This is a genomic window from Craterilacuibacter sinensis, assembly GCF_009831765.1.
Taxonomy (GTDB): Bacteria; Pseudomonadota; Gammaproteobacteria; order Burkholderiales; family Chromobacteriaceae; genus Craterilacuibacter; species Craterilacuibacter sinensis.
Genome location: NZ_WSSB01000006.1, coordinates 168,357 through 209,412 on the forward strand (window position 1 = coordinate 168,357; position 41,056 = coordinate 209,412).

Here is a 41,056-nt window from a genome sequence, read left to right on the forward strand (position 1 = left end):
TTGCGTGATGACCCGTTCGCCACGCGCCTTGGTTTGCTGGTAGTCCGACGGCCCGTGCGCATCCGCCCCCAGTGCGCTGATATGGATCAGGCGCCGGATGCCGGTTTGCTTCATGGCATGGACGATTTTTTCCACCAGTTCGACATGGGCGACTTCAAAAGCGCGGTGCGAGCCATGCAGGATGCCCACCATACTGATTACCGCATCGTGCCCGGCCATCAGCTGCGTCAGCGCCGCGCTGTCGTGTACGTCACAGGCGGCCAGCGTGACGCCGGGCAGGGTGGACAGGGCCTTGATGCGTTCCGGGCGGCGGCTGGCAATGGTCAGCTGCATGCCGTGCCGGCTCAGCATTTCGGCGATATGCCGGCCGACAAATCCGCTGCCACCTATCAATACAATGCGTTGCATAGTGCGCTCTCCCGATTGAAGAGCGGCCCGGTTTATTTGGCCGCTATGGTGCCCATTCTCGCCTTGAGCGAGGTCTCACCCTTGCCGAAGCTGGCGGCGTAGTAGGTGGCGTTGGCCATCACCTTTTGTACATAGTCGCGCGTTTCGGTAAACGGGATGGTTTCGGTGTAGATGGTGCCATCCAGCGGCGTGCTGGCGCGCCATGCGCGTGCACGCCCGGGGCCTGCATTGTAGCCGGCGGTCGCCAGCACCGGGTGGCCGGTGGTATCCAGTACATGACGCAGATACCAGGTGCCCAGCTGGATATTGGTGTCCACATCGTTGACATCGAAGCCGGGCAGGCCAACCTTGTTTGCTACCCAGCGCGCGGTGGCCGGCATCAGCTGCATCAGGCCTGAGGCGCCTACGCCCGAGCGCGCTACCACGGTAAAGCGGCTTTCCTGGCGCATCAGGCCGTAAATCCATGCCGGATCCACATCCAGTTGCCTGGCGTAGCGCTCGGTGGTGCTGCGGTAGGGCGCGAGAAAGCGCAGGCCGAAATTATGCGCGTCGCGCGTGCGCTCGGCGCTGTAGATGGCCATATCGTAAAAGCCCTTGTCTTTGGCCAGTTCGGCGGCGGCAATCAGCTCGGGGTCGGTCTTGCCGCGCATGGCCCAGCGCCACTCGCGCCGTGCTTCTTCGTGAAACTCCGGGCGCTTGAGTGTATCCGACAGCGCAAACAGTTCGATGGCGCGGGCAATGGCCGGCTCTTTGGAAATGGCGCGCATGTCCTTGTCGCTGGCTTCAATTTGGCGCGCGGGTTCGGACAGGCTGTTACCCAGCGCTTCGCGCGCAAGAATGCCGTAATAACTGTGTTCCTGGCTTAGCCGCACCAGGCGCGCATTGGCTTCGCTACGCTTGCCCTGCATCAGTTCGGCTTGCGACAGCCAGTAGCGCCAAGCCTGACGTGCGGCCAGCTTGGCCGGCATCTTGCCGATCACGCTGCTTAATGTGTTCCAGTTTTGCTCGCGCAGTGCCGCGCGTGCCCACCATTCCCATTGCTCGGGCGTGAGTTCCCCGGGGGCGGATTTGGCGTACCAGTCCAGCGCCTGCGTCATGTCCTGGCGTCGCGCGGCGCGTGTGGCCAGTTCCCCCCAGCCAAAGCCGACCTGCTCGCGCGTAAGCGTAGGCTCGATGCGCGCAAGATCGGCGGCGGCACCGGACAAATCACTCTTGCCGCGGCGCACGATGGCGATAACGGCGGCTTCATTGCTGCCTGGGGTGAAAAATTCGTCCGACAAGCCGGCCGATGTGGCCAGCGCACGCGCGACGGTGACGTAATTATTGGCAACCAGGGTGCGTACGCGTGAACGCACCTCATCCTGGCTGAGCGTGCCCAGCGTCGCGCTTTCATTCAGCAGACTGTTGCAGCCTTCCGGGAGTGTCAGCTTGTCCAGCAAGTCGGCATCGGGTGCGCTAATGCGCCCGGCCTTAAGCTCGGACAGGGCAGCATAGCATTGGGTTTCCTGATCGCGTGCGTCTTCCGGTGCGCGTACCAGTTCGCGGCGAAAACCGTCCCAGTTATTGCCCTTGCCCAGACGCTTGAGCCATTCATTGGCCAGACGCTCGGTCAGCGTAGAGGGGGCCTCTTGCGCCAGAAAGGCGCGGGCCGGCGCCTCGTCGCCGTTTTCCAGGCTTTTAAGCGCCAGCCAGTAGCGCGGATACATGCCAAGCGGTGTGCGTGCGCTACTGGCGGCCAGCGTTTGCAATTGGGCGATATCGCCGGCACGCCAGGCGTCGCGGGCCGCAGCCAGATCATCGTTGCTGTCGGCGTACACGCTAGCGGGCAGGGCAAACAGGCTTAACAGCAGCAGGGAAATTTTTTTCATGTCACTTGCGCCAGAAGGCGGGCGTAAAGAGGATGAGGATGGTGAAAATTTCCAGCCGGCCCAGCAGCATGGCTACGCTGCATACCCAGGTCTGGAAATCATTCAGCCCGGCATAATTGGCGGCCGGGCCAACTTCTCCCAGTCCCGGGCCTGCATTATTGATGCAGGACACAATGGCGGAAGCGGCGGTCTGGAAGTCCAGGCCACTGCCTAACAGCACAAAAGTCAGCACCACCACACTCAAAATGTATACGAAGATAAAGCCCAGCACCGAAAAGGCGACGCTGTCGCTCATGGTACGGCCATTGACCTTGAGCGGAATAATGGCCTGCGGATGCAGCAACTGGGTCATTTCGCGCTGGGCCTGACGGAACAGGATCAGGCTGCGTATCATTTTGATGCCGCCACCTACCGAGCCTGAACAGGCGGTAAAACAGGACAGGAACAGCATCCATACCGGAACAAAGAGCGGCCACTGGCCGTAATCGGTGCTGGCAAAACCCGAGGCGGTGGCTATCGAGATCAGGTTGAAGCTGACATGGCGCAAGGACTCGCCCAGTCCGTAAACCCCTTGCCACCACAAATAGACGGCCAGCATCAGAATGCTGGACAGGATCACCAGCATCATGCTGATAAATTCGGTATCAATCCGATAGGGGGCGGCCGAACGTTTTTTCCACGCCAGAAAGTGAGTGGCGTAATTGGTGGCCGATAGCAAGGTGAAACCGGCAATCACCAGTTCGATTGGCAGCGAATCGTAATGGCCTACACTGGTGTCGCGGGTGGAAAAGCCGCCCAACGCAACGGTGGACAGGCCGTGGCAGACAGCGTCGAATACGCTCATGCCGGCCATATACAGCATGCCCATGCACAGCACGGTCAGGATGCAGTACATGGTCCACAGGCTCTTGGCCGCCTGGGTGATGCGTGGTGCCAGCTTGGCATCCTTCATCGGCCCCGGTGTTTCCGCCTTGTATACCTGCATGCCGCCCACGCCCAGTAGCGGCAAAATGGCGACAGCCAGCACGATAATGCCCATGCCGCCCATCCACTGCATGAAGTGGCGCCAGAAATTGATCGCAGGTGGCAAGACATCCAGCGAGAACAATACGGTCGCGCCATTGGTAGTCAGCGCCGACATGGCTTCGAAAAAGGCGTCGGTGAAGCTTAGCGAACTGTCGAACAGCATGAACGGGATGGCGGCGGTGGCGGCGAAGCCCACCCACAGGGCTACCACCAGGATAAAGCCGTCACGCGGCTTGAGTTCGTGTTCGAAACGGCGGGTGGCGGCCCAGGCAAACAGGCCGACGGCCAGTCCGACCACACCGGACAGCAAAAACGCTTCCAGCGTGTGGTCTTTGTAGATGACGCCGACACCGGCCGGCACAATGAACATGCAGGAAAACAGCATGATCAGCTTGGAAAAGACATGAGCGATAGGCAACAGCTTGCCCAGTGCACCGCCTCTGGCGGCTAACGGCAAGGTCGACATCAAAAGAAACCCATCTTGACCTGGATGAGCTGCTCCACTTCGCGCACCAGACGGCGGTGGGCAACGAAGATGATCAGGTGGTCTTCACTGTTTATCACTTCATCGTGGTGTGCCATGCGCACTTCGCGGTGCCGCACAATGGCGCTGATATAGCAGCCGTGCGGCATTTCCACTTCGTCTATGCGCAGGCCGACCAGACGCGAAGTCTTGCGGTCACCCCTGACGATGACTTCCATCGCCTCGGTGCGCCCGCCGCGCAGCGCATGTACCGCCTCGACATCGCCACGGCGCAAATGGGCGAGGATGGAGCCGATAGTAGACTGGTGCGGCGAAATCACGATATCGATGCTGTGGCCTTCGAGCAGGTCGACGTAACTGGCGCGGTTGACCAGCGCAATCACCCGCTTGGCACCCATGCGCTTGGCCAGCAGCGTGGACATCACATTGTCTTCGTCGTCGTTGGTCAATGCGCAAAATACATCCATCTCGTCGATGTTTTCTGCTTCGAGCAGGGCTTCATCGGTGGCTTCGCCATGCAGTACCAGAGTGTGATCCAGATTGTCACCCAGCCATTCGCAGCGCTCGCGCAGAATTTCAATAATCTTGACCTCGTACCCCGCATTTTCCAGCTGGCGCGCCAGACGGTGGCCGATATTGCCGCCGCCGGCAATCAGTACGCGGCGTATGGGCTGGCTGCTGTTGCGTAGCTCGGCCAGCATCTGTGGCACAGCAGCACGCTCGGCCAGGAAAAACACCTCGTCGTTGCTTTGCAAAATGGTGTCGCCCTTGGGGATGATCAGCCGGTTATTGCGATAGATGGCGCAAAAACGGCAGTCGGTGTCCGGCAGATCCTGACGCACATGGCGCAATTCGCGCCCTAAAAGCAGGCCGCCTTCCATGGCCGTGACCGCAACCAGCTGTACGCGGCCGCCGGCAAAATCCAGCACCTGTAAGGCCCCCGGGTATTGAAATAGCTGGTACAGGTTTTCGGTGACGATCTGTTCCGGGCAGATGGGCTGGTCAACGCCGAATAAATCCAGCGTGTTCTTGGCGCCGAATTCGACATAGTCACTGGCGCGTACGCGCGCAATGCGGGTGGGTACGTTGTAGAGCTCGCGCGCCAGCTTGCAGGCAACCAGATTGGTTTCGTCGTTACGCGTTAGCGCAAGCAACATATCGGTGTCGGCCGCACCGGCACCGGCCAGTACCGAGGGCTGGGCGGCATTGCCGCAGATGGTCTGAATATCCAGCCTGTCCTGCAGCTGCTTGAGCAGTTTGCTGTCCAAGTCGACGATGGTGATGTCGTTCTCTTCGGAAACCAGGTTCTCTGCTACGCGGGCACCAACCTGGCCGCCCCCCAAAATCAGAATTTTCACAATATTGAAGCCGTCTGGATTAAGTATTTTGGTCAGATTCTAACGGTTTAGCGGGCAGGGTGCACGACTGTGGTTTTCGTTTTAATAGTGCATGCTCGCCAATTTTGCCAAGTGAGGCAAAGACTTGGCGGCATAGGGTGCATCAACGCGCGCTGTTGCGCACCCCGCGCACGGTACGCTTGAGGGTGGCCGAGTCGGTTGTGCCACTGATGAGCCTGTCTCCCAGTAGTAGCGTTGGTGTGGTGAAGACCTTGAGTTCATCGGTCAGCGCCTGATTGTCCTCCAGCGCAAGACGCACAGCCTTGCCCGGGTTTAGCCACGCCTGTGTGCCGGTTTCCCTGGCGGTTTGCTGGATGGCATGCTGGTCCAGCGGGAGTGTGCCCTGCATCAGGCTTTGATGCACCGCCCAGTAGCGGGCGCGCTGTTTTTGCCAGACATTCAGCGCATACAGGGTGGCCGGCTCCGAACTGGCATCAAACAGGGGGAGCAGCTTGAACACAAATTTCACGTCGGGCAACTCGCTGGCGACGCGTTCGATGACTACATCCATGCGCCGGCAATACGGGCAGTTGAAATCGGTAAAGTAGATGACAACCTGGCTGGCCGCTGGGTCGCCTAAAAACGGGTCGGCAGGGTTGGCATAGATGCGGCCAGGCTTCTGTGCCGCCAGCGCTTTTAGCATCTGCTGTTGCCGTGCACGGTTGTGCTCGGCGATTTTTTCCAGATCGGGCAGGTTTTTGCTGTTAGCCAGCAGGGGCATCAGGCTTAAACCGGCCAGTAAGGTCCGGCGTTTCATGATCGCTATCCTTTGGGGGAGGCTTTAATCGGTACATTGTTGCGGCATGCACCTGATGGTATTAAAGCGAAAGGGAGCGACATGCGCTCCCTTAATGCGGTTTTATTGCGGTTTAGTCTTCGAGATCTACCTGCGTGCGACCCGGCAGCAGCAGGTTAAGGCTAAGTGCAATCAGGGCGCTTACCGTGATGCCGGAGCCGAAAATTTCGCGTACAAAGCCCGGCAACTTGCCCAGTACTTCCGGGCGTACGGTTACTGCCATGCCGCAGCCGATGGCGACGGCAATAATCACGCCATTGCGTCGGCTGCTCTCGACCTGGCCCAGCATCTGAACGCCGGCCACGATAATCATGGCGAACATCATCAGGCCGGCACCGCCGAGCACCGGCAGCGGAATGGTGACGATCAAGGCGCCAAACACCGGAAACAGGCCTGCCAGCATCAAGAGCAGACCCGCCAGTGCCACTACATAACGGCTGGCGACGCCGGTCAGCGATACCACGCCAATATTCTGGGCAAACGAGGAAAAGGGGGTCGTCGACATGATGGCGGCAATGGCCGAGCCTACGCCGTCACACAGGATGCCTGCCGACATCTGCTTGCCGCTGACCTTGGTCTGTGTTGCCTGACCCAGCGCCAAAAAGTTGCCGGTCGACTCCACGATGGTAACCAGATAGGCAATAGACATGCCGATAATGCCGGAGATTGGAAAGCTCATGCCGAAATGCAATGGCTGGGGCAGGGCAAATGCGCTGGCTTGTGCCACCGGTGCAAAATCGATGCGCCCCAGCATCAGGCACAGTAGATAGCCGGCCCCCATGCCGATCACGATGGCTGCGGCCGAGACGATGCCGCGGCCGAACTGGACCAGCCCGATCACCAGTACCAGTACAAAAAAGGCAATAGCCAGATGCTCGGGATTGGCATAGTCAGCCGCGCCGGGCTGGCCGCCGGCAAACCAGTCAACGGCAACCGGGATAAGCGACAGGCCTATCATGGACACGACTGTGCCGGTGACCACCGGCGGGAACAGCTTGCGGATTTGCGGCATGAAAAAGCTGCCGCCTATCATCACCAGCGACGCGGCCAGCGAGGAGCCCATGATGCCGGCTACACCATGCTCGAAACCGATGGCGATGGCGGCGGCAACAAAAGTGAAGCTGGTGCCCATGACACAGGGCAGGCGGATGCCGATAGGTCCTGCGCCGCGGCATTGCACGATGGTGACGGCACCGGAAACCATTAAGGCTGCATTGACGAGTGCGACCATTTCCTGTGGAGGGAGTCGCAATACGCCGCCCACGACCAGCGGGACAGCGATAATCCCACCGAGTGCGGCAAGCAGGTGCTGTATGGCCAGTAATAATGATGTTGCCAGTGGAGGCCGGTCTTCAACCTGGTACAGCAGCTTTTCCATGCTTTGCTTCCTTGCAGTGAGGGCTTTGTAGGTAGCGCTTGCGCGCCAAGTGCGCGCATGATTGTCAAATTCTATGTCGCTGTCAATGATGATTTATCTTTTAATGAAGATAGTCTGGTGTTGTGCCCTTATGATGGGCAAAACCATTTAAATAAAAATGCAAGCAAAATTGTGACAAATAAATAAAATCACCTTATTCTTGGCGTTTTACCTTTACGTGCGGGGTGCTTATGGCTGATCAGTTCGAAAATGTCAGTGTGGCCAAGCGGGCCAATGTCTATTTTGACGGCAAGTGCGTCAGTCATACGGTGACCCTGGCCGATGGCACGCAAAAATCGGTAGGCGTGATTCTGCCCGGTAAGCTGGTGTTTACTACGGCAGCAGCGGAAGTCATGGAATTACTGGAAGGAGAATGCCGGGTGACGCAGGCTGGCGCCTCTGCCGCGCAGGATTATGCCGGGGGTGAATCTTTTAGCGTGCCGGCCAATAGCAGCTTTACGATCGAGGTACTCAAGACCGTTCATTATGTTTGCCATTTCGGCTGATTAGAGCGGGCTTGTCGTAAAAAGGCTCAATACCAGGATAGGTATTGAGCCTTTTGTATCTGACGCCGCAGGTTGCGGGTCGGGATGTCGCATTGTTTAGCGGTAGTGCGCATCAAGTTCGGTAAACGCCGCCTTGTTGTCTGGCGTGACATAAGGGCGCATCAGGGCCAGCACTTGACGTGCGCCGCGCCGCCCGGTTTCTGCCGAGATAGGGACTTTAGGTGCGGCGGACTGCTCGAACGCATACCAGAATTTCACCACCAACCAGATATTGACCGCCAGCTGTTCAATTTCTTCATCGGAAGAAAAGGTCAGCAAGCCGGCACGGGCAAAGCCCTTGAGCATGTCGCCCATCATCGGACGCAAATCGGTGCCGATAGTGGCGTGATACTCGGCCTGCAATTGCGGATTACGCGACAGCAAGCCCGGCAGGTCATCAAACAAAAAGCGGTAATTCCACATGCCCTTGAATAAGGCATCCAGCTGGTCGGATAAAGCCTGCGGCGTAATGGTGCCTTCTGTCTTCGGTGCCAGCTGGTCGCGAATAAAGGCTTCATATTCGCGGAAAATCTGGAAAACAATCTCTTCCTTATTGCGAAAGTGATAGTACAGATTGCCCGGACTAATGCCCAGGTGAGCCGAAATATGATTGGTCGTGATCGCACGCTCTCCATGCTCATTGAAGAGTTTGAGGCTCTCGATCACGATTTTGTCGTAGGTTTTGATCCGGGTTTTGCTCATAGATTGAAGAATCAAGCCATTTAATAAGGATGAGTCGGATGCCAGTTTACACCGAGGCCGCAGATTTGTTCAGATTGGCGTCAGCCGGAAAAGCTTCAAACATAAAGCGCTTGAGTATCGCCTGTTCTACCCGTTGCCTGTCCTTGGCCAGTATGGCAATGCGTAGCGTCAGTTGATAACTGACATCGCTAAGCGGGTGAATCGATACGCGTGGCGCCACCGATGGCGTATCCAGATGGTGACGCGCTTCTATACGCGCCATATGCAGTTGCGCGGCCTGAATATGTGGCGCACAGACGTCGTTGGCTGCCCCTAGCAGCAAGGCTTCACCCTGCTGGGGAGGGAGCGTATAGGGCAGGGGCAGGCCCAGCGTATGCACCACATACTCGCCCATATAGTTTTCCAGCACCACCGGCTGGTTGAGCAGCAGGCTGTGCGGAAAAGACAAGGCCCGCCCTGTCATCTGGTGGCTGTCGTGGGTGGGGCCGATTTCCATCACTGTGGTGGTGAATAGCCCGACATCGACCACACGCCCGCGTATATGGCCGACCTCGATGTGGTCGCCCAGGCTGTAGCTGTCGGAGGCGCTTCTGAGCAGCCCCCCGGTCAGGCACATGATCAACTCTTTGGTGGCAATAATCACTGCAGCGGCAAAAGCCAGCATCGAGACCGCTATGGTCTGCAGCTCGGATGCCCAGATCAGTGCAATGCCGGCGACGCCACAGACAAACAGCACATTGCGCACGGTGATGGACCAGCGCCGCCTGTCGTCCAGCGTCCAGTGGGTATTGCTGGCGATGGCGCGGCCTATGCTGATGCGCAGCACCAGCAGTACCGTGATCATTACTCCCGAGCGCACGATGTCGGCGACGTAACTTGCACGCAGGTGGGTCCAGAAGTCGATCAGCTCGCTCATGCCTACTCGCCCAGCTTGACCGCGTGTTCGCGCGTTTCGTGGAAGACGATATCCGGCCAGCGCTCCTGTGTCAGCTGCAGGTTGACGCGGTTGGGCGCGAGATAGGCCAGATTGTTGCCGGCATCGGTGGCGATATTGCCTTGCAGTGCCTTGATGAAGTCATCCAGCTTTTTGCGGTCATCACAGGTGAACCAGCGTGCCGACCAGATACTGGCCGATTCAAAAATGGCATCCACGCCGTATTCGGCCGCCAGGCGCGAGGCGACGACTTCGAACTGCAGCACGCCGACTGCACCCAGAATCAGGTCGCCGCCGCTATGCGGCTTGAACACCTGCACGGCGCCTTCTTCACCCAGCTGCTGCAAGCCCTTGGCCAACTGCTTGAGCTTCAGCGGGTTGCGGATGCGTACCGAGCGGAACATTTCCGGCGCGAAGAACGGGATGCCGGTAAACGCCAGCGCCTCGCCTTCGGAGAAAGAGTCGCCGATCTGGATATTGCCGTGGTTGGGAATGCCGATAATGTCGCCTGCGAAGGCTTCTTCCACGATTTCGCGGTCGTGCGACATAAAGGTCACCACGCTGGAGGCAGCGATATCACGCCCCAGACGCAGATGCTTCATCTTCATGCCACGCTCGAACTGGCCGGAGCACACGCGCATAAAGGCGATGCGGTCGCGGTGCTTGGGGTCCATATTGGCCTGGATCTTGAACACAAAGCCGGAGAACTTGCCTTCGCTCGGGTTTACGCTGCGCACGGTCGCATCGCGTTCCTGTGGCGCCGGTGCCCAGTTGATCAGCGCGTCCAGAATCTCGCGCACACCGAAATTGTTGATGGCCGAGCCGAAAAACACCGGAGTCAGCTCGCCGGCGAGGAACTCGTCCAGATTCCACTCGTTGGAGGCGCCCTTGACCAGTTCGATCTCCATGCGCAGCTGTTCCATTTCCATCGGGAACAGCGCGTCCAGACGCGGATTGTCCATGCCCTTGATCACTTCGATATCGGACACCAGTTTTTCGGCGCCGGCTTCGAACAGAATGACTTCATCGGTCAGCAGCGAATAGACGCCGCGGAAGCTCTTGCCCATGCCGATCGGCCAGGTGACCGGTGCGCAGCGTATCTTGAGCACGTCTTCCACTTCATCCAGCAACTCGAGCGAGTCGCGCACTTCACGGTCGCACTTGTTCATGAAAGTGACGATGGGCGTGTTGCGCAGGCGGCAGACATTCAACAGCTTGATGGTCTGCTCTTCCACGCCCTTGGCGGCGTCGATCACCATCAAGGCGGAGTCGACTGCCGTCAGTACGCGATAGGTGTCTTCGGAGAAGTCCTGGTGGCCCGGGGTATCCAGCAGGTTGACGGTATGGTCGCGGTAGTCGAACTGCATCACGCTGGATGCGACCGAGATGCCGCGCTGCTTCTCGATATCCATCCAGTCGGAAGTGGCGAATTTGCCGCCTTTTTTGCCCTTGACGGTGCCCGCCATCTGAATGGCGCCCGAAAACAGCAGCAGCTTTTCGGTCAGCGTGGTCTTACCCGCGTCGGGGTGGGAGATAATGGCAAAAGTGCGGCGGCGGGCGACTTCTGCGGCAATGCGTGTCAGTTCTGCGGACATGTCTGTTGCTTGGTGTATGCGGTAAAGGCGGCATTGTACCGGTTTTCGTGCCGGCTGACCGCTGCGCCTTTTATGCATGTTGCGGGTACAATGACGGCACTGGATTCAAGATGACGGAGCTGGCGGATGTTTACAGGGATAGTGCAGGGCACGGCCGAACTGGTCGCACTGGAAGAAAAGACTGGTTTTCGTACGCATACCGTGCGCTTGCCGCAGGCGATGCTGCCGGGTTTGGCGCTGGGGGCCTCGGTTGCGCACAACGGCTGCTGCCTGACCGTGACCCGGGTGGAGGGCGATCGGGTCTCGTTCGACCTGATGCAGGAGACGCTGCGTCTGACCAATCTGGGGGCTTTGACGCTGGGTGAGTCGGTCAATGTTGAGCGTGCTGCACGCTTTGGTGACGATATCGGCGGTCACGCCATGAGCGGCCACATCCTGTGCTGCGCCGAAGTGGTGGCGGTCGAGGAAACACCGAATAACCGGACCTTGCGCTTTAGCCTGCCGGAGGCGGCGCTCAAATATGTATTTACCAAAGGCTATATCGGCATCGACGGCATCAGTCTGACCGTGGGGGAAGTCCAGGGGAACGAATTTGCCGTGCATCTGATTCCGGAAACGCTGAGCCGTACTATCATCGGCCAGCGCAAGGTGGGCGACCGGGTCAATATCGAAGTCGATCCGCAGACGCAGGCTATTGTCGACACGGTCGAGCGGGTGCTTGCCAGCCGGAGTCTTGGATGACTGCACCGCTATTCGTGATGTCGTGGAGTGGCGGCAAAGACTCCTGCCTCGCCCTTTGGCGTACGTTGCAAAGCGGTGCCCGTCCGCTGGCCCTGCTTTCGATGCTTGACGAAACGGGTGCGCGCAGCCGCTCTCACGGCATCAGCCCCGAAGTCCTGCAGGCCCAGGTCGAGGCGCTGGCGATTCCACTGGTGACCGGTAGTGCGACCTGGGGGGAGTACGAGGCCGTGTTTGTCGCACAGTTGCAAGCCTTGAAAGCACAAGGCGCCGAGATGGCGGTGTTTGGGGATATCGACTTGCAGCCGCATCGCGACTGGGAGGAAAAGGTCTGCGCCGCCGCCGGCTTGCAGGCGGTGTTGCCGCTATGGCAGGAGCAGAGGCTGGATCTGGTGCGCGAATTTGTCGATGCCGGCTTTGTCGCGACCATTGTGGTGATACGTAACGACTTGATGGCCGCCGACTATCTGGGCCAAGTGCTGGATCATGCGCTGATTGCGCGCATGCAGTCCGAGGGTATCGATCCGTGCGGCGAGGGCGGGGAGTTCCATACGCTGGTCACCGCGGGGCCGCTATTTGCCCAGGCCTTGCCTTTGCGGGAAAAAGCGCGACATCAACATGATAAATATTCAATGCTTGAATTTGAGCTTTCCGATAGCATCTAATAACAAATAATCGAAACGCGGTGCGCGTGGTGCGGGCCGTCTGCAAGGGTAGAAGAAAATGCTTATTTCCCCCATTCAGGACATTATCGCCGACATCAAGGCCGGCAAAATGGTGGTATTGGCCGATGCCGAAGATCGCGAGAACGAGGGCGATCTGGTGATGGCGGCCGAGCACGTCACACCGGAAGCCATCAATTTCATGGCCAAGTTCGGCCGTGGCCTGATCTGCCTGACTCTGAGCGAAGCACGCTGCCAGCAACTCGAACTGCCGCTGATGGTCAGCAAAAATGGCGCACCTTTGGGTACCAATTTTACGGTGTCCATCGAAGCGGCGCGCGGCGTGACCACCGGCATCTCGGCCGCGGATCGTGCTCGCACGGTGCAGGCAGCCGTGGCGCGTGGCGCGGCGCCGTCCGATCTGGTGCAGCCCGGCCATATCTTCCCGCTTAAGGCCGTGAATGGGGGCGTGCTGGCGCGTGCCGGTCATACCGAAGCCGGTTGCGACCTGTCTGCACTGGCCGGCCTTGAGCCCGCCTCGGTGATCTGCGAGATCATGAACGACGACGGCACCATGGCGCGCATGCCGGAACTGTTGGCTTTTGCCGCCGAGCATGGCCTTAAAGTGGGCACTATTGCCGATCTGATCAGCTACCGTAGCCGCACCGAGAGCCTGGTCGAGCGCGTGGGCGAGCGCGAGATCGTTACGCCGTTTGGCGAGTTTGCCATGCATGTGTTCCGCGACATCAGCAATGGCGACACCCATCTGGCGCTGGTCAAGGGCGACATTCGCAGTGATGAAGAAACGCTGGTGCGCGTGCACGAGCCTTTCTCGGTGATGGATATTCTCGATCCGCTGACCAGTCCGCACAGCTGGACGGTGCCGTTTGCGCTGGAAATGATGGAAGAAGAAGGGCGGGGCGTGATGATACTCTTGCACCGCAATGAAGACGGCAGTGAACTGCTGGCGCGTGCCTTGCCGGTAGCCGGTGAAAAAACGCCGCGTGCCAACTGGGACAGCAAGACCTTCGGCATCGGCGCGCAAATGCTCAAGGCGGTCGGCGTGGGCAAAATGTGCCTGCTGGCGTCCCCGGTTAATCTGCCATCAATGGTCGGTTTCGATCTGGAAGTGACCGGATTCCGTCAACCTAAACACCTGACCGTAGAAATCGGTTAAAATCGCGCCCTTCCCGCGCAAAGCCCACCCATTACGGAGATCTGCCATGCTGGACACCATCACTCGCATCGAACCTAATCTTGAGGGCAAGGGACTGAAGATAGGCGTCGTGATGAGCCGCTTTAATCCGGATGTCTGTCATGGCCTGCGCGACGCGTGCCTGTCCGAACTGGGCTTGCTGGGCGTTGCGCCTGGCGATGTGCTGTATACCAGTGTGCCCGGCGCGCTGGAGATTCCGCTGGTACTGCAAACCATGGCAAAAAGCGGCCGCTTTGACGCGCTGATTGCGCTGGGTGCGGTGATACGCGGGGAAACCTACCATTTCGAACTCGTGTCCAACGAGTCCGGAGCCGCCGTGACACGTGTTGGCCTTGATGCCGGCGTGCCTGTTGCCAATGCCGTTCTTACGACCGAAACCGACGAGCAGGCTGAAGTGCGCATGATAGAAAAAGGCCGCGATGCTGCTCGCGTGGCCGTGGAAATGGCCAATCTACAAAAAGCCTTGCGCGGCTGAATACCTGCCGTGCCCGTTCTTTACAAGGAATAACCGATGAAAACCGCCCGCCGCCGCGCCCGCGAATTTGCCGTTCAGGGCATTTACGAGTGGCATCTGAATCAGGAAAGCCCGGCTTCCCTGATTGAAAAGCATTTGCGCGAGAATGATTACTTCGTCAAGGCTGACGAAGCGCTGTTCCGCACCTTGTTGTACGGTGTGGTCAAAGACGCCAAGGAACTGGGTATTCTGGTCGACCGCTTTCACGAGCGCAGTGCCGAAGAAGTGAGCCCGGTCGAGCGCTCTGTGCTGCTGATGGCCGCGCTGGAGCTGACCCAGCATCCGGAAACGCCTTATCCTGTGATCATTAACGAAGCAATCGAAATCACCAAGACCTTTGGTGGTACCGATGGCCACAAGTTTGTCAATGGTGTACTGGACAATCTGGCCGCCGAAGTGCGCGCCGACGAGGTCGCCAGCCAGAAGTCGCGCCGCCGCGCCGACTAAGCAATCAGGCCTGCCTGACTGACACCCGCTGCGGCGGGTGTTTTTGCGTCTGCCAGTTGCCGAAGGGACATATGAACGAATTCGAATTGATACGCCGCCATTTTACCCGTGCAACACCTCAGGCTGTGCTGGGCGTGGGCGACGATGCCGCCATTATCCAGGTGGCGCCCGGTTGTGCTTTGCATGTTTCGGTCGATATGCTGGTGCAGGGGCGGCACTTCTTTGCCGATGTTGATCCGGTAAGTCTGGGGCACAAGGCACTGGCGGTGAATCTGTCCGATATGGCGGCCATGGGTGCCGCACCGCGCTGGGCATTGCTGGCGCTGGCCTTGCCGCAAGTCGATGAGGCGTGGGCGGCCGGCTTTGCCCGCGGTTTCTTTGATCTGGCGGCGCGTTTCGGTGTTGAGCTGGTCGGTGGAGACACCACCTGCGGCCCTTTGACCTTGTCGGTGACTATCATGGGCGAGGCGCCACAGGGTATGGCACTGCGCCGCTCGGGCGCGCAACCGGGTGACGATATCTGGGTGAGTGGCCGGCTGGGTGAGGCCGCGCTGGCGCTGGCTTGCCGGCTGGGACGGGTAAAAGATGTACCTCAGGATGTCCTAGATGAGTGCCTGCTGCGTCTGGAGCGGCCCGAACCGCGGGTAGGGCTGGGTCTGGCGCTACGCACGGTCGCGCATGCGGCGCTGGATGTCTCCGACGGCTTGATGGGCGATCTGGAGCATATCCTCGCGGCCTCGGGGGTGGGGGGCGAAATCGAACTGGAAGCCCTGCCGACCCACCCTTGGCTTGCGGCGCGCCGTGGCGAGCATGCGGCGCTGATTGCCGCCGGTGGGGACGATTACGAATTGTGCTTTACTGCGCCAGCCAGCGCCCGTGAGGCGCTGGCTGGTATCGCCGCGCAGTGTGATGTAGCGCTTAGCCGTATCGGGCGCATTAAGGCAGGCAGCGGCACTTGCTTGCTGGACAAGGACGGGCGCGCGTTCCCGCTCGACAAAAAGGGGTATGACCATTTTGCGTAAACCTGACTGGGCTTTTGTTTGCTCGCATCCGGCACATTTTCTGGCTTTCGGCTTTGGTTCCGGCCTTGCCGCCAAGGCACCGGGCACCTGGGGGACGCTGGTTGCCTTGCCGCTATATGCACTGCTGCTCGCGCTGGGCCTGGGTAGCATGCAGATCGCCTGGCTGTGCCTGCCCCTGTTCCTCGTCGGCATCCCGATTTGCGGCCTGACCGGGCGCGCTTTGGGGGTGAGCGACTATGGCGGCATTGTGTGGGACGAAATCGTTGCCATGCTGCTGGTACTGGCCTTTGCACCGGCGACGCCGGCTGGCTGGTTGCTGGCCTTCGTGCTGTTTCGCCTGTTCGATATTGTCAAACCCTGGCCGATACGCTGGTTTGACCGGCGCATTCATGGCGGCTTCGGCGTGATGGCCGATGATTTGATCGCCGCCTTGTTTGCCATGCTGGTGCAGGCGATGGCATGGCAGTTCTTGCTGTAATTTGCGCTTTCGCGTAAGCCAGGCAGGGGCAGGGGGCAGTTTTAGCAGCTACAACATGAGAGTCTTTTATGGGAATCTTGTTTGATGAAACTGCCTGCCAGCTTGCGTCCGATCCGGGCCGATATCGTGCGCGGCGTGCTGTTTATGCTGGGCATGGGTTTGCCGGTATGGGCCGGCATTGTGCTTGAACAACCGGTATTGGGGGCTTTCGCTTCGCTGGGGGCGATGCTTGCCTTGTCGCTGGACCCGCGGCGCAGTATGGCAACGCGTATTCCCAGTATTATGCTGGGCACGCTGCTAGTGGTTGCGGCGGCCGCGCTGGGCCTTGTGATTGCCGGCAACCGGCCGCTGGCTTTGGCCGGACTGTTTGTCATCAGCTGGCTGGCGGGCCTGCCCCGGCCTGATCATGCTTATTTAAGTCTGCTGGGAAAATACGCCGCTTCAGCGCTGGTGCTGGCCGAGATGGGCTTCCCGGCGACTGTGCCCATCGGTGCGGCTTATGTGGCCGGTGCCATGCTGGGCTTGGCTTTGAGTCTGATGCAGGCGTACCTGGTCGCCAGCGTCGAGCCGGGTAGCAGTCCGTGGGATGAAATGAATGCCGTTATTTCCGGCGACAGCAACGGCCCGCTTTACGGTCTGACCCTGCCGCTGACCATCTTGCTGGCAACCTGGTCGGCGGTGAAGCTGGGGGTGGTTGAGGCCGGCTGGGTCGGCCTGACTGTGTTGTTTGTGATGCATGTGGATGACGCACAGGCGTGGCGACGGATCTGGCAGCGTGTGGCAGGCACCTTGCTTGGTGTGGTGCTGGCGGCGTTGCTGCTGACTTGGGTGGGGTCGCCGCTCGGGCTGGTTTTGCTGATAGCCTTGCTGGCGGCGGCTTATCCTATGGCGCTCAGGCGCAATTATCTGGCTTTCAGCCTGGTGGTGACGGCACTGGTGTTGCTGGTGATCGATGTGGTCAAACTTGAGTCGGGCGGGGATGCCGGTTTGCTGGGCTGGCGTTTTGTCGACACCTTGTTGGGGTGTGCCTGGGTGGCGCTGGCCCTGTTTTGCATGCGCGCCTTGCGCCGCTTTTGGCCTGCACGCAGGGGGTGTTAGGTTTAAGGTTTTACGTTGCCATGGCGAGTGGCGGGCTTTGTGGTATCCTTGCGCCCCTCTTGTGACCCGTCACCGTTATTCATGAAAGACCCTTGCGACCACTACACCTTTGATCTCATTGGTGGCGTGCAGAAAAAACCCGGCCGAAAACCGCTGGGTGCGAAAGCGATGACGGTTGCCGAGCGCAAGCGGCGTAGTCGCGAGCTCCGGCGCAAGCGTCTGCAAGAGCAGTCGGTCACGGTCGAGTTGTCGCGCGATGCGCAAAAGTCGCTGGAAAAGATGATCGAATGGTGGGGCGTGAGCAAGAAAGAGGCGATCAATCGTGCCTTGCAAATTGCCTGCGCCTCGCAAACCGGCCGCACCGGCATGCTGTTCGATTTCGATCCTGCCTTCCTGGCGCCGCCAGCACCGGTCAAAAAGAAAAAAACCACGGCCTGAGTGCCTGTCGCCGCCTTATTCCTCCGTGGTGCTATTAAAAGCGTGCAGCTTGCTAGCCTCATGTCGCGCATCATGCTCGCTATGCAGATAACGCCTCGTTGTCTGGATGCTGGCGTGACGCAAATTCTGGCTGACCATCAACAGGCTTACGCCGGCGTCGAGCTGGTGACTGGCCGAGGTGTGACGCAGCCAGTGGCAACTGGCTTTGCGCAGACTAAGCCGCGATTCTTCGTCGTGGCAGCAGGCCTCGGCACGGCGGAATACTTCCTTGCATATCAGGTAAATCGCCTTGTCGCCCAGTGGCTTGAGTGTGCTCAAGCGGCAAACGAGCGGCGTTGCTTCAGCCGGGTGGATCGATCCGCCCAAGCCAAGGCTTAAGCGGTAGCTCGCCAGTGCATCCATTAGTTCGCTATTGAGCGGCACTTCCGCCAGTACGCCACCCTTGCCGTGAATGCGCCACCAATGGCGGCTGCGGCGGCTGAAAATATCCCCCATCACGGCACCCGCCACTTCGCTGCGCCGCGCGCCGGTCAGATAAAGCAAGGTGATCAGCCAGCGCGTGCGCGCTGCATGGGCGCGCTCTTTGGCTGTTGCTTCGGGTAGTTGCGCCAGTGCCTGATGCACGGCCTGCCATGCGCCGGCATCGAGAAAACGCTCGAAGGGCAAGCTGTCTTGCTTGGAGCGGCGTGACTTGACCAGGGCGAACGGGTTGCCTGACAGATAGCCTGCGTCTCCCAGGTAACGATACAGTGCTGCCAGTATGGTCAGGGCATGGCGGATGCTGGATGGCGACAGCGGGCCGGCAAAAGGCTTCCACTCAGGGTGGCTGCGCGGGCGGCTGGGGCCGACCCAGTTGTTGCCCGGTTGTGCCAGAAAGCGCTGGTAGTCATGAACATCTTCACGCTTAAGGCTGGCCAGATTCTGTTGGCGGGTGCCGAGCCACAGCAAAAAACGCTCTGACTCCTTGCGATAGCCTGACAGCGTATGTGGCCGGTCGGCGTGTTCGGACAGCCAGGCGAGTACGGCATGTTCGTCGCTTTGGGCGCGAATTAATAAAGCAGGAGCGGGGGCTTGGGCAAGAGGACTTAGCATGGGGTTGAAAGTATACCCGCGTATTGCATTGGCTACCTTGTTAGTGGGGTGCTAATGCAGTAAAGCTATTTCTCATATAAAATATATCAATCACATAATAGGTAGTGGTTTAATCATGCTCCAGCATCTGGCTATCCGGCACAAGTTGTTACTGCTTTTGCTCCCGCCTGTATTTGCCGCACTGGCTTTGACCGGCTATTTGTTTGCCGATCGCTACCAGATGCTGCAAGAGTATGAGGTGGCGCATGAGTTGACTGTAATTTCGGGCGAGGCCAGCCAGCTAGTGCATGCTTTGCAGGTAGAGCGCGGTTTGACGAATGGCTTTTTGTCCGGATCCGGTGCCCCGTCCGCTGCGCTTTTGGAGGCGCGCGGCGCATCCGATCAGGCACTGACCCGTTTTGTGGGGGCTGCCGAAGCATTAAATGATACCGAACTGACGTCACAGTTAACGCCCCTCGTCGCCAGTTTGCAGGGTATTGCACCGGCGCGCGTCGCCATCAATGCCCGCAGTGTGGCGCCGCCGCAGGTTTTTGCGGCCTATAGCCAGCACATTGATCAATTGATCTCTCTGGTGTCCGGCGTGGTTGAGGGTAGCCGTGACAACGAATTAGTGCATTCCGGTATGGCTCTGTTGTCTTTGCTTAACGAAAAAGAGTCTGCCGGGCGCGAGCGCGGTTATGTGAATGGCTTGCTCTCTGGCGGAAGCATGACCCTGGCCGAACAGGCTAAAGTCGTAGCTCTGGGGGCGAGCCAGCAAAGCTATGCTCATAGCCTCAAACTGCTGGCAAACCCGGTGCAACGTACGCGCCTTGAGGCAGTCGAGAACTCGGCGGCCAGTCGCGAAGTGTCTGCATTGCGCCAGCGCATTCTGGCGGTGCCGCCCGGGGAAATCCTGGGCGTCGAGCCTGGTGTATGGTTTGCGGCCGCAACGGCCAAGATCGGCCTGCTCAAGGCGGAACAGGATCAGATCCTGTCGGGTCTGGACGCACATATTTTGCGGCAGCTGGCCCAGTCCCAGCGCATGCTGTGGATCAACGGTGTGGCCAGCATCGTGCTGACGGTCTTGCTATCACTTTTGGCCTGGCGCGTTTATCGCAGTATCCATAAGCCGCTGACGCAGCTGGAACAGCTGATGAGCTTGATGAGCCGTGATCTGGATCTGTCCCAGCGGGCAAATCTGCAAGGCAGTGATGGCATTGCGCGCATGGCACAGGCGTTCGATAGTCTGGTGGCCTCTTTTGAGCTGACCTTGCAAACCGTCAAGGGGAGTACGCATACCTTGCTGGATGCCGCGCAGGGCTTGTCGGACGTTTCCGGGCGTGCGGCGCATGCGGCCGATTTGCAAAGCGCTTCTTCGGCACAGATTGCCGCAGCGATTGAGCAAATGTCGGTCGGTATCACCTCGGTCAGTGAAAATACCGAGTTCAATTTGCAGGCAGTACGCGAAATGACCGCCTCTGTCGAAGACGGGCGCAATCGCATGGCACAAACGGCGCAGGCGATACGTGGCACCGCCAGCTCGCTGGAAGAGGGCGGGCGCATGGTGGATGAGTTGTCTGCCCGCTCGCAACAGATTACCGGCATTATCACGGCCATTCGCGATATTGCGGATCAGACCAATTTGCTGGCCTTGAATGCGGCCATTGAGGCTGCACGGGCCGGTGAGGCCGGACGGGGTTTTGCCGTAGTGGCCGACGAAGTCAGAAAACTGGCCGAGCGCACCGGGCTTGAAACAGTAAATATTGCGGATCTGGTCAGTGCGATCGGTCGCGGTACCGAGGCGGCTTCCTTGCAGCTGAAATCGGCGCAGCAAACCATGTGCGAAGGGCTGACGCTGATTGATGTCAGCGTGGAAGACTTGGCCGGGATACGCGAAAAGGCGGCAGCCTCGGCCGACAAGAGCGCGGAAACGGCACTGGCCATACGCGAGCAGTCCAGCGCCAGCACCGATGTGGCGGTCAATATCAGCCGCATTGCCGAGCTGGCCGAAGAAAACCTGACCCAGGTGGCCGAATCGGCGCAATTGGCAGCGCGCCTGAGCCAGGCCGCCGATGAGTTGGCAACTCAGGTGGATCGCTTCAAGGTCGCGCGCTAAGCGTAGTGGCTACCCGCCATCCGGCGTATTGTTCATGCCCGCCCGGGTGTGAAACAATACGCCGTTTTTATTTGGCTTATGAAAGCACCCCCGATGGATGATCAGGCCCTGCTGCGTTACAGCCGGCATTTGCTGCTAAAAGAAGTCGATATGGCCGGCCAGCAAGCGCTAATGGAATCCCGCGTATTGGTAGTGGGCTGTGGCGGATTGGGGGCGGCTGCGATTCCGTTTCTGGCGGCTTCGGGCGTGGGCCAGCTGTTGCTGGCTGACGATGATGTGATTGAAACGTCCAACTTGCAACGCCAGATCTTATACGGCGAGGCTGATCTGGGGCGGCTCAAGGCCGAGGCGGCCGCCGATGCCGTGCGCCGTATCAACTCGGGGGTGTCGGTAGAAGTTTTGCCGCAGCGACTGGATGGTGCGGCGCTGGCGCAGCGGATGGCACAGGTGAATGTGGTGCTGGATTGTTCGGACAATTATGCGACGCGTCAGGCGGTGAATGCCGCCGCAGTTGCCAGCCGTACGCCCTTGGTGTCGGGTGCGGCGGTGCGTTTTGATGGCCAGTTGCTGGTAGTCGATCCGCGCGTCGAAAATAGTCCGTGTTATCACTGCCTGTTTGGCGGCACCAACGCCAGTGACGGTGCTTGTGCGACTTTCGGCGTTTTTTCGCCGCTGGTAGGGGTGATTGGCGCGCAGCAGGCCGTAGAGGCGTTGAAATTGTTGATGGGGGTCGGGCATGCGCCGCTCGGGCGTCTGATTACTTATGACGCGCTAAATGCCGCCTGGCGCGAGATGCGCTTTAGCCGCGACCCGGATTGTGCCGTGTGTGGGGCTATTTAGCGCCATGGCACGTCGCTGTAGCGTCCGGTTTCGATAATCAGCGGGGTCATAAACAGGCGCCGGATCAGCGTGTTGTCGCCCGGTGCGACCAGCCGGATGCCGGTGATCGCGCCTAGGTTCATCATCAGGCCTGTGTCCGGCAAAAACAATGCCGGCACTATGGATCAGAAACCCGCTTGCCAGTGCCCGCTCTTGCCGCCCTGTTTTTCCAGCAGGCGGACGCCGCCGATTTCCATGCCGCGGTCTATGGCCTTGAGCATGTCGTAAACCGTCAGCAGGCCGGCATTGACGGCGCTTAATGCTTCCATTTCCACACCGGTGCGGCCGACGGTTTCGGCCGTGACCCGGATATGCAGGCGGTTAAGTTCGGCCTCTGGGCTGAATTCGACGGCCACGCGGGTCAGGGCAATCGGGTGGCACAGCGGGATCAGGTCGGCGCAGCGTTTGGCGCCCTGAATGGCGGCGATGCGGGCGATGCCGATAACGTCGCCTTTTTTATTATTGCCGGCCTGCAACTGGGCAAAAGTGTCTGCCAGCATGGTGATATGGCCGGTCGCAACGGCTACGCGACGGGTTTCGTCCTTGGCGCCGACATCGACCATATGGGCTTGGCCGGCGGCGTCGAAATGGGTAAGTGCTGACATGGTTGGCGCTTTTTATCGGATGGCAATGTGCCGTATTCTAACCGGCATCAGAAGGAAACCGCATGGCAATTGTCCTCGGAGTGGCCGGCTTTTCAGGTTGCGGCAAGACGACGCTGATCACGGCCATCCTGCCGTTATTAGCCGAACGTGGCCTGCGCGTATCTGTGATCAAACACAGTCACCACGCTATCGAGCTGGATGTGCCGGGTAAGGATAGCTACCGTCACCGTCAGGCCGGCGCATCGCAAGTGATGATGGTGACGGCACAAGGCTATGCCATTTTTGCCGATACGCCCGAACAGCCAAATCTGGATGCGCAGCTGGCTTTGCTTGCGCCGTGTGATCTGGTTTTGCTTGAAGGGCAGAAATGGGCGGAGGTGGCCAAGATCGAGGTTTACCGCCCGGCCCTGGGCAAGCCGGCGCTATACGAGACAGATCCGCGCGTGATCGCCATCGTCAGCGATGTGGCGCTGATTGCGCCATGTACCGTGCTCGACATCAATCAGGCCGATCAGGTGGCTGCGTTTATCGCCACCTGGTGGCAACAACAAGGTAAGCAAGCATGATCAGGATTCTGTATTTCGGGTTTTTACGCGAAGCGCTGGGGCGGGATGAGGAAAGCCTGGACTGGGCCGGCGGCACTAGCGAGGATTTGCTCAGCCTGTTGCGTGCGCGCGGAGACGACTGGGCGGCGGCCTTGGCGCCGGACAAGGTATTCCGCGTGGTGGTGGACAGGGAAATCAAGCGCGGGGTGGCCGAGATCGCCGATGGCGCCGAGGTCGGCATCTTGCCACCGGTGACCGGAGGCTGATATGTGGCTGGATATTACGGTACGCAAAGCGGCGTTTGTCAGCGCCTATGAGGAAGAGCGGCTATTGGCCGAAGCGGGGGATGCCGGTGCGCTGGTCGGCTTTCAGGGCAGGGTGCGCGGTCAGGATGGCGAGTTGCCGCTGGCTGCGCTGCATCTTGAGCACTATCCGGGCGTAACCGAAGACGAAATCGCCCGCATTGCCCATGAGGCGGCACAGCGCTGGCCATTGACGGCCTGCCGTGTCATTCACCGTGTGGGCCGGCTGGCGGTCGGCGAGGGCATTGTGCTGGTGCTGGTGGCCAGTGGCCACCGGGCTGCGGCTTTTGCGGCGGCCGAATTCTTGATGGACTACCTGAAAACCCGCGCCCCGTTCTGGAAGCGCGAAGAGTTCATCGATGGCAGCAGCCACTGGGTCGAAGCCAAGGCTTCCGACGATGCTGCCGCCGGGCGCTGGGAGGCACAGGCTTGATCGCCGGTCTTTTGCTGGCCGGCGGTCAGGGCCAGCGCATGGGCGGGGTGGACAAGGGACAGGTCTTGCTGGCCGGCAAGCCGCTGGCCATGCATGTGGCCCACTGCCTGCTCTCGCAAGTGGATGTGCTGTATATCAGCGCCAACCGCTCGCTGGATGCCTACGCGCAATGGGGGCAGGTGGTATGTGATCTGCCACGCTTTGCCGGGCAAGGCCCGCTGGCCGGTATGGCCAGCGTGGCTGCGGTACTTCCCGATGCGGTGGATTATGTGCTGGTTGCGCCATGCGATGTGCCGGCGCTGCCGCCGGATACGTGCCGGTGTTTGCTTGCTGCACTTCAAGCTGCGCCTGCTGCCGGTGCAGCTTATGCCGTAAGCTGTGACGGCCCGCAACCTGCCGTGGCGCTGGTGCGCCGGGCGGCATTGGCACAGCTTGCCCCCTGTCTTGATGAGGGCCAGCGGGCCATACGCCACTGGCTGGCCAGAGTCGGCGCGACCCCTGTGCTCTTTGCCGATGCCGCCGCTTTTGCCAATGCCAACGATGCTCAAGCACTGGCGGCACTTGAGGCGCGTTTTTCACTTTCACCCCAAACAGGATCAGAACATGCTTGATTACCACGCCGCCTTGGCTACCTTGCTGGATGGCTTGCCGACAGCTAAGGGCTGTGAGTCGCTCGCTTTGGCACAGGCTGCCGGCCGGCGTCTGGCGCGCGATGTCGTGGCTTGCTTTGATGCGCCGCAGTTCGACAATAGTGCGATGGACGGCTACGCCATTTGTGATGCAACAGGCAAGGCGACCCGCTTTCATGTCGTCAGCCGTATCGCGGCCGGTGATGGTGCGCAAGCGGCGCTAAAAGACGGCGAAGCCGCCCGCATCTTTACCGGCGCGCCCTTGCCGGCGGGCACTACTGCCGTGGTGGCGCAGGAAGACACGACGCGAGATGCGGATACGCTGCTTTTGAATCAGCCAGCCAGGGCCGGCCAGCATATGCGCTTGCAAGGCGAAGAGTATGCAGCCGGCGCCACGCTTTTGACCGCGGGCACCTTGCTGGACCCGGCTGCTATCGCCTTGCTGGCCAGTCAGGGTCATGCCGTCCTGCCAGTATTGCCGCGCCTGAAAGTCGCCGTTTTTTCCAGCGGCAACGAGCTGATTGAACCGGGGGAGGAACTCACCGCGGGCAAGATCTTTGATGCCAACCGTTACCAGCTGCTGGCATGGCTGGCGCGTTTCGATGTCGAGATCATCGATGGCGGCATCTTGCCGGACGATGCGGCGATCACCCGCGCAGCACTGGCGCGTGCCAGCGAACAATGCGATGTGATCCTGAGTTCGGGCGGGGTATCGGTGGGGGAAGAAGACCATGTGCGTGCGGCGCTGGAAACGATAGGCAGCATTACGGCGTGGAAGCTGGCGATCAAGCCGGGCAAGCCTTTTGCCTGGGGTCACGCCGGTGCCGCCCATGTATTTATGCTGCCGGGTAATCCGGTGGCGACTTTTGTCACTTTCCACCAACTGGTGGCACCGGCCTTGCGCCGTCTGTCGGGTGACGATCAGCCCATGCCTGTCACCATCAAGGTGCGTGCCGGCTTTAGCAAGAGCCGTATCGAACCGCGACGCGAGTTCCAGCGCGCCCGTTTGCGTCAGGAAGGTGATGGCTATATCGCCGATCTGGTCAAAGGCCAGGGCTCGGCCATGTTGTCGGCGTGTGCCGCTGCCGATGTGCTGGTGGAGATTCCGCCATCCAGCGCCGTGGTCATGGGGGACACGCTTTTGGCTTACCCATTGAAAAAGGGCTGGGTATGAATGCATTGAACACTGTACGTATCGGCCTGGTTTCCATTAGCGATCGCGCCAGCAGCGGCGTATATCAGGACGAGGGTCTGCCGGCACTGCGCGACTGGCTGAGTGCGGCGCTATTGAATCCGGTCGAGTTTGTCGAGCGCCTGATTCCCGACGAACAGCCGCTGATCGAGGCCACACTGGTGGAGCTGGTTGATGTGTGCGACTGTGCGCTGGTGCTGACTACCGGCGGCACCGGCCCGTCGCCACGCGACGTGACGCCCGAGGCCACGCTGGCGGTGGCGCAGCGGGTGATGCCGGGTTTTGGCGAGCAGATGCGCCAGATCAGTCTTTATTATGTGCCGACAGCCATCTTGTCGCGTCAGCTTGGCGTGATTCGCGGCAACAGCCTGATCCTGAACCTGCCCGGGCGCCCCAAATCCATATGTGAAACGCTGGAAGGGGTGAAAGATAAGGACGGCCAGACCGTGGTGCACGGCATCTTTGCCTCGGTGCCTTATTGTATCGAGCTGATGGGCGGGCCGTGGATGGATACCGATCCGGCGGTGGTGCAGGCTTTCCGTCCCAAGAAAAAGTAATTCTGCCCGAGCGGCCGTGCGCTTACGCCTCCGGCACGAAGCGCATGGCGACCGAGTTGATGCAGTAGCGCTCGCCCGTCGGGGGCGGGCCATCGGGGAACACATGGCCCAGATGCGCGTCGCAACGCTGGCAGCGTACTTCGGTGCGCACCATACCGTGGCTGTGGTCCTCGATGCGGGCGATGCTGCCGCTTAGCGCTTCTTGCCAGAAACTGGGCCAACCGCAGTGCGCATCAAACTTGGTGGCCGACTCGAAAAGCAGGGCATCGCAGCAGATGCAGTAATAGCGGCCACGGCGGTTTTCCTGATATAGCGCGCCGCTGAACGGGCGCTCGGTGCCGGCTTCGCGTGTGACGCGGTAGCTTTCTGCGTCTAGCTGTCCACGCCATGCTTGCGGGGTCTTGATGATCTTGTCCATATGGTTTCCTTGGCGGATGTGTTGCCTGCTGCTCAGGATAGGGCCAGTGCAAGGCCTAATGGAACAAAAGCCACACTGGCGAGATTGCCCATCAGTACCATGGCCGCCATATGTTCGGGCTGCTGGCGGTAGTGTTCGGCCATCAGAAAATTAAGCACGGCCGGCGGCAGGGCGCCGAACAGTATCAGCAGCATGGCCTGCCCTGCATCCAGCGCCAGCAGGTTGATGGCGAGATAGGCAGCGGCAAGGCCGGTGAGCGGGCACAGAACGGCGCAAGAGAGGCCAGCCTTGAGGCTGATGCGCTGTATGCCCAGCATGCGCACCCCCAGGGCAAACAGCATCAGCGGAATGGTCGCGTCACCCAGCATTTTCAGCCCGGTCAGCAAGGGCGGCGGAATCGGCAGGCCGGTCAGGTTGACCGCCAGCCCAAGTGCGGTGGCAACGACGATGGGGTTGCGTGCCAGGCTGCTAAAGCGGGTCTGCTTGCTGAAAATAAAAGCGCCCAGTGTGAAGTGCAGCAAATTGGACACGATAAACAGCACGACAAAGGCGTTGAAGCCGGCCTCGCCAAAGGCCAGCAGCGCCAGAGGCAGGCCCATATTGCCGCAGTTGTTGAACATGACCGCCGGCAGCAAGGTACGCCGCGCGACGCCGCTCAGGCGGGCAAACGGCCAGGCCAGCAGGCCGGAAAAAAGCACCACCAGGGCGGCAGCCGGCACCAGCTTCCACTGGCTTGACAGATCAAAGCCGCGTGCCGACAGCGCGCTAAAAACCAGCAAGGGGACGCATACGTCCATATTCAGCTGGTTGACGGCACGCATGTCGGGTTTGGCGTAGCGGCCATAGAGCCAGCCGGCCAGCACGATGACCAGCACCGGCAAAATAATGGCAAAAATACGTTCGGTCATAAGGGGTGCTTGCGTATCAATGGATGCCTATGCCCGAGACTTCGCGCGCCAGTGTGGCTGCGGTGTTGTCGGTCATGGCGCCGATAAAATCGAGGACTTTCATATAAGCCTGATAAGGCGTGTCGCTGGCCTCGATCTTTCTGTCCATGAGCGCCAGATGCAGATGCTCGCGTGTGCTCAGGGTCTTGCCGGTACTGAGCGCAAAAGCCGGGGGGATCAATACATCCAGCAAGGCACCCATGCACGGATAGGCGGCAATTTCGGTCATCAGCTTGGTGCGGTGGCGGTAAATGCGCCGGCTGGCCAGCTCCTTGGCGCCTTGTACCGTGTCGCGCACGGCCGGCGAACAGACCGAAATCAGGTCTTTGGCCGGAAATTCGCCGCGGCGCAGTTGGTGCTCGAAGGCCATAAAGCGTCCTGCCACTTCATTGACGCATTTGCCGACCGCCGAGCCCCTGAGCGCCGAACAGCGCTGGCGCGGGTCGCTAATCGGCCAGCTTTTCTCTATGCCCACCAGTCCACCCAGTGCACGCTCGAATTCCTCCATATCCAGCATGCCGATTTCGACTGCATCCTCCAGGTCGAGAATGGCGTAACAGATATCGTCGGCCGCTTCCATTAAATAGGACAGCGGGTGACGCACCCATTCGCTGCTGCCGCGCCGGATCAGCCCCAGCTCGCTGGCAATGGCTTCGAAATAGCCAAGCTCGCTGCGGTAGATATTGAACTTGCCGCGTTCGGGGTAGGTGTCGGAAGTCCATGGATATTTGACCAGTGCGCCCAGCGCTGCCGAAGTCAGGCGCATACCGCCTTCCCCCACATAAAGCTCGAGCGAACTGACCATACGCAAGCCGTGGGCATTGCCTTCGTAGCTGCGGATGTCACTTTGTTCGGCACGACTCAAGGGCGCAAGCCAATGGGTGTTGTCCGGGTTACGAAACCAGTCGCGCAGAGCGTCTTCGCCGGTATGGCCAAAAGGCGGGTTGCCCAGATCGTGGGCGAGGCAGGCGACTTGCACCACCGCACCGATATCGAAAGGGGTGATGCTGCCCGGTAAATGCCCGGCTGCGGCCAGCATGGCGCCAACCTGGTTGCCCAGGCTGCGCCCGACGCTGGCGACTTCCATGCTGTGGGTGAGACGGTTATGGGTGTGATCGTTTACCGCCAACGGGTGGACCTGGGTCTTGCGACCCAGCCGGCGAAAGGCGCTGGAGAAAACCAGCCGGTCGTGATCGATATGAAAATCGCTGCGCAAGCCGCTGGCGGGGTCGCCTCCGCCGATGGCGCGTGCCGCTTCAATGTGGCCGTTTTTCAGTTTGAAACGGCGGGTAGAGAGTAAGGTTGTCCAGTCCATCACCAGGCTGTCGGGCATTATTGTTATCCGGGGCGGGAATGCCCCGAGTATGCCTTAGGCGCTATAGATAATGGAACTGCTTGCTGTGGTTCTCTTCGGTCGGGATCTCATAGCCCAGCATAAAGAGCGCCGCTTCTACGCGGCGCAAGGCATCCGACTCCTTGCACCAAGGCGCTTGCGCCTGCTCTATGGCGGCAGCGACCAGCCAGCTGGCGCGCACCATCCATTCTGCGTGGAAACCGCCGCGGTTGGCCAGCTGGCGGAAATGGTAACGCTCGTCGCTGGGGTTGCGGTTAAGCGAAGAAGCACCCGGCGCCCAGGGAAAGCACAGCGCAGCAGGCAGATCCATGCGCTTGCGCATGCAGTGCTGACGGGCGAGCAGGCCCAGCGCAGCACCGATACGGCCGTCGTACATGATGAGTTTGTCGCTGGCCAGGGCGTAGACCTTGGTAAAGCCGACATTCATTCTGAGGCGCTCGTTAAAGGCTTCCGTATCCGGGTTGTCCGACTCCAGCGTAAGCAACGCTTCGCGCATATGCTCAACGAGCGTGTCCTTGTGCGCTTCGGCCCATTCCTGATTCTGGCTATACAGCTTGATGCCTTTGCCGCCGGTACTCCAGCGTAAAGCGGCGTCCAGTGCGGCAAGCAGGGCATCGGTATTGGCGCTGATCAGAGCCTGCTGCAAGTGCTGGTGCAGCAACTCGCGTTGCTTGCGGTTGTCTTCGTAGTCCAGGCCGCCCCAGTGGTAGTGATCGAAGCAGGTCTCCAGCGTGGATGCCGAGAAATTGCGTGGAAAGTCGATCGGCAAGGCCTTGTCGCGCAAATGGAAAGGATGCTCCATAAAGCGGTCGCCAGACAGCCAGGCGGCCAGTCTGTCCTTGAACAGGGCGACTTCAGGCAGAGACAAAAAAGTCTGTTTGTCCAAAAAAATCTCCTTCTTATTGGCAGTGGCCTACTGACTTCGCACGGTGTTATCCGCATGTAGTATGCGTATTTAGCGAATAATGCATTATCAGTCTTTATAGACTGCCCGGCATGATTTTTTTGCTTGAGGTGTTAAGTGGCGGGTAGCGGATTTCGTTTGCCGGCTCAGGCGTGTAAACTCGCGGCCTAGCAGAAATTGGAAAAGCAATATGTATTTCGAACACTTGGTCGCGGTGAATGACCCGAATAATCCGATGGCGCTACAACTGTCGCGTGATACCTTGTGGCAAGGGCTGTTGCGCCGGGCCGAGGCACCGCTGACGTTTGTCGAGTCCATGGATGAGGATGTAGTGCTGGAGAGCGGTGCGGGCTATAGCGAACGCGCCTGGGCTTATGGCCAGTACCGGGTGCAGGTGCGGGTGGAAATCGCAGTGCTGGATAGTGTTGTTTATCGAACACACCCGCTGGCAGACAATGCCGGCGGCACCATGAGCATGCGCATCGAAGAGCCTGTTCCTGGGGACTTGTTTGTGCGTTTTGTCTACGATACCCCGGTGCCGGACGAGCCGGTAGATGGTGTGGATGTGGCCTCCTACCTGCGTTCGGCCTATCAGCAAACCGATCTTGATCTGGTGCGCCAGATCCGCAAAATGGCCGAAACCGGCGAGCTGGCCTGAGCGGCGTTGAGCGGATCAATCAAATAGCGCTGATTGGGAAGCGGGGTGACTCGACTCCAATGCCAGCAGTTTGCGTTTGGCTTCGAGCCCTCCTGCATAACCGGTCAGCTCACCATCGCTGCCTATGATGCGATGACACGGCACGATAATCGCCAGTGCGTTGGCGCCATTGGCCGAGGCGACCGCCCTGACGGCTTCAGGCCTGCCCATGCGGGTGGCCAGGGCAAGATAGCTTGCCCTGGCGCCGTAAGGGACTTCCAGCAGTGCATGCCAGACCCGGCGCTGAAAATCGCTGCCTACCATCAAGAGCGGCAGTTCGAAATGGGTGCGGGTGCCGGCGAAGTAGTCGGCCAGTTGCCGCTTCGCAAGCTCGGTCACCGGCGTTGGCGTCTCGTGCATGGCTGCGTTTAGTTGATGGGTAATGCGCGCATCAATTCGGGCGCGCATTTTGCGATAGCGCCAGTCGCACAGGCACAACTGCCCACCCCATGCGCCCAGCACCAGTTCGCCTAGCGGCGTTTTGACATAGTCAATGGCAATGTGCTTCATCGGCAGGTGCTCCATGGGTGGGAAGGCTTAGTGGGCGCTTTTTTTCAGGGCCTGCATTGCCTGGGTCAGCCCGTCTACCGTCAGTTCAAACATGCGCCCGTCCATGCGTTCTTGCAACAGGCCGATGGACTGGGTATAGGTCCAGCGTTCAACCGGCGCCGGGTTGAGCCAGACGGCGTGGCGAAAATGGCTGGTGAGGCGTTTTAGCCACACCTCACCCGCTTCCTCGTTCATATGTTCGACACTGCCGCCGGGGTAGACAATCTCGTAGGGGCTCATGCTGGCGTCGCCGACAAAGATCAGCTTGTAATCCGCGCCATAAGTGTGGATCAGATCGAAGGTGGATAGGGTGTCCTTGTGGCGACGGTTGTTGTCGCGCCAGACAGCCTCATACACGCAGTTGTGGAAGTAAAAAATCTCCAGATGCTTGAATTCGCTGCGTGCGGCCGAAAACAGCTCTTCGCACTGGCGGATATGGTCATCCATCGAGCCGCCAATATCAAAAAGAACGATCACCTTGACCGCATTGTGTAGCTCCGGCACCAGTTTCAGGTCGAGATAGCCTGCATTCTTGGCCGTGGCGGCAATCGTGGCATCCAGATCCAGTACCTCGGCCGCGCCGCTGCGGGCAAATTCGCGCAAGGCGCGCAGTGCCACCTTGAGGTTGCGCGTACCCAGCTCGCCACTGTCGTCCAGATTGCGGAATTCGCGCTTATCCCAGACCTTGACTGCACGGCGGTGGCGCGACTCGGCCTGACCTATGCGTATCCCCTCAGGATTGTAGCCGTAAGCGCCAAACGGGCTGGTGCCGCCGGTACCTATCCATTTATTACCGCCTTGATGGCGTTCTTTCTGTTCTGCCAGCCTTTCCTTTAGCGTTTCCATCAGCTTGTCCCAGCCTAGTGCCTGTAGCTGGCGCTTTTCTTCGTCGCTGAGGAATTTTTCCACCTGCTTTTTCAGCCAGTCTTCGGGAATGGTGGTTTGCGGGTCATCCAGCGCCCCCGTAATGCCGCGTACTTGCTGGGCAAATACCTGATCGAAACGGTCGAAATATTTTTCGTCCTTGATCAAGATGGTGCGGGCGAGCAGGTAAAAGTCATCGATGCTGGCAAAGGCCAGTTGATGCTTGAGCGCTTCCAGCAGGGTCAGCCATTCCTTGAGCGAGACCGGTAAACCTGCATTGCGCAAGGCATAAAAGAAGTCAATAAGCATGATATTTGCGTGGCGATGGCTCGGGTTTTGTTTTAGAGTGAAAACGCAAGGCCAAACAGGTGTTTGAATATATGGCCCAACGAGGATAACACAATGGATAATTCGACCAACCCGGGCTTTGCCATCGTCGCCGCGCTAGAGCCGGCGCACGCAAGGCTGAAGCGCGCCTGGCAGGCGGATGCTTTCCCCGAATATGAGCAGCGTATCGCCCTGCTGGATAAGCTTGCCCGCATGCTGCATGCCCATGAAGATGACTGGATTGCCGCGATCAATGCCGATTTCGGTCAGCGTAGCGCAGTAGAAACCCGTCTGGCCGAGTTGTTTCCGTCGCAGGAAGGCATACGCCACGCCAAAAAAATGCTCAAGCGCTGGATGGCGCCGCAAAAGCGCGGGGTGTCGCTGTGGTTCAAGCCGGCGCGGGCCCATGTGCGCGCGCAGCCTCTGGGCGTAGTCGGCATTATCGTGCCGTGGAACTATCCGCTCTATCTGGCCGTCGGCCCCATGATCGCCGCTTTGGCTGCCGGCAACCGCATCATGCTCAAAATGTCCGAGTTCACGCCGCATACCGGCGAACTGATGGCACGCTTGTGCCTTGAGGCGCTGGGGGCGGACTGGGTTGAAGTCGTCAATGGCGGGCCTGAAGTCGCCGCTGCCTTTTCCGCCTTGCCCTTCGATCACCTGCTGTTTACCGGCTCCACCGCCATCGGCAAGCATGTGATGCGCGCCGCCGCCGCCAATTTGACCCCTGTCACGCTGGAGTTGGGCGGCAAATCACCGGCTATTGTCGCGCCGGGCTTTGATGTGCGCCGTGCGGCCGAGGCCATTGTGGTGGGGAAGATGCTGAATGCAGGGCAGACCTGCGTCGCGCCCGACTATGTGCTGGTCAAGGCGGGCGAGCGCGATGCGCTGGTGCGGGAAATCCGTCTGGCCGCCAGCCGCATGTACCCGACGCTACGCGACAATCCGGACTACACCTCGGTGGTCAACGCACGCCATCACCAGCGCCTCAGCCTCTGGCTGGAAGAAGCGCGTAGCGCGGGTGCCACGGTTGAGGCCATCAATCCGGGGGCCGAGGATTTAAGCGGTTCGCACAAATTGCCGCTCACGCTCATTAGCGATGCGCCGCCGGATTGCGCCTTGATGCAGGAGGAGATTTTCGGGCCGCTATTGCCCATTGTCGCGTATGGCAAATTCGACGAGGCGCTGGACTATGTCAACGCGCGCGCGCGGCCGTTGGCGCTGTATCTGTTTGATGAAGACCCGATGCGTATTGCCCGTGTCGAGCGGGAAACCATTGCCGGCGGCATGTGCGTCAATACTACGGTGCTGCATGTCGCGCAGGACGATCTGCCCTTTGGCGGGGTGGGTGCCTCCGGTATGGGCCACTACCATGCGCATGAAGGCTTTCTGACTTTTTCCAAGCTCAAACCGGTACTGGCCATGCCCAAGCTGAATGTGTTGTCGCTGACCCATGCGCCTTACGGCCAGCGTATGCACTGGCTGCTCAAACTGATGCTGAGGCGGCCATGATCAGCCGCCGCCAGCTACTCAAGACCGGCCTTGCCGGCTCGGCGCTATTGCTGGCGGCGGGCTTTCTGGCGCGGCCCGATCCCGATGCCCTTCGCGCATCAGATACGCAGGGCCTCGATACCCGTTTTCTGAATGCATCAGACACCAATCTTCTTGCTGCCATCGCGCCGGTCATGCTGGGCTTGTCGCTGGACGCAAACCAGCTAAAGGCGCTGCTGTTTGGTGTGGATGCCGCAATAACAGGCTTGCCGCTGATGCTGCAAGCCGAGGTGCGCCAGTTGCTGGATTTGCTGGGCAATCGCTGGGGACGGCGTTATCTGGCCGGAGTTAAGGCGCCATGGTCGAGCGCAAGCGTGGCCGAGCTGCATGCCTTTCTGGATGGCTGGCGCCAGTCGCGTTTTACCTTATTGCGTAGCGGCTATCAGGCGCTGCACGGGCTGATCAATGCCGCCTGGTATGCCAACCCGGCAAGCTTTGCCGCGCTCTCTTATGGCGTGCCGGCACAGGGGAGGATTCTGCAATGACAAGTCCGCTGAAAGACCCGATCCGGGAGGGGCTGACGCGCGGCTGGCAGGTCTACGATGGTGCGGCGCTTACGCAGGATCTGCAGCTGGATTGCGATGTCGCCATTGTCGGCTCGGGTGCCGGTGGCGGCATCAGTGCCGAAGTCCTGGCGCAGGCCGGACTGAAAGTGCTGCTGATAGAAGAGGGTGCACTGAAAAGTTCGACCGATTTTCGCTTGCTGGAGTCCGAAGCCTACCCCCAGCTTTATCAGGAGTCGGCCAACCGCCAGACGCTGGACAAGGGCATTACTATCTTGCAAGGCCGTACCGTCGGCGGCTCGACCACGGTCAACTGGACCAGCTCTTTTCGCCCGCCAGTCGAGACGCTGGCCTGGTGGCGCGAAAAGCATGGCTTAAGCGAGCTTGGCGAAGCCGAAATGCTGCCCTGGATCGCTAAAGCCGAGGCCCGGGTGCATATCGGCGAATGGCTGGCACCGCCCAACCCGAACAATAGTGTGCTGGAAAAAGGTTGTAGCGCACTGGGCTACTCGCATGGGCGCATACGGCGCAATGTGCACGACTGCTGGAATCTGGGTTATTGCGGCATGGGCTGCCCGACCAATGCCAAGCAGTCCATGCTGGTGACGACCATACCGTCCGCCCTGGACAAGGGCGCGGGATTGCTTGCACGGGTGCGGGTGGAGCGCTTGCTGTTAAGCGCCGATCACAAGCATGTTGATGCAGTGGAAGGCTTGGCGCTCAAGGCCGATACGCTGACGCCTTCGGGAGTGAAGGTCAGGATCAAGGCGCGCCATGTGGTGCTCTGTGGTGGCGCCATCGGCACGCCGGCGCTATTGCTCAGAAGCGGCGCGCCCGACCCGCATGAGGTATTGGGCAAGCGCACGTTTTTGCATCCGGTGGTGCTGTCCGGTGCCATTATGCCCGAGCAAATCGAGCCGTGGAGCGGGGCGCCGCAAACCGTTTATTCCAACCATTTCCTGCATACCTGGCCCATCGATGGCCAGCTGGGTTACAAGCTGGAAGTCCCGCCGGTACATCCGGTGCTGCTGGCTACCACGCTGACCGGCTTCGGTCCCGATCACGCCCGTCTGATGCAGGATATGCCCCATTTGAATGTGATGCTGGCGCTGACGCGTGATGGTTTTCATCCGGACAGCCAGGGCGGAACGGTCAAACTGAAAAAAGACGGCAGTCCGGCACTGGACTACCCCATTACTGATCCGGTGTGGCAGGCTTTTCGCCAGGCCTGGCGCTCGATGGCCGAGCTGCAGTTCGCCGCCGGCGCCAAATCGGTGTTGACCGTGCATGAAAACGCCAAACCGGCCAGCAGCTGGGCCGAGGCGCGCACCCAGATCGACACCTTGCCGCTGGAAATCCTGCGCGCCCGCGTGGTCAGCGCCCATGTCATGGGCGGGGCGGCGATGGGAGCCGATGCCCAAAGCGGGGTGGTCAACCATTGGGGCGAACACTGGCAACTGGACAACTTGAGCGTGATTGACGGCTCGTTGTTTCCGACCAGTATCGGGGCCAATCCCCAGCTATCGGTCTACACCTTTGCCCTGCGCAACGCCTCCCGTCTCGCAAGCCGCCTGAGCTGAGCGTAGCGCGCTCAGCTCAGACCAAGATCAAGCCAGCTGCCAGCGCCCTTCACCCAGCAGCTCCAGCTGGTGGGCGTGGTGGCTATTCAAGGTGCTGCGGTGGCCGACGCTGATCAGCACGGTTTGCGGCAGGCGCTCGCGCACCAGTGCATACATCGTGTGTTCCAGCCCTTCGTCCATTGCGCTGGTGGCTTCATCCAGAAAGGCCGACTGTGGCCTGGCCAGCAATAAACGGCCAAAAGCCAGTCGTTGCTGTTCGCCAAGCGACAGGATGTGAGCCCACTCTTCGTTTTCATCCAGCCGGCTGCTTAAGTGTCCCAGCTGGACCAGTGCCAGTATCTTGGCCGCCTCATCGCCCGCTTCGGCCGCGCTTGGGTAATACAGCGCATCGCGTAGCGTGCCTTGCGGCAAATAGGGCTTTTGCGACAGGAAAATGGAACGCCCCTCAGGACGGATGATGTGCCCCTCGCAATACGGCCACAGGCCGGCAATGGCGCGCAGCAAGGTGGTCTTGCCGCTGCCCGAGCGTCCGCGTATCAGCAAGGGCTCGCCCGGCTTGATGGTTAAATTGGCGTCGCCAAGCAAGATGCGTCCTTGCGGGGTCTGAATGTTCAGCGCACTGAGCGTCAGCACATCGCCGCGGGTACTGATCTGCGGGCTGGGCAGACTGTCGGCCTGTTCGATGGCATCGACAAAACCGGTCAGACGGTCAAGGACGGCACGGTAGCCGGCAAAATCGTCGTAAGCACTGCGGAAAAAGGACAAATTATCCTGCAGCTGGCCGAAGGCCTGCGCCGTTTGCACCATATCGCCCAGCGTGATCTGTTTGGAGAAGAAACGCTGCGCCTGAATAATGAACGGAAAGACGGCGGCAGTCTGGCTGATGATGAAGTTGAACCCCTGGAACTTGAGCGAACGGTAAACGATGGCCCAGGCGTTGCCGATAATGCCGGAGAAGCGCGACCTGAGTTTGTCGCCCTCTACGCCTTCGCCCCGGTAGAACGCCACGCTTTCGCCATATTCGCGCAGGCGCACCAGCGAGTAACGGTAATCGGCATTCAGTTTTTCGTTGAGGAAGTTAAGCCGGATCAGCGGCCGGCCTATCTTGAAGGCGAACACAGTGGCGATAATTACATAGACGTAGACCACGAACACCATGCCGCGCGGGATCTCGGTGCCGAACAGATTGAGCACGCCGGACAAGCCCCACAGGATGATGGTGAACTCGATGGTGGACACCAGGGCATCGATCACCCCCATGGACAGCGACAAAGACATGGCGGCAAAGCTGGTGACATCCTGCTGCAAACGCTGGTCGGGGTTGTCGGCCGGCGTCTCCAGATACTGGCTGCGAAAATAGGCCTGTTTGTCCAGCCACCCCGAGAGCAGGCGCTCGTTCAGCCATTGCCGCCAGTGTAGGGTGAATGACTGGTTGAGGTAGAACGAGGTCAGCGCGCGCACGATATGCACCGAGGCCAGTACGGCAAAGCTCCACATCGCCACCCAGAACAGCCGTTCATCCAGCTTTTGCAAGGAGGCGTACATCTGGTTGTACCACTGCGAAAACAGCACGCTCATCCTGACCCCGAACAGGGTGAAAAACAGGATGGCTAGCAATAGCAAGGTGGGGCGCGGATTGTGGCGGATGGAAAAAAAATCTCCGCTCAAACGCCAGAATTGCCTGCCCCAGCCGCTGAAGCGTACCAGCGCCCAGCCGGCGAGCAGGGCAATAATAAGCGTGATGGAATACGCCTTAAGCAGCCACAGGCTGCTATTGATAAGCTCTTGACTCCAGTTCATACGGTCTCCGAGAGCATGTTTGATGCGTATAGGTTGTGCATTTTACTTAGCATAGCGTAAGTAAGTCACCTCTCCCGGGCAGGGAGATGGAAATGCTGCGGACGCAGCCAGCGTGCTCTTCGGCTACAAACAAGGAAGTCTGGGTGATGGCGTGCTGCTTCTGTCTTTTGCTGCGAGAGAAGCGTATCCCGGTACCCACCGTATCAAAGCATCGCCGCGAGGCGGCAAACGGATGGAGGCAGGCATGAAAATCACGTTTCTGGGCGCGGCCGGTACGGTGACCGGCAGTAAAACGCTGATCGAGCACGAGGGTCATCGGGTGCTGGTCGACTGCGGGCTGTTTCAGGGCTTCAAGCAGCTACGCCTGCGTAACTGGCAACCGTTCGAGGTGAAGCCATCGACGATAGATGCGGTGGTGCTGACCCATGCCCATCTCGATCACAGCGGCTATTTGCCGGCGCTGGTGCGCGACGGTTTTCATGGAGCCATCCACACCACTCCTGCCAGTGTGAAGCTGGCGGCCATTTTGCTGGCCGACAGCGGGCGCTTGCAGGAGGAGGAGGCCGAGTTTGCCAACCGTCGCGGCTACTCCAAACATCATCCGGCGCTGGCGCTGTATACCGAAGCCGATGCCCAGCGGGTGGATAAACACTTCCGGCCACTGGCGCTGGGCGAGGCGCGCGAAATCGCGCCGGGCTTTGTACTGACGCTCAGGCAGGCCGGCCATATTCTGGGTGCCGCGATGGCCGAGCTGAAAGTGGATGGCAAGACCCTGCTGTTTTCAGGCGACCTGGGCCGGCCGAACGACCCGATTACCTTCAAGCCGGATACGGTCAGCCATTGCGACATCCTGTTTGTCGAGTCGACCTATGGCAATCGCCATCACCCGAAACAAGATACCGAGGCCTTGCTGGCCGATGTGGTCTGTCGCACCGTGCGTCGCGGCGGGGTGGTGGTGATCCCGTCATTTGCCGTGGAGCGGGCGCAAACCTTGCTGCTTTTGCTGTTCAGATTAAAGCAGGCAAAGCGGATTCCGGATGTGCCCATCTATCTCAACAGCCCGATGGCCGGCGCGGTGACTACGCTGTTTCATGAGTTTCATGATGAGCTGCGCCTGTCCGAAACCGACGTCGAATCCATGTGCCGCGGCGTACACTTCGTGCGTACAGTGGAGGAATCCAAGGCGCTCAACCGCAGTACCCGTCCGGCCGTGATGATCGCGGGCAGCGGCATGGCCACCGGCGGGCGCGTGCTGCACCACATTGCCGCCTTTGGGCCGGACAAGAAAAATACCCTGCTGTTTGCCGGCTTTCAGGCCGGCGGTACCCGTGGCGCACTGATTGTGGCCGGCGCGGATAGCGTGCGCATGTTCGGTGAGGATGTGCCTATCCGGGCGGAGGTGGTGGCGCTGGAGCACTTGTCCGCGCATGCCGACGGTGACGAGATTCTCGCCTGGCTATCGGCATTTAAGGCGCCGCCTATGCATACCTTCGTGATGCATGGCGAGCCCGAAGCCGCCGATACCCTGCGCCGCAATATCGAGCACCGCTACGGCTGGCGGGTGGATGTGCCCGAACACAAGCAAAGCATCGTGCTGTAAAGCACTTTTGGGTTTCTTGCGCAGCGCCGGTACTGGGTGCACCTTAAGTGCGCTGTTCCACTTCCTATGGCGGCAGCGGCCCGCGCGACGGCATGTGCCGTTTTTTATGGGCTTGCGCGTTAGTCCTAGCAGACGATGAAGCTGCGGCCGTGTTTGGTGATGATGCTTGGTATGCCATTCACAGGAGCATCTCATGTTGCCTACTATCCCCACCATTCCCCGCATGATGGCCGCCAGTGCCGCACGTTGGCCTGGCCGTATTGCGATCGAGGACGATGGGCAATGCATCAGTTACCCCGAGCTTGACCGCCTGCGCCGGCGTGTGGCCGGCGCATTGATCCGTTTCGGCGTGAAGCCGGGTGACCGGGTCGCAATCTGGGCACCCAACGGCTGGCAGTGGATCGCGGCTGCGCTGGGCATCCATACGGCCGGGGCGGTTCTGGTGCCGGTCAACACCCGCATGAAAGGGCAGGAAGCGGCCTATATTCTGGGCAAGAGCCAGGCCAGGCTGCTGTTCTGCATCGGCGAGTTTCTCGGTGCCGCCTATCCGCAACAACTTGCTGGCATCCGTCCCGATTCGTTGCAGGAAGTGGTGGTGCTGGGCGAGTCGCCCCGTATGGCCGATACCCTGCCGTGGGACGAATTTTTGCAGTGGGCGGATGAAGCCGCGATGGCGCAGGCCGATCAGGTAGCGCTGGGGATACTGCCGGACGACGCATCTGATATTCTTTTCACCTCGGGTACCACCGGCTACCCCAAGGGGGTGATCACCGCACATGGCCAGAACCTGAGCGGCATGGCGGTGTGGGCGGCGGCGATTGCCTTGTCGCCCGGTGACCGCTACCTGATCGTGAACCCGTTTTTTCATGCATTCGGTTACAAGGCTGGCTGGCTGGCCGGACTGATGGCCGGCGCCACGCTTTATCCGCTGGCCGTGTTCGATGCGGGTGAAGTGCTGAAGCGCATCGCCCGCGACCGCATCTCGGTATTGCCTGGTGCACCGACGTTGTTTCTCTCGCTGCTGGAAGATCCGCGCCTGCAAGAAACCGATATCTCCAGCTTGCGTGCAACCGTCACCGGTGCCGCCTCGGTGCCTCCCGCGCTGATTGCGCGCATGCGCAGCGAGCTGGGCTTCAAGCTCGTACTGACCGGTTACGGCCTGACCGAATCCTCGGGGATCGCAACCCTGACGCTGGCGGATGATAGTGCCGAAACCATAGCCCGAACTTGCGGGCGGCCCTTGCCCGGGGTCGAGATCCGTATCGCCGCTGAAAACGGCGAGGCCTTGCCCGCTGGCATGGCGGGGGAGGTGTGGATACGCGGCTTTAACGTGATGCAGGGCTATTTCGGCGATAGTGGCGCGACGGCGGATGCCATTGATGCCGACGGTTGGCTGCATACCGGCGACGTTGGTGTACTGGATGAGGGCGGTTATCTGGCTATCACCGACCGCCTGAAAGACATGTTTATTGTCGGCGGCTTCAATGTTTACCCGGCCGAGATCGAACGCACGCTGGCACTGCACCCGCAGATTGCACAGGTGGCGGTGATCGGTGTGGCGGATGACAGAATGGGCGAAGTCGGCAAGGCCTATATCGTGCCGCGCGCCGGTTTTGAACCGGCAGGGGACGAGATCGTTGCCTGGTGCCGCACGCGCATGGCCAATTATAAAGTGCCGCGCGAAGTCGAATTCGTGGCGGCGCTGCCGCTGAACGCGTCCGGCAAGGTGCTGAAAAACAAGTTGCGCGAGCTTGCGCATTCATAATGCCGGCCATCCGTTTGCCAGCAAAAATTGATTGAATCAAGGGGAAGACCATGCAGATTGCCATCCCGGCAGAGACGGGCGAC

43 protein-coding genes (1 of these 43 running past the window's edge) are annotated in these 41,056 nt (G+C 60.0%); 24 read left to right on the plus strand and 19 right to left on the minus strand.

The window, feature by feature from the left end:
• The 6 genes from GQF02_RS08440 to GQF02_RS08465 all read right to left on the minus strand — a co-directional run.
• Nucleotides 1-408 carry the start of a complex I NDUFA9 subunit family protein gene (locus tag GQF02_RS08440; RefSeq protein WP_160796343.1) on the minus strand. The gene continues 525 nt to the left of window position 1, outside the view, so only the first 408 of its 933 coding nucleotides appear in the window; it begins with the start codon at nucleotides 406-408; its stop codon lies beyond the left edge, outside the window.
• A gap of 32 nt (nucleotides 409-440) precedes the next feature.
• Nucleotides 441-2,276: a lytic transglycosylase domain-containing protein gene (locus tag GQF02_RS08445; protein ID WP_160796345.1), complete on the minus strand. Its 1,836-nt coding sequence runs from the start codon at nucleotides 2,274-2,276 to the stop codon at nucleotides 441-443.
• 1 nt (nucleotide 2,277) lies between these two features.
• Nucleotides 2,278-3,732, minus strand: a complete 1,455-nt coding sequence (locus GQF02_RS08450) for a TrkH family potassium uptake protein (RefSeq protein WP_220789396.1) — start codon at nucleotides 3,730-3,732, stop codon at nucleotides 2,278-2,280.
• A 35-nt stretch (nucleotides 3,733-3,767) separates the two neighbouring features.
• Nucleotides 3,768-5,144, minus strand: coding sequence for a Trk system potassium transporter TrkA (gene trkA, locus GQF02_RS08455; protein ID WP_160796347.1), 1,377 nt, complete (start codon nucleotides 5,142-5,144; stop codon nucleotides 3,768-3,770).
• Nucleotides 5,145-5,286: 142 nt separating this feature from the next.
• Nucleotides 5,287-5,940: a thioredoxin domain-containing protein gene (locus GQF02_RS08460; protein ID WP_160796349.1), complete on the minus strand. Its 654-nt coding sequence runs from the start codon at nucleotides 5,938-5,940 to the stop codon at nucleotides 5,287-5,289.
• A 112-nt stretch (nucleotides 5,941-6,052) separates the two neighbouring features.
• Nucleotides 6,053-7,357, minus strand: coding sequence for a nucleobase:cation symporter-2 family protein (locus tag GQF02_RS08465; protein ID WP_124736090.1), 1,305 nt, complete (start codon nucleotides 7,355-7,357; stop codon nucleotides 6,053-6,055).
• Between the two features lie 230 nt (nucleotides 7,358-7,587).
• On the opposite strand from GQF02_RS08465, the gene ppnP reads away from it, so the two are divergent.
• Nucleotides 7,588-7,902: a pyrimidine/purine nucleoside phosphorylase gene (ppnP, locus tag GQF02_RS08470; protein WP_124736089.1), complete on the plus strand. Its 315-nt coding sequence runs from the start codon at nucleotides 7,588-7,590 to the stop codon at nucleotides 7,900-7,902.
• 96 nt (nucleotides 7,903-7,998) lie between these two features.
• Here ppnP and GQF02_RS08475 read toward each other — a convergent pair whose 3' ends face one another.
• From GQF02_RS08475 to GQF02_RS08485, 3 genes are read right to left on the minus strand one after another with little or no spacing between them, the layout of a single operon-like run.
• The gene (locus GQF02_RS08475) at nucleotides 7,999-8,643 is read right to left on the minus strand and encodes a TetR/AcrR family transcriptional regulator (RefSeq protein WP_160796351.1); all 645 of its coding nucleotides are present in this window, start codon (nucleotides 8,641-8,643) and stop codon (nucleotides 7,999-8,001) included.
• 46 nt (nucleotides 8,644-8,689) lie between these two features.
• Nucleotides 8,690-9,559, minus strand: a complete 870-nt coding sequence (locus GQF02_RS08480; protein WP_124736087.1) for a mechanosensitive ion channel family protein — start codon at nucleotides 9,557-9,559, stop codon at nucleotides 8,690-8,692.
• 2 nt (nucleotides 9,560-9,561) lie between these two features.
• A complete protein-coding gene (locus GQF02_RS08485) occupies nucleotides 9,562-11,172 on the minus strand; it encodes a peptide chain release factor 3 (RefSeq protein ID WP_160796353.1) in 1,611 nt (536 codons plus the stop codon).
• 126 nt (nucleotides 11,173-11,298) lie between these two features.
• Here GQF02_RS08485 and GQF02_RS08490 point away from each other — a divergent pair, with 126 nt between their 5' ends.
• From GQF02_RS08490 to GQF02_RS08530, 9 genes are all read left to right on the plus strand, one after another.
• Nucleotides 11,299-11,913: a riboflavin synthase subunit alpha gene (locus GQF02_RS08490; RefSeq protein ID WP_160796355.1), complete on the plus strand. Its 615-nt coding sequence runs from the start codon at nucleotides 11,299-11,301 to the stop codon at nucleotides 11,911-11,913.
• A complete protein-coding gene (locus GQF02_RS08495; protein ID WP_124736084.1) occupies nucleotides 11,910-12,575 on the plus strand; it encodes a Dph6-related ATP pyrophosphatase in 666 nt (221 codons plus the stop codon). Before GQF02_RS08490 ends, GQF02_RS08495 begins: the two co-directional genes overlap by 4 nt.
• A 58-nt stretch (nucleotides 12,576-12,633) precedes the next feature.
• Nucleotides 12,634-13,749 carry a bifunctional 3,4-dihydroxy-2-butanone-4-phosphate synthase/GTP cyclohydrolase II gene (gene ribBA / locus GQF02_RS08500; RefSeq protein ID WP_160796357.1) on the plus strand — a complete coding sequence of 372 codons (1,116 nt, stop codon included), beginning with the start codon at nucleotides 12,634-12,636 and terminating at the stop codon, nucleotides 13,747-13,749.
• A gap of 46 nt (nucleotides 13,750-13,795) precedes the next feature.
• Nucleotides 13,796-14,263 carry a 6,7-dimethyl-8-ribityllumazine synthase gene (gene ribH, locus GQF02_RS08505; RefSeq protein WP_124736082.1) on the plus strand — a complete coding sequence of 156 codons (468 nt, stop codon included), beginning with the start codon at nucleotides 13,796-13,798 and terminating at the stop codon, nucleotides 14,261-14,263.
• Nucleotides 14,264-14,299: 36 nt separating this feature from the next.
• On the plus strand, nucleotides 14,300-14,749 hold the full coding sequence (gene nusB / locus GQF02_RS08510; RefSeq protein WP_160796359.1) for a transcription antitermination factor NusB: 450 nt from the start codon (nucleotides 14,300-14,302) through the stop codon (nucleotides 14,747-14,749).
• Between the two features lie 71 nt (nucleotides 14,750-14,820).
• Complete coding sequence (gene thiL / locus GQF02_RS08515; RefSeq protein WP_160796361.1) at nucleotides 14,821-15,771, plus strand: thiamine-phosphate kinase; 951 nt, start codon at nucleotides 14,821-14,823, stop codon at nucleotides 15,769-15,771.
• The gene (locus GQF02_RS08520; protein WP_160796363.1) at nucleotides 15,755-16,249 is read left to right on the plus strand and encodes a phosphatidylglycerophosphatase A family protein; all 495 of its coding nucleotides are present in this window, start codon (nucleotides 15,755-15,757) and stop codon (nucleotides 16,247-16,249) included. Before thiL ends, GQF02_RS08520 begins: the two co-directional genes overlap by 17 nt.
• 84 nt (nucleotides 16,250-16,333) lie before the next feature.
• A complete protein-coding gene (locus GQF02_RS08525) occupies nucleotides 16,334-17,347 on the plus strand; it encodes an FUSC family protein (RefSeq protein WP_220789391.1) in 1,014 nt (337 codons plus the stop codon).
• 81 nt (nucleotides 17,348-17,428) lie between these two features.
• A complete protein-coding gene (locus GQF02_RS08530) occupies nucleotides 17,429-17,785 on the plus strand; it encodes a hypothetical protein (protein ID WP_124736078.1) in 357 nt (118 codons plus the stop codon).
• A gap of 15 nt (nucleotides 17,786-17,800) precedes the next feature.
• Here the strand turns inward: GQF02_RS08530 and GQF02_RS08535 are convergent, their stop codons facing one another.
• Nucleotides 17,801-18,877 (minus strand): tyrosine-type recombinase/integrase, encoded by a 1,077-nt coding sequence (locus tag GQF02_RS08535; RefSeq protein WP_160796365.1) that lies wholly within the window; start codon nucleotides 18,875-18,877, stop codon nucleotides 17,801-17,803.
• A 115-nt stretch (nucleotides 18,878-18,992) separates the two neighbouring features.
• Between GQF02_RS08535 and GQF02_RS08540 the strand changes: the two genes are divergently transcribed.
• Entirely contained in the window at nucleotides 18,993-20,972 is a 1,980-nt protein-coding gene (locus GQF02_RS08540; protein ID WP_160796366.1) for a methyl-accepting chemotaxis protein, read from the plus strand.
• 93 nt (nucleotides 20,973-21,065) lie between these two features.
• Entirely contained in the window at nucleotides 21,066-21,812 is a 747-nt protein-coding gene (locus GQF02_RS08545; protein WP_160796368.1) for a HesA/MoeB/ThiF family protein, read from the plus strand.
• On the opposite strand, the gene GQF02_RS16085 is transcribed toward GQF02_RS08545, so the two are convergent.
• Together GQF02_RS16085 and moaC are read right to left on the minus strand one after the other, a co-directional pair.
• Entirely contained in the window at nucleotides 21,809-21,937 is a 129-nt protein-coding gene (locus tag GQF02_RS16085; RefSeq protein WP_268891007.1) for a hypothetical protein, read from the minus strand. The two genes, GQF02_RS08545 and GQF02_RS16085, sit on opposite strands and share 4 nt — an antisense overlap.
• Nucleotides 21,938-21,976: 39 nt before the next feature.
• Nucleotides 21,977-22,456 carry a cyclic pyranopterin monophosphate synthase MoaC gene (gene moaC / locus GQF02_RS08550; RefSeq protein WP_160796370.1) on the minus strand — a complete coding sequence of 160 codons (480 nt, stop codon included), beginning with the start codon at nucleotides 22,454-22,456 and terminating at the stop codon, nucleotides 21,977-21,979.
• Between the two features lie 62 nt (nucleotides 22,457-22,518).
• On the opposite strand from moaC, the gene mobB reads away from it, so the two are divergent.
• Genes mobB through mog form a run of 6 tightly spaced genes read left to right on the plus strand, consistent with a single transcriptional unit; the run spans nucleotide 22,519 to nucleotide 26,114 of the window.
• The gene (gene mobB, locus GQF02_RS08555; RefSeq protein WP_160796372.1) at nucleotides 22,519-23,022 is read left to right on the plus strand and encodes a molybdopterin-guanine dinucleotide biosynthesis protein B; all 504 of its coding nucleotides are present in this window, start codon (nucleotides 22,519-22,521) and stop codon (nucleotides 23,020-23,022) included.
• Nucleotides 23,019-23,267: a MoaD/ThiS family protein gene (locus tag GQF02_RS08560; RefSeq protein WP_160796374.1), complete on the plus strand. Its 249-nt coding sequence runs from the start codon at nucleotides 23,019-23,021 to the stop codon at nucleotides 23,265-23,267. The genes mobB and GQF02_RS08560 overlap by 4 nt, the downstream gene beginning before the upstream one ends.
• A 1-nt stretch (nucleotide 23,268) precedes the next feature.
• On the plus strand, nucleotides 23,269-23,736 hold the full coding sequence (locus tag GQF02_RS08565) for a molybdenum cofactor biosynthesis protein MoaE (RefSeq protein WP_160796376.1): 468 nt from the start codon (nucleotides 23,269-23,271) through the stop codon (nucleotides 23,734-23,736).
• Nucleotides 23,733-24,347 carry a molybdenum cofactor guanylyltransferase MobA gene (gene mobA, locus GQF02_RS08570; protein ID WP_160796378.1) on the plus strand — a complete coding sequence of 205 codons (615 nt, stop codon included), beginning with the start codon at nucleotides 23,733-23,735 and terminating at the stop codon, nucleotides 24,345-24,347. Before GQF02_RS08565 ends, mobA begins: the two co-directional genes overlap by 4 nt.
• A complete protein-coding gene (locus tag GQF02_RS08575; RefSeq protein ID WP_160796380.1) occupies nucleotides 24,340-25,539 on the plus strand; it encodes a molybdopterin molybdotransferase MoeA in 1,200 nt (399 codons plus the stop codon). The genes mobA and GQF02_RS08575 overlap by 8 nt, the downstream gene beginning before the upstream one ends.
• Entirely contained in the window at nucleotides 25,536-26,114 is a 579-nt protein-coding gene (gene mog, locus GQF02_RS08580) for a molybdopterin adenylyltransferase (protein ID WP_160796382.1), read from the plus strand. The genes GQF02_RS08575 and mog overlap by 4 nt, the downstream gene beginning before the upstream one ends.
• A gap of 22 nt (nucleotides 26,115-26,136) precedes the next feature.
• On the opposite strand, the gene msrB is transcribed toward mog, so the two are convergent.
• The 4 genes from msrB to GQF02_RS08600 are packed head-to-tail and all read right to left on the minus strand — an operon-like array spanning nucleotide 26,137 to nucleotide 29,719.
• A complete protein-coding gene (gene msrB / locus GQF02_RS08585; RefSeq protein ID WP_160796384.1) occupies nucleotides 26,137-26,532 on the minus strand; it encodes a peptide-methionine (R)-S-oxide reductase MsrB in 396 nt (131 codons plus the stop codon).
• 32 nt (nucleotides 26,533-26,564) lie between these two features.
• Nucleotides 26,565-27,440, minus strand: coding sequence for an AEC family transporter (locus GQF02_RS08590; protein WP_160796386.1), 876 nt, complete (start codon nucleotides 27,438-27,440; stop codon nucleotides 26,565-26,567).
• Between the two features lie 16 nt (nucleotides 27,441-27,456).
• Complete coding sequence (locus tag GQF02_RS08595; protein ID WP_235930115.1) at nucleotides 27,457-28,812, minus strand: deoxyguanosinetriphosphate triphosphohydrolase; 1,356 nt, start codon at nucleotides 28,810-28,812, stop codon at nucleotides 27,457-27,459.
• Nucleotides 28,813-28,855: 43 nt separating this feature from the next.
• Nucleotides 28,856-29,719 carry a hypothetical protein gene (locus tag GQF02_RS08600; RefSeq protein WP_160796388.1) on the minus strand — a complete coding sequence of 288 codons (864 nt, stop codon included), beginning with the start codon at nucleotides 29,717-29,719 and terminating at the stop codon, nucleotides 28,856-28,858.
• A gap of 208 nt (nucleotides 29,720-29,927) precedes the next feature.
• Here GQF02_RS08600 and GQF02_RS08605 point away from each other — a divergent pair, with 208 nt between their 5' ends.
• Complete coding sequence (locus tag GQF02_RS08605) at nucleotides 29,928-30,395, plus strand: AtaL-like protein (RefSeq protein WP_160796390.1); 468 nt, start codon at nucleotides 29,928-29,930, stop codon at nucleotides 30,393-30,395.
• A 15-nt stretch (nucleotides 30,396-30,410) separates the two neighbouring features.
• Here the strand turns inward: GQF02_RS08605 and GQF02_RS08610 are convergent, their stop codons facing one another.
• Together GQF02_RS08610 and GQF02_RS08615 are read right to left on the minus strand one after the other, a co-directional pair.
• Nucleotides 30,411-30,944, minus strand: coding sequence for a methylated-DNA--[protein]-cysteine S-methyltransferase (locus GQF02_RS08610; protein WP_160796392.1), 534 nt, complete (start codon nucleotides 30,942-30,944; stop codon nucleotides 30,411-30,413).
• A 27-nt stretch (nucleotides 30,945-30,971) separates the two neighbouring features.
• Complete coding sequence (locus GQF02_RS08615) at nucleotides 30,972-32,156, minus strand: vWA domain-containing protein (RefSeq protein ID WP_160796394.1); 1,185 nt, start codon at nucleotides 32,154-32,156, stop codon at nucleotides 30,972-30,974.
• Between the two features lie 93 nt (nucleotides 32,157-32,249).
• On the opposite strand from GQF02_RS08615, the gene GQF02_RS08620 reads away from it, so the two are divergent.
• The 3 genes from GQF02_RS08620 to GQF02_RS08630 are packed head-to-tail and all read left to right on the plus strand — an operon-like array spanning nucleotide 32,250 to nucleotide 35,808.
• Nucleotides 32,250-33,686 carry a coniferyl aldehyde dehydrogenase gene (locus tag GQF02_RS08620; RefSeq protein WP_160796396.1) on the plus strand — a complete coding sequence of 479 codons (1,437 nt, stop codon included), beginning with the start codon at nucleotides 32,250-32,252 and terminating at the stop codon, nucleotides 33,684-33,686.
• Nucleotides 33,683-34,210: a hypothetical protein gene (locus tag GQF02_RS08625; protein ID WP_160796398.1), complete on the plus strand. Its 528-nt coding sequence runs from the start codon at nucleotides 33,683-33,685 to the stop codon at nucleotides 34,208-34,210. The genes GQF02_RS08620 and GQF02_RS08625 overlap by 4 nt, the downstream gene beginning before the upstream one ends.
• The gene (locus GQF02_RS08630) at nucleotides 34,207-35,808 is read left to right on the plus strand and encodes a GMC family oxidoreductase (RefSeq protein ID WP_160796400.1); all 1,602 of its coding nucleotides are present in this window, start codon (nucleotides 34,207-34,209) and stop codon (nucleotides 35,806-35,808) included. Before GQF02_RS08625 ends, GQF02_RS08630 begins: the two co-directional genes overlap by 4 nt.
• A 27-nt stretch (nucleotides 35,809-35,835) precedes the next feature.
• On the opposite strand, the gene GQF02_RS08635 is transcribed toward GQF02_RS08630, so the two are convergent.
• The gene (locus GQF02_RS08635; protein ID WP_160796402.1) at nucleotides 35,836-37,608 is read right to left on the minus strand and encodes an ABC transporter ATP-binding protein/permease; all 1,773 of its coding nucleotides are present in this window, start codon (nucleotides 37,606-37,608) and stop codon (nucleotides 35,836-35,838) included.
• A gap of 244 nt (nucleotides 37,609-37,852) precedes the next feature.
• Between GQF02_RS08635 and GQF02_RS08640 the strand changes: the two genes are divergently transcribed.
• Together GQF02_RS08640 and GQF02_RS08645 are read left to right on the plus strand one after the other, a co-directional pair.
• On the plus strand, nucleotides 37,853-39,208 hold the full coding sequence (locus GQF02_RS08640; protein WP_160796404.1) for an MBL fold metallo-hydrolase RNA specificity domain-containing protein: 1,356 nt from the start codon (nucleotides 37,853-37,855) through the stop codon (nucleotides 39,206-39,208).
• A 193-nt stretch (nucleotides 39,209-39,401) separates the two neighbouring features.
• Complete coding sequence (locus tag GQF02_RS08645) at nucleotides 39,402-40,973, plus strand: FadD3 family acyl-CoA ligase (RefSeq protein WP_160796406.1); 1,572 nt, start codon at nucleotides 39,402-39,404, stop codon at nucleotides 40,971-40,973.
• Nucleotides 40,974-41,056: the final 83 nt, after the last annotated feature.

Coding starts and splice junctions, on each gene's coding strand:
- GQF02_RS08460 (WP_160796349.1), bottom strand. CDS start 5,940: ATGAAACGCCGGACCTTACTGGCCGGTTTAAGCCTGATGCCCCTGCTG.
- thiL (WP_160796361.1), top strand. CDS start 14,821: ATGAACGAATTCGAATTGATACGCCGCCATTTTACCCGTGCAACACCT.
- GQF02_RS08625 (WP_160796398.1), top strand. CDS start 33,683: ATGATCAGCCGCCGCCAGCTACTCAAGACCGGCCTTGCCGGCTCGGCG.
- GQF02_RS08610 (WP_160796392.1), bottom strand. CDS start 30,944: ATGAAGCACATTGCCATTGACTATGTCAAAACGCCGCTAGGCGAACTG.
- ppnP (WP_124736089.1), top strand. CDS start 7,588: ATGGCTGATCAGTTCGAAAATGTCAGTGTGGCCAAGCGGGCCAATGTC.
- GQF02_RS08630 (WP_160796400.1), top strand. CDS start 34,207: ATGACAAGTCCGCTGAAAGACCCGATCCGGGAGGGGCTGACGCGCGGC.
- GQF02_RS08540 (WP_160796366.1), top strand. CDS start 18,993: ATGCTCCAGCATCTGGCTATCCGGCACAAGTTGTTACTGCTTTTGCTC.
- GQF02_RS08640 (WP_160796404.1), top strand. CDS start 37,853: ATGAAAATCACGTTTCTGGGCGCGGCCGGTACGGTGACCGGCAGTAAA.
- GQF02_RS08645 (WP_160796406.1), top strand. CDS start 39,402: ATGTTGCCTACTATCCCCACCATTCCCCGCATGATGGCCGCCAGTGCC.
- GQF02_RS08445 (WP_160796345.1), bottom strand. CDS start 2,276: ATGAAAAAAATTTCCCTGCTGCTGTTAAGCCTGTTTGCCCTGCCCGCT.
- GQF02_RS08560 (WP_160796374.1), top strand. CDS start 23,019: ATGATCAGGATTCTGTATTTCGGGTTTTTACGCGAAGCGCTGGGGCGG.
- GQF02_RS08605 (WP_160796390.1), top strand. CDS start 29,928: ATGTATTTCGAACACTTGGTCGCGGTGAATGACCCGAATAATCCGATG.
- GQF02_RS08595 (WP_235930115.1), bottom strand. CDS start 28,812: ATGCCCGACAGCCTGGTGATGGACTGGACAACCTTACTCTCTACCCGC.
- GQF02_RS16085 (WP_268891007.1), bottom strand. CDS start 21,937: ATGATGAACCTAGGCGCGATCACCGGCATCCGGCTGGTCGCACCGGGC.
- GQF02_RS08475 (WP_160796351.1), bottom strand. CDS start 8,643: ATGAGCAAAACCCGGATCAAAACCTACGACAAAATCGTGATCGAGAGC.
- moaC (WP_160796370.1), bottom strand. CDS start 22,456: ATGTCAGCACTTACCCATTTCGACGCCGCCGGCCAAGCCCATATGGTC.
- mobB (WP_160796372.1), top strand. CDS start 22,519: ATGGCAATTGTCCTCGGAGTGGCCGGCTTTTCAGGTTGCGGCAAGACG.
- GQF02_RS08635 (WP_160796402.1), bottom strand. CDS start 37,608: ATGAACTGGAGTCAAGAGCTTATCAATAGCAGCCTGTGGCTGCTTAAG.
- GQF02_RS08465 (WP_124736090.1), bottom strand. CDS start 7,357: ATGGAAAAGCTGCTGTACCAGGTTGAAGACCGGCCTCCACTGGCAACA.
- GQF02_RS08525 (WP_220789391.1), top strand. CDS start 16,334: ATGAAACTGCCTGCCAGCTTGCGTCCGATCCGGGCCGATATCGTGCGC.
- GQF02_RS08565 (WP_160796376.1), top strand. CDS start 23,269: ATGTGGCTGGATATTACGGTACGCAAAGCGGCGTTTGTCAGCGCCTAT.
- GQF02_RS08520 (WP_160796363.1), top strand. CDS start 15,755: ATGACCATTTTGCGTAAACCTGACTGGGCTTTTGTTTGCTCGCATCCG.
- GQF02_RS08485 (WP_160796353.1), bottom strand. CDS start 11,172: ATGTCCGCAGAACTGACACGCATTGCCGCAGAAGTCGCCCGCCGCCGC.
- GQF02_RS08615 (WP_160796394.1), bottom strand. CDS start 32,156: ATGCTTATTGACTTCTTTTATGCCTTGCGCAATGCAGGTTTACCGGTC.
- GQF02_RS08490 (WP_160796355.1), top strand. CDS start 11,299: ATGTTTACAGGGATAGTGCAGGGCACGGCCGAACTGGTCGCACTGGAA.
- GQF02_RS08495 (WP_124736084.1), top strand. CDS start 11,910: ATGACTGCACCGCTATTCGTGATGTCGTGGAGTGGCGGCAAAGACTCC.
- GQF02_RS08575 (WP_160796380.1), top strand. CDS start 24,340: ATGCTTGATTACCACGCCGCCTTGGCTACCTTGCTGGATGGCTTGCCG.
- GQF02_RS08590 (WP_160796386.1), bottom strand. CDS start 27,440: ATGACCGAACGTATTTTTGCCATTATTTTGCCGGTGCTGGTCATCGTG.
- GQF02_RS08620 (WP_160796396.1), top strand. CDS start 32,250: ATGGATAATTCGACCAACCCGGGCTTTGCCATCGTCGCCGCGCTAGAG.
- GQF02_RS08480 (WP_124736087.1), bottom strand. CDS start 9,559: ATGAGCGAGCTGATCGACTTCTGGACCCACCTGCGTGCAAGTTACGTC.
- msrB (WP_160796384.1), bottom strand. CDS start 26,532: ATGGACAAGATCATCAAGACCCCGCAAGCATGGCGTGGACAGCTAGAC.
- mog (WP_160796382.1), top strand. CDS start 25,536: ATGAATGCATTGAACACTGTACGTATCGGCCTGGTTTCCATTAGCGAT.
- ribBA (WP_160796357.1), top strand. CDS start 12,634: ATGCTTATTTCCCCCATTCAGGACATTATCGCCGACATCAAGGCCGGC.
- GQF02_RS08530 (WP_124736078.1), top strand. CDS start 17,429: ATGAAAGACCCTTGCGACCACTACACCTTTGATCTCATTGGTGGCGTG.
- nusB (WP_160796359.1), top strand. CDS start 14,300: ATGAAAACCGCCCGCCGCCGCGCCCGCGAATTTGCCGTTCAGGGCATT.
- GQF02_RS08535 (WP_160796365.1), bottom strand. CDS start 18,877: ATGCTAAGTCCTCTTGCCCAAGCCCCCGCTCCTGCTTTATTAATTCGC.
- ribH (WP_124736082.1), top strand. CDS start 13,796: ATGCTGGACACCATCACTCGCATCGAACCTAATCTTGAGGGCAAGGGA.
- GQF02_RS08545 (WP_160796368.1), top strand. CDS start 21,066: ATGGATGATCAGGCCCTGCTGCGTTACAGCCGGCATTTGCTGCTAAAA.